General features: G+C 64.5%; 53 protein-coding genes (2 of these 53 only partly in view). 21 read left to right on the top strand and 32 right to left on the bottom strand.

Annotation, left to right across the window (positions count from 1 at the left end; all coding sequences use genetic code 11):
- The 3 genes from U5782_RS20040 to U5782_RS20030 form a co-directional block, all read right to left on the bottom strand.
- Positions 1–233, bottom strand: partial view of a glycosyltransferase family 2 protein gene (locus U5782_RS20040; protein WP_322045618.1) — the start only. It extends 520 nt beyond the left edge of the window; 233 of the gene's 753 nt are visible here — the first part of the coding sequence; it begins with the start codon at positions 231–233; the stop codon falls past the left edge of the window.
- A gap of 109 nt (positions 234–342) precedes the next feature.
- Entirely contained in the window at positions 343–552 is a 210-nt protein-coding gene (locus U5782_RS20035) for a hypothetical protein (protein ID WP_322045617.1), read from the bottom strand.
- Between the two features lie 278 nt (positions 553–830).
- Positions 831–1,565 carry a response regulator transcription factor gene (locus tag U5782_RS20030; protein ID WP_322045616.1) on the bottom strand — a complete coding sequence of 245 codons (735 nt, stop codon included), beginning with the start codon at positions 1,563–1,565 and terminating at the stop codon, positions 831–833.
- A 225-nt stretch (positions 1,566–1,790) separates the two neighbouring features.
- Between U5782_RS20030 and U5782_RS20025 the strand changes: the two genes are divergently transcribed.
- A complete protein-coding gene (locus U5782_RS20025; RefSeq protein WP_322045615.1) occupies positions 1,791–3,341 on the top strand; it encodes an ATP-binding protein in 1,551 nt (516 codons plus the stop codon).
- Positions 3,338–4,057 carry a response regulator gene (locus U5782_RS20020; RefSeq protein ID WP_322045614.1) on the top strand — a complete coding sequence of 240 codons (720 nt, stop codon included), beginning with the start codon at positions 3,338–3,340 and terminating at the stop codon, positions 4,055–4,057. Before U5782_RS20025 ends, U5782_RS20020 begins: the two co-directional genes overlap by 4 nt.
- Positions 4,058–4,084: 27 nt before the next feature.
- Here U5782_RS20020 and U5782_RS20015 read toward each other — a convergent pair whose 3' ends face one another.
- Both U5782_RS20015 and U5782_RS20010 read right to left on the bottom strand, forming a co-directional pair.
- On the bottom strand, positions 4,085–4,984 hold the full coding sequence (locus U5782_RS20015) for a glycosyltransferase family 9 protein (protein ID WP_322045613.1): 900 nt from the start codon (positions 4,982–4,984) through the stop codon (positions 4,085–4,087).
- Positions 4,984–5,880: a glycosyltransferase family 9 protein gene (locus U5782_RS20010; RefSeq protein ID WP_322045612.1), complete on the bottom strand. Its 897-nt coding sequence runs from the start codon at positions 5,878–5,880 to the stop codon at positions 4,984–4,986. The genes U5782_RS20015 and U5782_RS20010 overlap by 1 nt, the downstream gene beginning before the upstream one ends.
- A 360-nt stretch (positions 5,881–6,240) precedes the next feature.
- Between U5782_RS20010 and U5782_RS20005 the strand changes: the two genes are divergently transcribed.
- On the top strand, positions 6,241–6,633 hold the full coding sequence (locus tag U5782_RS20005; RefSeq protein WP_322045611.1) for a hypothetical protein: 393 nt from the start codon (positions 6,241–6,243) through the stop codon (positions 6,631–6,633).
- 146 nt (positions 6,634–6,779) lie between these two features.
- Entirely contained in the window at positions 6,780–9,068 is a 2,289-nt protein-coding gene (locus U5782_RS20000) for an LPS-assembly protein LptD (protein WP_322045706.1), read from the top strand.
- 18 nt (positions 9,069–9,086) lie between these two features.
- Here the strand turns inward: U5782_RS20000 and U5782_RS19995 are convergent, their stop codons facing one another.
- The 3 genes from U5782_RS19995 to U5782_RS19985 all read right to left on the bottom strand — a co-directional run bounded on the left by U5782_RS19995 (position 9,087) and on the right by U5782_RS19985 (position 13,638).
- Positions 9,087–10,529 (bottom strand): MFS transporter, encoded by a 1,443-nt coding sequence (locus U5782_RS19995; protein WP_322045610.1) that lies wholly within the window; start codon positions 10,527–10,529, stop codon positions 9,087–9,089.
- Between the two features lie 141 nt (positions 10,530–10,670).
- Positions 10,671–12,629 (bottom strand): aconitase family protein, encoded by a 1,959-nt coding sequence (locus U5782_RS19990; protein WP_322045609.1) that lies wholly within the window; start codon positions 12,627–12,629, stop codon positions 10,671–10,673.
- A gap of 103 nt (positions 12,630–12,732) precedes the next feature.
- Positions 12,733–13,638, bottom strand: a complete 906-nt coding sequence (locus U5782_RS19985) for a LysR family transcriptional regulator (RefSeq protein WP_322045608.1) — start codon at positions 13,636–13,638, stop codon at positions 12,733–12,735.
- A gap of 342 nt (positions 13,639–13,980) precedes the next feature.
- Between U5782_RS19985 and U5782_RS19980 the strand changes: the two genes are divergently transcribed.
- Positions 13,981–14,382 carry a hypothetical protein gene (locus tag U5782_RS19980; protein WP_322045607.1) on the top strand — a complete coding sequence of 134 codons (402 nt, stop codon included), beginning with the start codon at positions 13,981–13,983 and terminating at the stop codon, positions 14,380–14,382.
- Positions 14,383–14,557: 175 nt separating this feature from the next.
- Here U5782_RS19980 and U5782_RS19975 read toward each other — a convergent pair whose 3' ends face one another.
- Both U5782_RS19975 and U5782_RS19970 read right to left on the bottom strand, forming a co-directional pair.
- Complete coding sequence (locus U5782_RS19975) at positions 14,558–15,241, bottom strand: 2OG-Fe(II) oxygenase (protein ID WP_322045606.1); 684 nt, start codon at positions 15,239–15,241, stop codon at positions 14,558–14,560.
- Positions 15,238–15,990, bottom strand: a complete 753-nt coding sequence (locus U5782_RS19970; RefSeq protein WP_322045605.1) for a 2OG-Fe(II) oxygenase — start codon at positions 15,988–15,990, stop codon at positions 15,238–15,240. Before U5782_RS19970 ends, U5782_RS19975 begins: the two co-directional genes overlap by 4 nt.
- 316 nt (positions 15,991–16,306) lie before the next feature.
- Here U5782_RS19970 and U5782_RS19965 point away from each other — a divergent pair, with 316 nt between their 5' ends.
- From U5782_RS19965 to U5782_RS19910, 12 genes are all read left to right on the top strand, one after another.
- Entirely contained in the window at positions 16,307–17,293 is a 987-nt protein-coding gene (locus tag U5782_RS19965) for an ABC transporter substrate-binding protein (RefSeq protein ID WP_322045604.1), read from the top strand.
- Complete coding sequence (locus U5782_RS19960) at positions 17,290–18,315, top strand: amidohydrolase family protein (protein WP_322045603.1); 1,026 nt, start codon at positions 17,290–17,292, stop codon at positions 18,313–18,315. The genes U5782_RS19965 and U5782_RS19960 overlap by 4 nt, the downstream gene beginning before the upstream one ends.
- A 45-nt stretch (positions 18,316–18,360) precedes the next feature.
- Positions 18,361–19,212: an amidohydrolase family protein gene (locus U5782_RS19955; protein ID WP_322045602.1), complete on the top strand. Its 852-nt coding sequence runs from the start codon at positions 18,361–18,363 to the stop codon at positions 19,210–19,212.
- A 102-nt stretch (positions 19,213–19,314) separates the two neighbouring features.
- Complete coding sequence (locus U5782_RS19950; RefSeq protein ID WP_322045601.1) at positions 19,315–20,607, top strand: MFS transporter; 1,293 nt, start codon at positions 19,315–19,317, stop codon at positions 20,605–20,607.
- Positions 20,608–20,747: 140 nt separating this feature from the next.
- Complete coding sequence (locus U5782_RS19945; RefSeq protein ID WP_322045600.1) at positions 20,748–21,734, top strand: protocatechuate 3,4-dioxygenase; 987 nt, start codon at positions 20,748–20,750, stop codon at positions 21,732–21,734.
- Positions 21,735–21,783: 49 nt separating this feature from the next.
- Positions 21,784–22,641, top strand: a complete 858-nt coding sequence (locus U5782_RS19940) for an HpcH/HpaI aldolase family protein (protein ID WP_322045599.1) — start codon at positions 21,784–21,786, stop codon at positions 22,639–22,641.
- A gap of 57 nt (positions 22,642–22,698) precedes the next feature.
- A complete protein-coding gene (locus U5782_RS19935) occupies positions 22,699–23,592 on the top strand; it encodes a phosphate ABC transporter substrate-binding protein (protein WP_322045598.1) in 894 nt (297 codons plus the stop codon).
- Positions 23,593–23,771: 179 nt separating this feature from the next.
- Positions 23,772–24,797 (top strand): porin, encoded by a 1,026-nt coding sequence (locus tag U5782_RS19930; protein WP_322045597.1) that lies wholly within the window; start codon positions 23,772–23,774, stop codon positions 24,795–24,797.
- A 240-nt stretch (positions 24,798–25,037) separates the two neighbouring features.
- Positions 25,038–25,958 carry a helix-turn-helix domain-containing protein gene (locus tag U5782_RS19925; RefSeq protein ID WP_322045596.1) on the top strand — a complete coding sequence of 307 codons (921 nt, stop codon included), beginning with the start codon at positions 25,038–25,040 and terminating at the stop codon, positions 25,956–25,958.
- A 262-nt stretch (positions 25,959–26,220) separates the two neighbouring features.
- Positions 26,221–27,282, top strand: coding sequence for a lactonase family protein (locus U5782_RS19920; protein ID WP_322045595.1), 1,062 nt, complete (start codon positions 26,221–26,223; stop codon positions 27,280–27,282).
- Between the two features lie 33 nt (positions 27,283–27,315).
- Positions 27,316–28,623, top strand: coding sequence for an MFS transporter (locus U5782_RS19915; protein WP_322045594.1), 1,308 nt, complete (start codon positions 27,316–27,318; stop codon positions 28,621–28,623).
- A 79-nt stretch (positions 28,624–28,702) separates the two neighbouring features.
- Positions 28,703–29,647, top strand: coding sequence for a LysR family transcriptional regulator (locus U5782_RS19910; RefSeq protein WP_322045593.1), 945 nt, complete (start codon positions 28,703–28,705; stop codon positions 29,645–29,647).
- A gap of 8 nt (positions 29,648–29,655) precedes the next feature.
- Here U5782_RS19910 and U5782_RS19905 read toward each other — a convergent pair whose 3' ends face one another.
- The 3 genes from U5782_RS19905 to U5782_RS19895 form a co-directional block, all read right to left on the bottom strand.
- Entirely contained in the window at positions 29,656–31,254 is a 1,599-nt protein-coding gene (locus U5782_RS19905; protein ID WP_322045592.1) for an aldehyde dehydrogenase (NADP(+)), read from the bottom strand.
- 12 nt (positions 31,255–31,266) lie between these two features.
- A complete protein-coding gene (locus tag U5782_RS19900) occupies positions 31,267–32,943 on the bottom strand; it encodes a thiamine pyrophosphate-binding protein (protein WP_322045591.1) in 1,677 nt (558 codons plus the stop codon).
- Between the two features lie 223 nt (positions 32,944–33,166).
- Positions 33,167–35,080, bottom strand: coding sequence for a hypothetical protein (locus U5782_RS19895; RefSeq protein ID WP_322045590.1), 1,914 nt, complete (start codon positions 35,078–35,080; stop codon positions 33,167–33,169).
- A 421-nt stretch (positions 35,081–35,501) separates the two neighbouring features.
- Here U5782_RS19895 and U5782_RS19890 point away from each other — a divergent pair, with 421 nt between their 5' ends.
- Entirely contained in the window at positions 35,502–36,467 is a 966-nt protein-coding gene (locus U5782_RS19890; protein ID WP_322045589.1) for a hypothetical protein, read from the top strand.
- A 95-nt stretch (positions 36,468–36,562) separates the two neighbouring features.
- Here U5782_RS19890 and U5782_RS19885 read toward each other — a convergent pair whose 3' ends face one another.
- The 14 genes from U5782_RS19885 to U5782_RS19820 all read right to left on the bottom strand — a co-directional run bounded on the left by U5782_RS19885 (position 36,563) and on the right by U5782_RS19820 (position 50,138).
- Entirely contained in the window at positions 36,563–37,984 is a 1,422-nt protein-coding gene (locus U5782_RS19885; protein WP_322045588.1) for an MFS transporter, read from the bottom strand.
- 67 nt (positions 37,985–38,051) lie between these two features.
- Entirely contained in the window at positions 38,052–39,302 is a 1,251-nt protein-coding gene (locus tag U5782_RS19880; RefSeq protein ID WP_322045587.1) for an NAD(P)/FAD-dependent oxidoreductase, read from the bottom strand.
- The gene (locus U5782_RS19875; protein WP_322045586.1) at positions 39,299–40,261 is read right to left on the bottom strand and encodes a VOC family protein; all 963 of its coding nucleotides are present in this window, start codon (positions 40,259–40,261) and stop codon (positions 39,299–39,301) included. The genes U5782_RS19880 and U5782_RS19875 overlap by 4 nt, the downstream gene beginning before the upstream one ends.
- Before the next feature lie 24 nt (positions 40,262–40,285).
- Positions 40,286–41,779: an aldehyde dehydrogenase gene (locus U5782_RS19870; RefSeq protein ID WP_322045585.1), complete on the bottom strand. Its 1,494-nt coding sequence runs from the start codon at positions 41,777–41,779 to the stop codon at positions 40,286–40,288.
- A 124-nt stretch (positions 41,780–41,903) separates the two neighbouring features.
- Positions 41,904–42,734 carry an aspartate dehydrogenase gene (locus tag U5782_RS19865; RefSeq protein ID WP_322045584.1) on the bottom strand — a complete coding sequence of 277 codons (831 nt, stop codon included), beginning with the start codon at positions 42,732–42,734 and terminating at the stop codon, positions 41,904–41,906.
- The gene (locus tag U5782_RS19860) at positions 42,727–44,385 is read right to left on the bottom strand and encodes a thiamine pyrophosphate-binding protein (protein WP_322045583.1); all 1,659 of its coding nucleotides are present in this window, start codon (positions 44,383–44,385) and stop codon (positions 42,727–42,729) included. The genes U5782_RS19865 and U5782_RS19860 overlap by 8 nt, the downstream gene beginning before the upstream one ends.
- Positions 44,378–45,196: an SDR family oxidoreductase gene (locus tag U5782_RS19855; RefSeq protein WP_322045582.1), complete on the bottom strand. Its 819-nt coding sequence runs from the start codon at positions 45,194–45,196 to the stop codon at positions 44,378–44,380. The genes U5782_RS19860 and U5782_RS19855 overlap by 8 nt, the downstream gene beginning before the upstream one ends.
- Positions 45,193–46,080 carry an IclR family transcriptional regulator gene (locus U5782_RS19850; RefSeq protein WP_322045581.1) on the bottom strand — a complete coding sequence of 296 codons (888 nt, stop codon included), beginning with the start codon at positions 46,078–46,080 and terminating at the stop codon, positions 45,193–45,195. Before U5782_RS19850 ends, U5782_RS19855 begins: the two co-directional genes overlap by 4 nt.
- A complete protein-coding gene (locus U5782_RS19845) occupies positions 46,077–46,997 on the bottom strand; it encodes an alpha/beta fold hydrolase (protein WP_322045580.1) in 921 nt (306 codons plus the stop codon). Before U5782_RS19845 ends, U5782_RS19850 begins: the two co-directional genes overlap by 4 nt.
- Before the next feature lie 48 nt (positions 46,998–47,045).
- Positions 47,046–47,585, bottom strand: a complete 540-nt coding sequence (locus U5782_RS19840) for a cupin domain-containing protein (RefSeq protein ID WP_322045579.1) — start codon at positions 47,583–47,585, stop codon at positions 47,046–47,048.
- Between the two features lie 42 nt (positions 47,586–47,627).
- Positions 47,628–48,395, bottom strand: coding sequence for an SDR family oxidoreductase (locus tag U5782_RS19835; RefSeq protein WP_322045578.1), 768 nt, complete (start codon positions 48,393–48,395; stop codon positions 47,628–47,630).
- On the bottom strand, positions 48,388–49,473 hold the full coding sequence (locus U5782_RS19830; protein ID WP_322045577.1) for an aromatic ring-hydroxylating dioxygenase subunit alpha: 1,086 nt from the start codon (positions 49,471–49,473) through the stop codon (positions 48,388–48,390). Before U5782_RS19830 ends, U5782_RS19835 begins: the two co-directional genes overlap by 8 nt.
- Positions 49,474–49,510: 37 nt before the next feature.
- Positions 49,511–49,822, bottom strand: a complete 312-nt coding sequence (locus tag U5782_RS19825; RefSeq protein ID WP_322045576.1) for a recombinase-like helix-turn-helix domain-containing protein — start codon at positions 49,820–49,822, stop codon at positions 49,511–49,513.
- A gap of 1 nt (position 49,823) precedes the next feature.
- Positions 49,824–50,138: a non-heme iron oxygenase ferredoxin subunit gene (locus U5782_RS19820; RefSeq protein ID WP_103704358.1), complete on the bottom strand. Its 315-nt coding sequence runs from the start codon at positions 50,136–50,138 to the stop codon at positions 49,824–49,826.
- A 438-nt stretch (positions 50,139–50,576) separates the two neighbouring features.
- On the opposite strand from U5782_RS19820, the gene U5782_RS19815 reads away from it, so the two are divergent.
- Positions 50,577–51,650 (top strand): porin, encoded by a 1,074-nt coding sequence (locus tag U5782_RS19815; RefSeq protein WP_322045575.1) that lies wholly within the window; start codon positions 50,577–50,579, stop codon positions 51,648–51,650.
- A gap of 9 nt (positions 51,651–51,659) precedes the next feature.
- On the opposite strand, the gene U5782_RS19810 is transcribed toward U5782_RS19815, so the two are convergent.
- From U5782_RS19810 to U5782_RS19790, 5 genes are all read right to left on the bottom strand, one after another.
- On the bottom strand, positions 51,660–52,664 hold the full coding sequence (locus U5782_RS19810) for an IclR family transcriptional regulator (RefSeq protein WP_322045574.1): 1,005 nt from the start codon (positions 52,662–52,664) through the stop codon (positions 51,660–51,662).
- 137 nt (positions 52,665–52,801) lie between these two features.
- A complete protein-coding gene (locus U5782_RS19805; protein ID WP_322045573.1) occupies positions 52,802–53,521 on the bottom strand; it encodes a hypothetical protein in 720 nt (239 codons plus the stop codon).
- A 48-nt stretch (positions 53,522–53,569) separates the two neighbouring features.
- Positions 53,570–53,971 carry an ester cyclase gene (locus tag U5782_RS19800; RefSeq protein WP_322045572.1) on the bottom strand — a complete coding sequence of 134 codons (402 nt, stop codon included), beginning with the start codon at positions 53,969–53,971 and terminating at the stop codon, positions 53,570–53,572.
- 34 nt (positions 53,972–54,005) lie between these two features.
- Positions 54,006–54,767: an SDR family oxidoreductase gene (locus U5782_RS19795; RefSeq protein ID WP_322045571.1), complete on the bottom strand. Its 762-nt coding sequence runs from the start codon at positions 54,765–54,767 to the stop codon at positions 54,006–54,008.
- 57 nt (positions 54,768–54,824) lie between these two features.
- Positions 54,825–55,622: an SDR family oxidoreductase gene (locus U5782_RS19790; protein ID WP_322045570.1), complete on the bottom strand. Its 798-nt coding sequence runs from the start codon at positions 55,620–55,622 to the stop codon at positions 54,825–54,827.
- A gap of 134 nt (positions 55,623–55,756) precedes the next feature.
- On the opposite strand from U5782_RS19790, the gene U5782_RS19785 reads away from it, so the two are divergent.
- Positions 55,757–56,716 (top strand): GlxA family transcriptional regulator, encoded by a 960-nt coding sequence (locus U5782_RS19785; RefSeq protein WP_322045569.1) that lies wholly within the window; start codon positions 55,757–55,759, stop codon positions 56,714–56,716.
- 86 nt (positions 56,717–56,802) lie between these two features.
- Positions 56,803–57,021 carry the start of an exonuclease subunit SbcD gene (gene sbcD, locus U5782_RS19780; RefSeq protein ID WP_322045568.1) on the top strand. 1,032 nt of this gene lie beyond the right edge of the window, so only the first 219 of its 1,251 coding nucleotides appear in the window; it begins with the start codon at positions 56,803–56,805; the stop codon falls past the right edge of the window.

The raw sequence follows: 57,021 nt of genomic DNA, 5'->3' as shown, positions 1-57,021 counted from the left end.
CACGGCGTGGAAAGCTCGGCGATCGCGCGATTCTTCTGCGCGCCGAAGCCCGGCCAGTCTTTGCCTTCGATCACGCGGGCGCCGTGCTGGCGTGCGATCTCGACGGTGTCGTCGGTGCTGCCACTGTCGAGCACGACGATTTCGCCCGCGAAGCGCACCGATTGCAGGCACTCCGCCAGATGCTTTGCGGCGTTCATCGTGATGATCGCGACGCCTAGCTGTGATGCTTTCAAATCATCCTCGCTTTTTCAAACCGGTACGTGCCAACGGCAGTACGCCATTGGCACGCGTGGAGGATTGGTCGCTGCGTAGGACCGTGCGGCTCGCAGCGTTTCATGCGGGTCAGGCCAGCGTGGCAGCGTGCGGCACGATCACCGCGCCTTGCGGCCCGCCACCGCCGGGGCCGCCGCCAGGACCGCCACGGCCACCGGGACCACCCGGACCACCACCGCCAGGGCCGCCCCAGCCCGGGCCGCAATACGGCCACAAGCAGCAACCGCCGAGCGCCGTAGCCAGCGCAAGCGCGCCAGCCAGTGCGATCCATTTCTTCATGCTCTTACTCTTCATCAAACAGGGGATAGCGTTCAAACGCGGGGCAGCGGGCTCATGTAGAGTCGAGCCGCGTCATGATGGGCCGTATGCTTGCAGAATCCAGACGGCTCGTGGTTACGCAGGTTTACGCACCCTTTCCTTACCTTCCCCGCTTTTCATGGCTTTCGCGCAGCATCGGCGCGATTCGAGCCCGTCACAGAAGGCGTGAGCACACGCAGGGCGCGTCACCCCGATCAGCTGCTTAGCAATGCCGATTGTTCAAATTCGTTACTCATTGCCTACGCGTTCTGGGCCGCCGCGCCGGAAAGATTCAGAAAGGCGTCGTCAGGGCAGAAGACATAGCCGTCGCGGTAACGCGTCTGGATGTATTGACGCCCGCAGGGCGACAGGCCCAGCAGCTTACGCAGTCGAAAGACAACGACGTCCAGGCTGCGCGCATGCAGTTTCGAGTTGCGGTCGAGCTGGCTCAGAATGCGCTCGCGCGAAAGCGGGCGCATCCGGTTCGCAGCGAACACGGTGAGCACGGCGAGCGCGAGCGGCGGCGCGGCAATGCGCGCGCCGTCCTTGAACAACTGATTGCCGAGCGCATCGATTTCGAAGCCATCGAACGCGTAGCGCGCTTCCTTGCGCGGCAGATTCGGCAAGTCGACCTTGCAGCGCAGCGCGTGGCGCATGCGTGCGAGCAGTTCGCGCGGGTCGTACGGATCGACCAGATAGTCGTTGGCGCCCAGCTCGAAGGCCAGCACCTTGTCGGCCACGTCGGTGGAACGGCTCACGATGATCACGGGCACCGCATAGCCCGCTTCGCGCAGGCTGCGCAGCGCGCCGATGCCGTCGATCTCGCACGCCTCATGGCGAAGAATGATGAGCGACGGCATTTCGCAGGCGAGGCGCTGTTCCAGCCCTTGTGCGCCGTACAGCACCGACATGTCGATCTGTTGGCGCTGAAGATAGCCGCGCAGGTTGTCCCGAGACACCTGATCAGGCTCGACAACGAGCACGTGAGTATCCATCGATCTGTCCCTCGCTTGGGTGTTACAGGCCATCGTTCGTGCCCCGCGCGACAGGGCCGGCGAGCACGTTTCGATGTGCGACGGATGATACGGAACAACCGTGGAGGAAAAAGAGGCGAAAACTGGAGAAAATGTGAATTCGGGCCGCGCATGCGACCCTTCGCCGCCGCTTCGGGTGAAAATGGCGCTGAATTGATCTCATTATCGTTTTCCGCTGACCGGCTCATGAAAGCCAGCATTACTTCCAAACTCTTTCTGGCGATTTTTTGCGCCTGCGTGCTCGTGGCCGTCGCGATGGGCGTGGCCATCCGGGCGAGTTTCGAATTCGGCTTCGTGGATTTCCTGCAAGAGCAGGAAGCGTCCGATATCACGTCGCTCCAGCGGGAACTGGAAGCCGCATACGCCCAGCATGGCAACTGGGACTTCATGCGCAACCTGATGCAGGGTCCGCCGCCTGACGAGGGCGTGCCGCTGCCCGGCGAGCCGCCAGGCCCTGGCGACGCGGGGCCGCCCGGCGGCCCGGGTGGACCCGGTGGACAAACCGGACCAAACGGGCAAATTGCACCGGGCGGACCAGGCGGCCCGAATGGCGCGAATGGCGCCAACAGTGCGGGCGGCCCGGACGGCATGCGCCCTGACGCCCGCACGGACTCGCCGTTCGGGCCAGACGCCGAGCGCGCGCGCCCGCATCGTCCGCCGTTCAGGCTCTATGACGCGGACATGAAACTCGTCACCAGGGCCGGCCCGCCCCCGCCGCCCGATGCGGTGCGCCACCCGCTCAAGTTCAACGGCAAGGTCGTGGGCTGGATCGCGGTGACGGGACCCGCCGCGCTCATCAATCAGGCCGAGCAGCGCTTCAAGGACCGCCAGATCCAGGCGACCTGGATCATCGTGGGCTTTACCGCCCTGCTCTCCGCCATCATGGCGATCGTCCTCGCGCGCACCCTGCTCACGCCGATCAAGCGCATCGTCACGGCGACCCATCGCCTGGCGGGCGGGGACTACGCCACGCGCGTGCCCGCCAAGGGCCGCGACGAACTGCAGATGCTCGCGAGCGATTTCAACCGGCTCGCCGCGTCGCTCGAAAAGGCCGAAAGCGACCGGCGCGACTTCATCGCCGATGTCTCGCACGAACTGCGCACGCCGCTTTCGGTGCTGCGCGGCGAGCTCGAAGCAATCGAGGACGGCGTGCGCCGCCCCGATGCGGCGACGATCGCCTCCTTGCAGGCCGAGGTCGCCATGCTCAGCCAGCTGATCGACGATCTGTATGAACTCTCGCTCGCCGACATCGGGCAACTCTCGTTCGAAAAGGTGCCGCTCGATCTGGCGCCCATTGTGGAAGCTTCGTGCGACGCGTTTCGCGAGCGCCTGGCGGCCAAGCAGATCGCACTCCAGTTCGAGTCGCGCGACGCCCACGCCACGCTGTCGGGCGACCCCTATCGCCTCACCCAGCTCTGGAAAAACCTGCTGGAAAATGCGCTGCGCTATACCAATGCGGGCGGGCGCGTGCACGTTGCCATCACGGCCAACGACCATGCCGTACAGGTGGATGTTCAGGATTCCTTCCCGCCCGTGCCCACTCCGCTTTTGCCGCATCTGTTCGACCGGTTCTTTCGCGTCGACCCTTCACGCAGCCGCCAGAGCGGCGGCGCGGGGCTCGGTCTCGCGTTGTGCAAGCATATCGTCGAGCAGCACGGCGGCACCATCGAGGCATCGCGCTCGCCGCTGGGTGGCCTGCGCATCCTCGTCCAACTTCCACGTCTATATACGCAATGATTGACCCCACCACCCGGCCTTCCATCCTGATCGTCGAAGACGAGCCGAAGCTCGCGGCGCTGCTCGCCGACTATCTGGCCAAGGAAGATTTCGCCACCACGATTCTGGCCGACGGTCGCGAGGTCGTGTCCTGGGTGCGCGAGCACGCGCCCTCGATGGTGCTGCTCGATCTGATGTTGCCGGGACGCAACGGGCTTGAGATCTGCCGTGAATTGCGCTCGTTTTCGGCGGTGCCGGTCATGATCATCACGGCGCGCGTGGACGAGATCGATCGTCTGCTCGGGCTCGAACTCGGCGCCGACGACTACGTCTGCAAGCCGTTCAGCCCGCGCGAGGTGGTAGCGCGCGTCAAGGCGATCCTGCGCCGCGCCGAGCTGCTCGCGCGCGCGCATCAGCAAGCCGAGGGCGCGGTGCCTTCGCCGTTTTCGATCGACGTCCCGCATCACGCCGCGCGGCTCGATGGCAAGGATCTCAATCTCACGCCGATCGAATTCCGACTGCTCGCGCTGCTGCATGCGGGCGCGGGCCGGATCTACGCGCGCGACTATCTGCTGCGCGCGGTCTACGAGGATCATCGCGTGGTGGCCGATCGCACGATCGACTCGCACGTCAAGAATCTGCGTCGCAAGATCCAGGCAATCCGGCCGGATCAGGACATGATCCGCTCGATCTATGGGGTGGGTTATCGTCTGGAGATGGAGCCGGTCAGCGACTGATGACCGGGCCGCGGGGGGCCGCGGTAGTTACTCCGCCGTCAAGCGCGCAAACGCGGACAACACACGCGAACAGGTCAGCGTCTCGCGCCAGAAACGCTCCTTGAGCGCGGCGCCCGGCAGCCATTGCCACGGCAACACCACTTGCGCATTGCCCCAGGCCGGACGCCAGCGCTGCGCGACCGTGCGACGCCGGAACAGGCTCAAGGTGGGAATCCCCAGATTCGCGGCGAGGTGCCCCACGCCCGAATCGTTGCCGATGAACCAGCCGGATTCGTAGAGCCAGGTCGCCAGTCCATCGAGATTCGAAAACGTATGGACTGCAAAGCGACCCGTGAGCAGATCGTTCCAGCGATCCAGCTCGCCGGGCGCCATGACGAATGCGACTTCGTAGCCCTGCCGTTCGAGGCGGCGCGCGAGCCGCGCGAAACGCCCCGGCAGCCAGCGCTTGTCCGGCGTGCTGGCTTCGGGGTGAATCACCACGCGCCGTGCGTGGCGGCGATGCTGAAGACCGACACGCGGCACGAGGCCGTTTTGCGTGCCGGTTTCGGCCATCCCCAGTTCGACGCGGCAGAACTCCGTGAAGCGCGCGAGCATCGGGCGCGGCTGCGCCTCGGTGGCAAACGAGCTGAGCATGATCACACGCGGATGCATCGTCGGCAGGTTCTGCACCGGCTGATGATCGTGCATCTGCACGACGATATCCCAGGCCGCCAGCGCCTCGCGCAATTGCGCTTCGACGGGAATCGGCCGGATATCGACCTCGGGAAACCAGCCGCGCAACGCGTAGGCCACGCGGCCGAACACCGCGACTTCGTCGCCGTTATCGAGCAGATTGCGCACGATCACCATCAACAGCAGCGTGTCGCCGAGCGCATTCGACGTGATGATCGCCACGCGGCGGCGGCCAGGATGAGGAGTCGGAGCCATCACGCGAGCGCCTCCCGCAATTGATCGAAGGCCCGCACCACGCGCGCCACGCTCAGTGTGTATTTCCAGTAACGCTCGCGCAGACGCGCGGTCGGCAGATAGGCGCCCACCACGACGCGCCCGACGGCCCAGCCCGGTTGCCAGGTCCGCGCGAGGCCGCGCCGCATGAAGAGTGAAAGCGTCGGCACCTGCAAGCTCGACGCAAGGTGGCCGATACCGGAATCGTTGCCGATAAACCAGCCCGATTCGTAGAGCCACGCCGCAACCTTGTCGAGCGAGCCCAGTTCCGGCAAGTCGATGCCATAGGCCTCGACAAAGGCCCAGGCCTCGCGCTCCTGCGGCGCGACCACGAATTGCGGATGGAATCCGAGCTTGCGCAACCGTAAGGCGAGTCGCACGAAGCGCGACGGCAACCAGCATTTGTCGTGGGTGCTCGCGGTCGGATGAATGGCGATGCGGTTGCGAAAGCGGCGGTGCTGCAAGCCGTCGGGCGCGGTCATGCCGTTGTGCTTGGCGGCCTGCTCCAGACCGAGTTCATCGCGGCAGAACTGCATGAGGCGATCGGCCATCGACTTCGGCGAGCGCGCGCGGCACGTGGATTCGAGCAGCACCACGTCGGCGTGGTAGAAGTCGGGGCTCGCGAGCGGGCCGTTGCGACGCATCGCGATCACGCGATCGAAGCCCGCCAGCACGACAGGCGCCGTGTCGGGCGTCGGTTCGGGCTGGATGTCGACGTCAGGGAACCATGCGGCCAGCGCCACGGCGTTTCTGCCGAACACGTTCACGGCGACGCCGTTCGCGTGCAGATTGCGCACGACGATCATCATCAACAGGGAGTCGCCCAGCGCGGAGGACAAAACCACGGCCACGCGGGAGGCCGGCTGCAAAGCTCGCATCGTGATTCCATTCGGAGCGGCTTTCGGCGACAGTTGACGATCACCCGCCGTACGACGCCCGCAAAATTAGACAAGTACGGGCGGCAGCTTAGCGCGCGGAAAATTTCAGGCGGTTACTTGCAGGTTACGGCGAATAACGCTGAAAACAGGCTGAATTCACGCGCACAGCCTCACGAAGCGCGCCGATAGACACGCGCTCATGCGTGCCTGAAATATCCGTTAATAAGACGCGCAGCCCCGGTAACCCAATGGAAGGCGCGATCGACTATTGTGACGGCATTGCAACCTGCCACAGACTTGCCATGTCCACGCATCGTCCTTTTTATTGCGAACGTGTCACGTACGCGGGAGCCCATACGCATGGCTGAGGGCGTCACGGCCGTCGTGCGGCAGATCAGCTCGGCCGACCTGAGCGCGGATGGCGAATTCCTGCTGATCCACGACGGCGACGCCACGGCGGCGTTGCACCGCTCGGTCTTCAACGATCTGCTGGTCGCGTTGCCCAATGCGATGGAGAAGATCCAGCGCATCGACAAGAGCCCCGCGCCGTCGTTTACGCTCATGCAGGCGCGCGGCTGCGAGATCGGCCGGCTCGACGGCACGCATCAACTCGTGATCCGCTTTCGTCTCTCGCGCACCGCCAGCCTCTCGTTTACCGTGCCGTGCGAACAGGTTCCCGGCATCGTCGAAGCGCTGGAAAACGCCGCTCACCACGAAGCCACGCTGCCGCCTCGCGCCACGTGGCTGCAATGAAGCCACAATGACGCCGCGCATGGGCGCGCGCGAGCGCGCCCGCCACGCGCTTTCCCCGGACTTTCCGCAATCCCCTGCTGACATCGCCCATTTTGATTCTGCGTGACGTAGTGCGCGGCTTTCGTCTGAAGCCGCTGATTTCCCTGTTGCTCGTCGTGCCCGGATTCGCGCCGCCGATGGCGCTCGCGCAGTTGGCGGGCGACGCTTCGCAGCCCGCTTCACTCGGTGACGCCTGGGCCTTGCGCGTCGATCCGCAATTGCAGGAACATCCGCTGCAATCGGGTCAGAAAAGCGCGACCGCCGCGCTCGCCGATTCGATGACGGGCACGACCGATACCGACTTCGCGCTCGCCGGCCGTGCGGAATTGCGCCGCTACGACTCGGTCATCAAGGGCGACAAGCTCCATTACTTCGACGACAGCGACACCGCCGACGCCTATGGCCACGTGAGTCTCACCCAGGGCGGCGTGACCTTCTTCGGGCCATACGCGCACATGCGCGTGGAGGCGGAGCAAGGCTATATCAGCACACCGCGCTATCACTTCGTCACCAATGGCGGCTGGGGTTCGGGCACGCGCGCGGACCTGATCGACAACGAAAACGCCGTGATCCACGACGGCACCTACTCGACCTGTCAATGCAGCGGCGAGCCCGCGTGGTATCTGCGCGCCTCGCAGTTCGACATGGACAGCGGCTCGAGCACGGGCGTCGCGCGCAACGCCGTGCTGTTTTTTCAGGGCTTTCCGCTCTTTGCGAGCCCCTGGCTGTCGTTTCCGCTCGACGACAATCGCCGCACCGGCCTGCTGCCGCCCACGTTCTCGTTCAGTTCGACGGGCGGCTTCGATCTGGCGATGCCGATCTATTTCAACATCGCGCCGAACTACGACCTTACAGTGACGCCGCGCATCATCAGCCGTCGCGGCGAACTGATGAGCGTCGACTATCGCTATCTGGGCAGCAACTACAGCGGCGAATTCTCGGCCCTGGTGCTGCCGCACGACGCACTGACGAATAGCGAACGCTACTCGCTCTCGATCAAGCACGACTGGCAGATCGGCTCGGGCTTTTCGGCCTATGTGAATTACAACCGCGTCTCGGACGCGAACGTCAACACCGATCTGATTTCTTCCGGTCAAACGCTGGTGGGATCGACCACGCTTTACGATCAGGAAGCGGGGCTGCGTTATGCGAATGGTCCGTGGTCGGTGCTGCTGCGCGAACAGCGCTGGCAGTCGTATTCGGGCGACACGATCTATAACCGCGAGCCGCAGATCAACGTGAACTACGCGCGCTACAACGTGGGCGGGCTGGACTTCGGCGCACAGGCCGACGCGTCGCGCTTCACGATGTCGAGCGGCGATGTCGCGCAGGGCAACCGCTTCGTCTTCGATCCGTATGTGTCGATGCCGATCGTGCGACCGTCGTGGTACATCACGCCCAAGGTGCAATGGCACTTCGCGGCCTACGATCTTTCCACGCTCGGCAGCAACCCGCTGGCGGGCCAGCCGCGCAATTTCACGGTCAACGTGCCGACCGTCAGCCTGGATTCCGGCATGACGTTCGAGCGCAGCATCACGCTGTTCGGCCACTCGTATATCCAGACGCTCGAACCGCGGCTCTATTACGTCTACACGCCGTACCGCAACCAGAACTACGCGCCGCTATTCGATACGGCGCAAAGCGACTTCGGTCTTGCGGAGATTTTCACGACCAATAGTTTCGTTGGCGACGACCGGATCGCCGACTCCAATCGCATCACCGCCGCCGTCACCACGCGTTTCGTCGATGCCGCCACGGGTTCCGAAGCGGCGCGCTTCGTGCTCGCGCAGCAATACAGCTTCACCACGCCGCGCGTGACGCTGGTGGCCGACGGCAGCACGAACGATCTGACCCGCACGGGCGTGATCGCGGGCGGTTCGCTGAACATCGGCAATAACTTCAAGGCCGAGCAGGCCGTCGAGTACGACGAGGTGAATTCGTACCTCTCGCATTCGAGCACCGGCTTTTCCTGGGCGCCCGAGGCCGGCAAGGTCGTGAACATGGCGTATCGCTATACGCGCATGAACGCTTCCGACGACGCCACCGAGCCGGTCAGCCAGTTCATCGTCTCGGGCCAATGGCCGTTGAGCCGCCATCTGTCCAGCGTCGCGCGCGTGAACTTCGACATGCATGATCACCGGCTCATCGCCGGTCTCGTGGGCTTCCAGTACGACGCCGACTGCTGGGCGATCGGCATCGCCTTCGAGAAGTACACCAACGATACGGGCTCGACGACGGTGCCAAGCACCGGCAGCCGCGTGCTGATGCAGTTGCAGCTCAAGGGCCTGTCGAAGGTCGACAATGGCCTCCTGAACCAGTTCAAGGACAACGTGCCGGGCTATTCGCCGCTGCCCGACAACAGCGCGCCGGTTTCGAAGTTCACCGACTATCAGTAATGCCTGCGGCCGCGCCCGCTAGTGCGAGATGCTTTCGAGCGACTTGCCCAGCGTGCGCGGCCCCATCAGCCCGATCGCCACGATCACGAGCGACATCGCGCCCGCGATGAACACGAACACGCCCGCCACGCCGAACTCGCGCAGCGTGAAGGCGATCACGAACGAGCTGAACACCGCCGACAGGCGACTCCACGAATAGACGAAACCCACGGCGCGCGCACGGATCGCGGTCGGATACAGCTCCTGCTGGTAGGTGTGGTAGCTGAACGAGATGATGTTGCCCGCCAGCGTGAGCAGCACGCCGAGCGTGACGATCGCGCCCGCCGCGCGCACCTGGCTGAACAGCAGCCCGGCGACGATGTTGACGGCGGCCATGAAGACGATCACATGCTTGCGCTCGAAACGATCCGCTATGGCGTAGCCGAGCAAGGGACCCAGCGGCGCAGCGAGCCCGATCACGGTGGTGTAGAGCAGGCTCGACGTGACCGTGACGCCCTGCTTGACGAGCAGCGTCGGCACCCAGTTGGCGAAGCCGAAAAAGCCGATGGTCTGGAAGATGTGGAACAGCACGAGCATGATCGTGCGCTTGCGATACGGCGGCTTCCACATATCGGCGAAACCGGCCTTGGGCGTCACGGGATCGGCCGGGCCGGGCGCGGGAAGCGCGCGGCCATACTGGCGCTCGACCACGGCTTCGAGGCGCCCCAGCACGGCATCCGCTTCGTCCAGGCGCCCCTGGCCCGCGAGCCAGCGCGGGCTTTCCGGCAGATTGCGCCGGAAATACCAGACGAACAGCGCGCTCACGCCGCCCAGCAGCACGACCCAGCGCCACCCTTCGAGGCCGTAGAACGTGTGCGGCACCAGCAGATACGAGAGATACGCGGCCACCGGCACGGCGGTGAAGCCCACCGTCTGGCACACGGCGAAGGCGCGGCCACGCAGATGCTTGGGCGCGAGTTCGGACAGATATGTGCCGATCGTGACCAACTCCACGCCGATCCCCATGCCCGAGACGAAGCGCCAGAAGTTCAGCCCCGCGGCGCTGTCCTGGAAGGCCATCACGGTGTTGGCCACCACGTACCAGAGCATCGACCACGTGAAGATCGCGCGGCGGCCGAAGCGGTCCGCGAGAAAGCCGCAAGCGATCGTGCCCACGAACAGCCCGCTGAACAGCGCGGCGATGAAGCCCGCGATGCCCGAAGTGCCAAAGAGACCCGGCGTGGTGGGCGTGAGGATGCCGCTCTTGACGAGGCCCGGTGCGACGTAGCCGGTGTAGAGCAGATCGTAGAGTTCGAAGAAGAAGCCGAGGCTCAGGAGCAGCACGAGCTTCCAGATCGCGCCCGTGGCGGGCAGGCGGTCGAGGCGCGCGGATATCGCGCCTTTGTCGGTACCCGGTGCGCCCGCTTGAGCTGATGCACGGTCGGTGGCGCGCGGTTGGGGCGCGCTCTCCAGAGAGGCCATGCCTGTCTCCTGAATCGTAGTTGGATTGAATCGGCGACCGCTGGCCCTCAGGTCGGCGGATCGTCGATTGTATCCAGGCTCGCCGGGTTGGCGAGCCGCCTCCTGATTCTTGTGCGCTTCGTTTTCGTTTTTATCCGCGTTTTATTCGTGCTGCGCGCGTAGTTCGGCGAACGACGCGATCTGCCCCGCCAGCGCGCTCGCCACCACGGTCGGCGGGCTCGCGAGCCAGACCTGCCCCGGCCCCGAGCGGCCCGGGAAATTGCGGTTGATCGCGCTGATCGTCACTTCGTCGGCCTGCGTCGAGGCCCCGGGCCCGCAATTGGCGCACGCGCCGCACGAGGGCTGCAAGAGGATCGCGCCGACCTGTTCGAACGCCTTCAGATAGCCGCGCCGCTCGCAATAGTCACGCACATCGGAGGTGCCGAACTGGAGATAGAGCCGCACGTGCTCCGGCACGCGCAGGCCGCGCTCAGCAGCCCAGGCGAGCACCGCGTGGTAGTGGTCGAAGTCCTCGCGCTTGCCGGCCGTGCAGGAGCCGCCATAGGCGATGTCGATGCGCGGGCGCGCCGCCAGGTCGCGCAGCGCCACGCCGTTGCCGGGGTCGCCGGGAGCGGCCAGCATCGGCGTGATCTGCGTGCAATCGACTTCGATGATCTCCGCGTAGGCCGCGCCTTCGTCGCTGCGCATCCACGGCTCGAGCGCGAAATCGACGCCGCGCCGTTCCTTGAGAAAGCGCACCATCACGTCGTCGGGCGCGACGATGCCGGTGAAGCCGCCCAGTTCGGCCGTCATGTTGGTGAGCGTCGCGCGTTCGTCGATCGTGAGTTGGGCGATCGCCGTGCCTGCGAACTCGAATACCTTGCCCACGCCCAGTCCCGCGCGAATGCGCGCATCGGCGAGCAGATGCAGCGCCAGGTCCTTCGCCGTCACGCCCGGCGCCACCACCCCGTCGAAGCGGATCAGCAGCGATTGCGGCACCGTCATGCGCACCGCGCCCGTGACGAAGGCATTGGCCATGTCGGTCGTGCCCACGCCGAAGGCTACGCAGCCAAGCGCCCCGCTGTGCGGCGTATGCGAGTCCGTACCCACCACCACCTGGCCGGGCAGCGCGTAGCGCTCCGCCATCATCGCGTGCGAAATGCCTTCGGAGCCTTCCGCGGTCGTATCGCCCGACGCGCCCAGATAGCCGTGGTCCCGAATGCCGTACTCGCTCGCGAACTGCCGGTGCGCCGCGGACAACTCGCGCACGTCGGGCAGCAGGCCGTTGCGCACATGCAGCGCGCTCTTGTGCGCGTAGGAGAGGTGATCCTCGAACGCGAGGATCGTCTGCGGTTCGTAAAGGGCGAGCGGTCGCCCGAAGGTGGCGTGCAGCATGTGCGTCGCCATGCCCGTGTAGTACTCGTGGATGAAGCGCCAGTCCGCGCGCACGAACACGCCCGCGCCGGGTGTGATCGCCTCGCTCGTGCCTTCGGTGCGCAATGCGTGGCGCTCGAGGATCTTTTGCACGAGGGTGCGTGGCGCATCGACATCGGCAGGCGGCACGGGCCGGATCTCGCGCATATAGCGCGCGCCGTAGCGCAGCAGACCACCGCTGCGCAGGACCGCGGCGGCAAGCGCATCGCGCGAGGCCACGAGTTCGTCGATGGCAATCGCCTCGCCGCGCCGGATGCGCTCGATCAGCCCGAAATCGGTCGAGGTGAACAGGCCCAGATTGTCGGCGTTCTGCCGATAGATGCGCTCGAAGCTCTTCGCAATCACCAGACGGATGCCCGCGCGGTATTCGGCAAGCGGGCTGTGCTCGCGCGACGAACCCTTGCCGTAGCGGTTGCCCGCAACCGTCACGCAAAAGCCGCCATTGCGCACGCCGTCCATGCCGATGGGATTGCGCTCGCCCACGCGCAGGCCCACATAGGGCACGCGGGCGAGGCGCTCGTCGAAGCGCGTGAGCACGCTCATCGGCGTGATTTCGTCGGTGGAGACGTCGTCGCGCAGCGTGTCGGGCGCGACCTCGTGCAGATCCACGCCCGCAAGTTGCTGCTCGATCTGCGCCGGGTCCGTGGCGAGGAACAGAATCCGGCCGCTCAAATCCAGGGTTGCCATCCAATTTCTCCTTCAACAGCAATCTAGACGGCGGATTGCGGCCTGCGAAGTGCTGGATCGGCACGCGGGACATCGCGGATTGCGATGTCCGTGGAAACCCTGGTCAGGGGTTGGCGTGGGGCGTTGCCTCGGTCAACAGGTCGATCAGCGCCTGAACCGCCTTCAGGCGCGACGACTTGCGCAGCGCGTGGACCTGGAGCGTGCGCTCGACGGCCCACGGATCGCCGAGCGGGCGACGCACGAACCCATGCGTGCCCGCGAACGCCGAGGCCGCGCTGATCGGCACGATGCCGATCCCGAGTCCCGCTTCCACCATGCGGCATTGCGCGTCGAAACTGTTGACCGTCACGGCGACGTTCAGCGGCGCGCGCCCGGCGTCGGCGCGCTCGCGAATGAGCCGGTCGAGCGAGCCGCCCGCCTGCAACGCGACGAGCGGAAAGCGCATGACCTCGCCAAAATCGAGCGTTTCCCGCGCGGCGAGTTCGTGCTCGGGCGGCAGCACCACCATCAGCGGATCACGGGCGAAGTGCCACGATTCGAGCGCACCGGACCCGGGCATGCTAGCCGACACGCCCACATCCGCGCGGTCCTCCACGCACGCGCGCACGACTTCATCGCTCACGGCCTCCGTCAATGCGATCTGCACCAGCGGGTACGCGGCCTGAAACACCTTGAGCCGCTCAGGAAGAAAGCCGACGATCGCCGATGCATTCGCATACAGACGCACCACTCCCGCAATCTGGCCGTCGAGCGACTGCACTTCGCGCGCGAAACTCTGTAGTTGTGCGTGCAACGACTTCGCGCGCGCGAACGCCTCGCGCCCGGCTTCCGTCAACGCTACGCCACCGTGCGAGCGGATCAGCAGCGGCAGGCCGATGGCCGCTTCCAGATCGGCCAGCCGACGACTGAGCGCCGAGGCGGCAATGTGATGGCGGCTTGCCGCGCGGGCGATGGAGCCTTCCTCCACGACGCCGATGAAGAGTTCGAGGCTGTAGGGATCGATACGCATATTGCCAGGCTCTCCCTGGTATTTTGGTGACACGAGATAACAGAATTGTCAGCGAATCAACATCGAAACGCCAGGTGCCGTGTTTTATGCTGTCACGCGAAGTTCAATCTGCCCGGCCAGCATCGGGTGTCGCCGCACCGGGCGTCGCTACGCCGGGCGTCGCTACGCCGGGCGTCGCTACGCCGGGCTTGCAGGCTCGCCGACACGTTCACCCATTTTTACGGATAATCGGCTCGCGTCCTGTCGAACGCCCGATTCATCTCCATCCTCCGTTGTACCCCTTCCGTCTCAATGTCACGAAGCAAAACCGCACATCCAGTCACGCCTTCCTCATCCCTTTTCATGCAGCACCCGCTGGACGAAAAGACCGCCACCGAAATGGCCCTAGCCCATCACCTCACGTTCGCCGCCTGCCGAAGCTGGGCGGGCACGACCCGTCTCGTGAGCGAACTGGTGCGCATGGTCTATCTCACGTTCTACGTGCAATGCGCCGGCTACGGCGACACCGACGTCGCGCGTTTCGCCGATGCCGAGGCCGCGCTGGAGAACTGCATCCTGCGGGCCGGTGAAGATGACGCGTGCCGGATTACTCCGGTCGAGTGCGCGCTAGTCGAGCCGATCCTGCGCCAGGCGGACCGGCAACTGTTCCTCGCGCCCCGCCGTGCGCTGATCGACGCGTACAAGCGGCTGGACCGCTTCCTGCGTACGTCGTGCGACTCGCCGCTGCCGCGTGCGGCGGTGTAGTGCGTCATGCAGTCAGCGCCAATATATCTGTAGCGCCTTCGGGCCGGAGTCATTGTCGACGCCCTGCTGGCCCAGGCCTTCCACGCCCCATATCACACAGAGGATGAAAACGGCGATCGCCGCCGCGATCAGTAGCCTCGTTGCCGGTCCCATGTAGATACCCCCGCACTCGCTCTCAAGGCGCGTCATGAAACATCAACTCCAGCCCCACGCGCTCCCCGCTGCGCACGCGGCTGATCGCATGCTTGAGTTTCGCACGGTAATGGCCATGCACGCCTTGAACGGGCCGCTGCGCGCTCGCGATCACCGCGATATCGCCAAGCGCCAGCGGCACGACCATCGGCCGCGACTGCATGCGTGGGCGCTGCTCGGTCATGACGAATTCGCCGCCCGTGAAATCGCATTGCGGCTCGCTTAGCAACACGACCGCCTGAAGCGGAAACACCCACTCGCCTTCATCGTGACGATGCAGCGCCAGCCGGTCGCCTTCGCGCAACCGGTACGCATGCGATTGCGCACGGCTCTGGCCAGCGCGACGGTTCACGTCGCTAAACGCGTCAAGCTCGGCGGGAAAGGTTTTGTCGAGGCCGCCAAGCGCGCTCCAGCGATTCGCCACCGGCACGAGCCAGAGATAAAGCGCTTCACGCCATTCATCCAGCAGCGGCGGCAGGCCAGCGTCGAAATGGAAGAACTCGCCGCCGTCCGGGCCAATCGTCATGCGGGCGCTATCGAGCAACTCAATGAGCGCACGCGAATCGTGCGTATCGAAGGCGTTAGGCAGCACGGCGTAGCCTTGCGCATCCAGTTGCGCTGCGAACGCCTGCGCGTCGACCCGCGAGAGCCAGTCGCGCGCGTTCATGCCGATGCCGACGGCTCGCGCGCGTCGTGAAAGATGATCCCCAGCGTGTGCCGCGTGCCGCTACGCACGACGCTCACGCCATGACGCATCGCCACCTTGCGCGCGCGCCCCGCCACCATTGGCCGCTCATTGACGGCGAACACCACCGCATCGCCCTGCGTTAAAGGCACGACCTCCGCGTGCTGGCCGCTGCTGCCCGTTTCGGTCATCACGAATTCGCCGCCCGTGAAATCCTCGCCCGGCGCCGAAAGCAGGATCGCCACCTGGAGCGGAAACACATGCTCGCCGTAGAGATCCTGATGCAGGCAGTTATAGTCGCCCGCGCCGTAGCGCAGCATCAGCGGCGTCGGCCGCGTCTGCCCGGCCGCATGGCAGCGCGCGAGAAACGCGGCCAGATCGGCGGGATATTGCACGTCGACACCCGCTTGCTGATTCCAGCGGTTCGCGATGGGCGCAAGACGGCGATAGAGCGCGTGCCGCAGCTTGTCGAGAAAGGGCGGCAGCGGATAGGCGAAATACTTGTACTCCCCGCGTCCGAAGTTGTGACGGGCCATCACGACGCGCGAGCGGAAGCAGTCATCGCGCGGATAGAGCGTGGCAAGCGAGGCACACTGATCGGGCCGCAGCAAGGATGGCAGCAGCGCATTGCCGTAGCGATCGAGCGAGGCGGCGGCATCGTCCCAGATCGTCTCCCAGTGCGCGAGCGGGCTCGCTTCAGTCGTGTCGGTAATCTCATTGGTGGCGGCCATCGCCGGTTTCCGTGTGCGGTTTCGAACGGGGGCCAGTCTACCGCGACGACGCTGGCGCGAAACTCCGCCGTTTGCGCAGCAATTCCCCCGGGGCGCCGATTCTTACCGCCACTGCAAAAAATACAAGCGCCGACGGCCCCACCCACGTAAACCCGCCACGGCGGCGCAAGCGGCACTGCAAAAAGTGCCATTGAATCTCTCTTTTGTGTAGGGACGCCCGTTCGGGGCTCCCCTATTCTCTCCCCATCGCATCGCCAGTCCGGCCGCGGCCATCCGGCCCGCCCCCGCGACGGCCCATTCAAGCAAGGAGAGGAAGTTGACTCAGAAAGTGCGGCTCAAAATTGCCATCGCCGAGCATCCGCATACGTCGGCTATCCGCAATGGCTCCATTCCCATCGAGGGCGTGGACGCGGAATTCGTCACGGTTCAACCGCAGATCGGCGCGTTCCGCCGCATGGTTCGCGACGTCGAATTCGACGTGTGCGAACTGGCCCCGACCACGTACATCATCGCCCGCGCCTATGGCGCCCCGTTTGTCGGCCTGCCGATTTTCGTCGTGCGCCGCTTCCACCACGGCGGCCTGCTGGTGCGTCCGAACGCCGGCATCAAGACGCCGAAGGATCTCGAAGGCAAGAAAGTGGGCGTGCGCGCCTACTCGGTCACGACCGGCGTGTGGACGCGCCAGGTGCTGATCGACGAATTCGGTCTCGACTCGTCGAAGGTCACGTGGGTGGTCGATGACGAAGAACACGTCACGCAACTCAAGCTGCCGGGCAACGTTGTGCACGCACCGGAAGGCACCTCGCTCGCCGACATGATGGCGAGCGGCGAACTCGTCGCGGGCTTCGCGGCAGCGGCAGGCATCGGCCGCACCGGCGCGCCCACGGGCGGCTGGAAGGAAGTCGAAGCCGATTACCCCGATCTGCTGCCGAACGCAGAAGAACTCGAAACCGAATACTACGCACGTACGGGCATCTATCCGATGCACGGCACCATCGTCGTGAAGGATTCGGTTCTGGCCGAGCATCCGTGGGTTGCACGTTCGATCTACAACGCGTTCGCACAAGCCAAGCAGGAATGGCTCGCACGCCTCGACGCAGGCGAAGCGACCGCAGCAAGCGACAAGAAGTACCTGGCGCTGCGAAAGATCGTCGGTCACGACCCGCTGCCGTACGGCCTCGCGGAAAACCTGAAGACCATCGAAGCGCTCGAAGCCACCGCGTTCAAGCAAGGCCTCACGCCGCGCCGCATGGCGATCGAAGAACTGTTCGTCGACCCGCTCGCACAAGAGGTGAAGGCATGATTATCGATTGCCACGGCCACTTTACGACCGTTCCCGCCTCGTTCCGCGACTGGCGTGCCAAGCAGGTCCTGTTCGCCAACGATCCGGACAAGGCGCCCTCGCGCGACGGCGCGTTCGTAAGCGACGACCAGATTCGCGACGCAATCGGCAACGGCCAGCTCAAGCTGCAACGCGAGCGCGGCAGCGATCTCACGCTGTTCTCGCCGATCGCCGGCCTCATGAGCCACCACCTCGGCAACGAGCGCACGAGCCTCGAATGGGCCGAAGTGTCCAACGATCTCGTCTATCGCGTGACCGAGCTGTATCGCGACAACTTCGCGCCGGTTTGCCAGTTGCCGCAATCGCCGGGCGTCGCGCCCGCCAACAGCGTCGCCGAACTGCGCCGCTGCGTGGAGCAGATGGGCTTCGTCGGCTGTAACCTGAATCCCGATCCGAGCGGCGGCTTCTGGACCGGCAAGCCGGTGACGGACCGCGAGTGGTATCCGCTCTACGAAGCGCTGGTCGAGCTGGACGTGCCCGCGATGATTCACGTGGCCGCATCGTGCAACCCCTGCTTCCACGGCACCGGCGCGCACTATCTGAACGCGGACACCTCGGTGTTCATGCAGATCCTGCAATCGGACCTGTTCAAGGACTTCCCGACGCTGCGTCTGGTGATTCCGCACGGCGGCGGCGCGGTGCCCTATCACTGGGGCCGTTATCGCGGCATGTCGCTCGAAATGCGCGAACGTCCGCTGGAAGGACTGCTGAACAATATCTTCTTCGATTCGTGCGTCTACCATCAGCCGGGCGTCGAGCTGCTCACGAAGGTGATTCCGTCCGACAACGTGCTGTTCGGCTCCGAGATGATCGGCGCGGTGCGCGGCAAGGATCCGGCAACGGGCCAGTACTTCGACGACACCAAGCGCTATATCGATGCCTGCCCGTCGCTCTCGGATGAAGACCGTCACAAGATCTTCGAAGGCAACGCGCGCCGCGTGTATCCGCGTCTGGATGCGCGCCTGAAGGCCCAGGGCAAATGATTGTCGGACAGGTAGCCAACTCACAAACGAAAGACAGAGCGAGACATGCCTTCATCCATCGTTGATATTCATCCGCACATCATCTCCGACGACGAGACCCGCTATCCGCCGGCGCCGCTCTTCGGCAAGCGCTCGGAATGGTCGAAGGAGCGCCCCACCACGGTCGAAACGCTGATCGCCGCGATGGATGCGGCAGGTGTCGGCAAGGCCGCGGTCGTGCACTCGTCGACGACCTACGGTTTCGACAACAGCTATGTGGTCGATGGCTGCGCGAAGTACGCGGATCGCCTCGTCGCAGTCGGCTCGGTCGATGTGCTCGCCGAAGACGCGCCGCAACGCATTCGCGAGTGGACGGATCGAGGTCTTGCCGGCCTGCGTCTGTTCACGGGCGGCAGCACGAAGGAGTTCGATCCGAGCGAGCTGGACGATCCGCGCTCGTTCCCCGCGTGGGAACTGTGCGCTGAACTGGGCCTGCCGATGTGCATCCAGACCGGCCCGATCGGTCTGCCGCAAGTGACGGCGCTCGCGAAGCGCTTTCCCACGGTGCCCATCGTGCTCGATCACCTGGGCCGTCCCGAAGTCGCCGACGGCGCGCCTTATGCCGCGGCACAGAGCCTCTTCGATCTCGCGCAGTACGAAAACATTTTCCTCAAGCTCACGCCGCGCATTTTCGGCGACGTGAAGAAGGAAAAGGCCAGCGCGCAGACGTTCTTCCCGCGCGTGGTCGAAGCGTTCGGCGCGAACCGCATGGCGTGGGGCTCGAACTTCCCCACCTCGCCTGGCACGCTGGACGAGATTCTCGCGACGGCACAGGCGGGTCTCTCCTGCCTGAACGCCGCCGACCGCGCATGGATCTTCGGCAAGACGGCACAAAAGTTGTACCCGGCGCTGGCCTGACGCGGCGCCTGTAACACGGCGGCCGGCCGCTGCCCTGCACGCGGATGTAAGCAGGCATCGGCTGGCCTGTATCAGAACCGATTGAGGTCATAGAAAAAGCAGATGGAGACGAGCAAAACTGAGCGCAATGCGCAGGGACAGGGCAGCGTTGGCCGGTGGGGGATTCTCGCCCTGCTCGCCATCGGCGTGCTGACGTCCTTTATCGATCGCACCAGTATTTCGAGCGTGCTGGCAGACAGCGCCTTCATTCGCCACTTCGCGCTGACCAACGTCGACCGTGGCTGGATCAACTCCGCCTTCTTCTGGTCGTATGGCCTCTTCCAGGTGCCGATGGGCTGGGTGGCCGACCGCTACGGCGTGAAATGGCCGTACGCCGTCTGCTTCGCGCTCTGGTGCCTGGCCACCGCACTGATGGGCGCCGTGACGACGCTCGCCGCGCTGGTCGTGATGCGCCTGTTGATCGGCATCGCCGAAGCGATCGTGATCCCGGCCAGCTACCGCTGGATTCGCAACAACTTCGACGAAAGCCAGAACGGTCTTGCCGTCGGCATCCTCGCGATGGGCAACAAGTTCGGCCCGGCGCTGGGCGCACCGGTGGGCGCATGGTTCATCGTCAACTACTCGTGGAAGGCGATGTTCGTCGCGACCGGCCTCGTCGGCCTGCTGTGGCTCGTGCCCTGGCTGCTGCTGGTGCGCAACGACCTGCCCACCCGCGCTCAACTGGCCAAGGCCGACCGTAGCGCACGCAGCGTGAGCTTCGGCAGCATTCTCGCAAGTCCCGTGGTGTGGGGCGGCATGGTCACCAACTTCTGCTACGGCTACTTCACGTTCTACTGCATGACGTGGATGCCCGCCTACCTAGTCGAGCAGCGCGGTCTTTCGATCGGCGAATCCGGTGTGTTCACCTTCTTCAGCTTCGCGGGCATCGCCATCGTCGCCGCCGTCGCGGGCTGGGCCGCCGACCGCATCATTGCTCGCGGCCACGATCCGGTGCTGGTGCGCAAGAGCTTCATCATCGCGGGCTTCGTGGGCGGCTGTACGGTGCTGCTGGGCGCATACGCCCCCTCATTGAACGCCGCGCTGTTCTGGAACGTGCTGTCGCTTTCGCTGCTCGGCATGACCACGGCGAACAACCTCGTGCTGTCGCGTCTCACGCTGATCCCGAAGCAGACCATCGGCCTCGTGACCGGCGTGCAGCAGGTGGCGACGAGTTTCGCGGGCGGCGTGGCGGCAAGTCTGTCTGGCTGGCTGCTGCATATCAGCCATAGCTACGATCTGCCGATGCTGGTGATCCTCGTGTTCCTGCTGGTCGGCGCAGCCGCGACCGCCATCATGTACCGCGCCGAGTGGGCGCCCAAAGTCAGCGAGCCGCAGGGGGAATTACGCGAAGCCTGAATTCCTGATCTCTTGATCCCCTGATCCGATTGCATCGGAATCCGAACCACCCAGACACGGGCGCACCGTTACGCGCCCAACACCTTCGGGCCGGCGGCACGCACCGCGGCCCCTGACTAGAAAAACGGGAAACAACCTAAATGGCGAAGATCGTATTCGGAATGGCAGTGCCGCACAGTGGCATGCTGGGCCAGGCGCCTGAAGACTGGCTCAAGAACGGCGAGCGCGACCGCAACAATCCGGCACTCTGGTTCCGTAATCGCACGTGGACCTACCCGGAACTGGAAGCCCACCGCGAAGCCGCATTCGAGCCGTTCCTCACGCTCGAGGAGCGCACCGCACGCGCCGCGCGCTGCCGCACCGCGCTCGACGAAATGGCCGCCGCCTACCGTGATGCGAAGATCGACGTGGCGATCATTCTCGGCAAGGACCAGAAGGAAATCTTCACGGACTTCTCGCCGTCCATCGCGATCTACACCGGCAAGGACGTGCACAACGGCCCGCCGCAGCGTTCGGTCTATGCGCCCGATCATCACGTCACACACGAATGCCATCCGCAACTGGCGACGTACCTGATCGAGCACTTCCAGAAGGAAGGTTTCGATCTCACGGACCTGTTCGCATGGCCCGAGAACGTCTGGATGAACCCCCGCCCGGAATACCCGGTCGTGCCGCACGCGTACAGCTTCGTCTATCACCAGATCATGGGCGACAACCCGCCGCCGCACGTGCCCATCATCATGAACTGCTTCTACCCGCCGACGCAGCCTTCGATGTCGCGTTGCATCGAGTTTGGCCGCGTGCTGCGCGATGCGATCACGGCCTGGCCCGACGACGTGCGCGTGGGCATCTTCGCCTCGGGCGGTCTGTCGCACTTCGTCAATGACGAAGAGTTCGACCACCGCATCATGGACATGCTCGCCAACTACGACTACGACGGTCTCGCTGCCGTGGACGACCGTTCGTACCAGTCGGGCACGTCGGAAATCAAGCTCTATGTGAGCGTGATGAAAGCGGTTCAGGAAACCGGCGCAGAAATGACGCTGGTCGATTACGTGCCCTGCTGGCGCACGCCCGCCGGCACCGGCGAAGGCATGGGCTTCATGTACTGGAAAGCGGAAGAATAATCGGGCCAACCTTGCGCCCTACCCTATTCATCGAAGAGAGACAGATCAAATGAGCACTACCCGCCTCAACAGCATCATCCGCGCCCTCGAATCGGGCAAGCCCGCATTCGCCGCGTTCTCCAAGCTCGACAAGCAGAATGCGATCGAGATGAGCGATGCGCCTTATGACGGCCTCGTATTCGAAATGGAACACAACCCGTATGACGTCGCGGCGCTCGGCGATGCAATGCAGTACATGCTCAGCCGCAAGGAGATCGCCGAGTCGGGTTCGGTCTCGCCGCGCGTGACGCCCATCGCCCGCATTCCCGCCAACGGCGCGGAAATGAATCAGGCCTTCGCCAAGCAGGTGCTCGACCGCGGCGCGTATGGCGTGGTGTGGCCGCACATCGCGACCGTCGAACAGGCGTACAACGCCGTTGCGTCGTGCCGTTATGCGCGTCCGAAGAGCGCGCCGCTCTATGAGCCGAAGGGCGTGCGCGGTGACGGTCCCGCCACGGCGGCGCGTTACTGGGGCTTGAGCATGGCCGACTACTACAAGAAGGCCGACGTATGGCCGCTCGTGCCGGAAGGCGAAATCCTGGTCGGCCTCATGTGCGAAAGCACGCAAGCCATCGAGAACCTGGACGACATTCTCTCGAACGTGCCCGGCATCGGCTTCATCCTGATCGGCGAAGGCGACCTGAGCCAGGAACTCGGCTACGCGCGCCAGTACGAGCATCCGGAAGTGCTCGACGCGATGCGCCGCATCGTCTCGATCTGCCACAAGCACAACGTGGTGGTGGGCAACCCGCACGTGACCGCGAAGAACCACAAGCGTCTGATCGAAGAAGGCTATCGCTTCCTGATGTCGGCGCCGATGCGCAGCTACGGCGTCGTGGGCATGGCGCGCGAAATGGCCGGCTACTGAGCCGCCATCGCCTGATTGTCCTGCGATCCATCCAGTCACGAATAAGGATTCCTCATCATGACGACACTACAAACCGAAGTCCCGACACTGCGCGTCAATCTCGCCGACTACGCCGTCACCAAGGCGATGAAAGACGGCCGCGTCACCTCGGACATCGTCAATCTCGACTACTGCGGCCCGACGCCCGCGCATAACGGCTTCAAGGCGATGGTGCGCGAGAACGCGTTCGACGCGGGCGAGCTGGCCATCGTCACCTTCCTGCAAGCCAAGGCCTACGGCAAGCCCTATGTGCTGCTGCCGGCGCCCATCTCGGGCCGCTTCCAGCATCATTGCGCGGGCTTCAATATCGACTTCGGCGATCTCGCGCCGCGCGACATCGAAGGCAAGAAGGTCGGCGTGCGTACCTACACGCAAACCACGGCGCTGTGGATTCGCGGCATTCTGCGCCACGAATACGGCGTGGACCTCGACAAGGTCACGTGGATGACGCTCGGTGACGGCCACCTCGCCGAATACAGCGATCCGGCCAATTGCGTGCGCCTGCCCAAGGGCTCGTCGATTCCGCAAATGATGCTCGACGGCGAACTCGCCGCTGCCCTGCTCGGCGAGGACATGCCGAAGGACCCGCGCGTGCGCACGCTCGTGCCGGACGCGCAAAACGCGGCGAAAGACTGGTTCGCGCGTGAAGGCGTGGTGCCGATCAATCACATGTTCGTCGTGCACAGCGATCTGTCGAAGCAGCGTCCCGATGTGGTGCGCGAACTCTATCGCATGGTCGTGGAAAGCCGCGCGCAGGCCGAAGGCGTGCCCGCCGTGTTCCCGCCGATCGGCATGGAAGCGAACCGCAAGGGCATCCAGCTCGCCATCGACTGGGCGCTCGACCAGAAGATCATTCCGCGCCGTCTGTCCGTTGACGAGTGCTTCGACGATCTGACCGCCACCCTCGGCTAATCACGTCGTTTTGTTCTATCCGCAGCGGCGCTCGCCGCTGCGCGTCTGTTTTTCGTTTCAACCCGCGCCGTGCCTCCCGCCTTATCGAACGCCTCAACTGGAGGACTACGAATCAAATAATACAAAAAAATACGCGCCATTCCATTGGCCGCGATAACTAGAAAGAATCAGGAGACAGAATGAAAAAATCGCTCGTATTGGCCTGCGGCATCGCCTCGGCCTGCATGTTCAGCACCGCGCACGCGCAGTCGTCCGTCACGCTCTATGGCGTGATCGACAATGGCGTCGAATTCCAGAATGGCGGTGACGGCAAGGTCGTGCGCGCCACCTCGGGTGGCCTGTTTGCCAGCCGCTACGGCTTCAAGGGCACGGAGGATATCGGCGGGGGCATCCACGTCAACTTCCAGCTCGAACAGGGCTTTTCCGGCATGACGGGCGCAGCGGCGAATTCGGCTGAAGCCTTCAATCGCCAGGCGTGGGTCGGTCTGTCCGGCAACTTCGGTGAAGTGCGTTTCGGTCTGCAAAATACGCCCCAATACATCTTCCTGAACCGCGAGCTCGACCCCGTCGCCGTGATGAGCATGGGTTCGCCCATGTTGAACTTCAATTCGCTGACGATTCGCGTCAACAATGCGATTTCGTATTTCACGCCGACCGTCTACGGTCTGACCGCACAATTCATGGTGGCGATGCGCGATTCCACCACCAAGCCCAGCAACGGCCTGCAGTTCTATAACGCGGCAGTGCGCTATGAAAATGGCCCATTCCGCGTAGCTGCCGGCTATGAGCAGGCCGATAACGCCACCGGCACGTCGGCGCTCAGGGTCTTCAACGCGGGGGCATCGGTCGGTGTGGGCGACGCGCGTTTCTATCTGGCGTATCACACGGAGCGTCAGACCGACGACAGCGTCAAGCGCGACGTATTCGAAGGCTCGGGCTCGTATCTGTTCTCCCCCGCCGATCAGATCGTGCTGATGTATGGCTACGAACACGATCGCACGGGTCAGGGCAATAACGCGCAGCAGATCGGCATGACCTACGAGCATTACCTCTCGAAACGCACGACGCTGTACGCGTCGGCGGGCTTTATCCAGAACCGCAATCGTGCGGCGTTCACGCTCAACGGCACCTCGTATGCCGGTGTCACCGTGGCGCCCGGCTCGAACACGCGTGGCGTGATTCTGGGCATGGTGCACACGTTCTAAATGCTTTTCCCGCGCCGCCGCGCAGTAATACCACGTAATCAATTTCGCGGCGGCGTTGGGGTTAGCAGCAGGTCGCGCCATGGCGGTCGATATGAAAGAATACATGGCGTTTTATGCCCCTTCTTAAAAAAGGGCGCAACCGGAGCATGTCGCACGTGGGCCCGGCCAGCAGGTGCAGTGCTCCGGCAGAACTTCAATCGCAAAGGCGGCCGGCGCATGACCGGACGTCGAGGAGACTTCATGGCCCAGAGTGCGATGAGCAGCAAACCCGTGCGCAGAACAGCCAGTGACATCCGGCTCGCCGCTGTGCCGAAAGTCCGTCTGTATGTCGAGCGACCCGAAGAGGAAAACTGGTTCGTTCATGTCGGTCATGTGACCGAACGCGGCCGCTGGCGCACCGCGCCGCACGCGCACCCCACCTACGGACAAGTCATTTTCGTGCGCAGCGGACGCGGCGTCATGAATCTGGAAGGCAGCAGCGTCGCCTTCGAAGGCCCTTGCGCGTTGCTCCTGCCCACCGAATGTATCCACGGTCTCGATTACGAGCTCGACGTGGATCGCTGGGTCGTGACTGTCGACGTGTCCTATCTCACGCAGGTCAATGCGAAGCTGCACGAATTCATCGTGCTGTGGTCCGCGCCGCGCATGATTCCGCTTGCCCACGCGAGCGAAGCGGGGGACGAACTCTATACGCTCGTTCAGCGCCTGAAACACGAAGTGGAATCCAGCGCGGTTGGCCATGTGCCCGGCGCCGAGGCCCTGCTGACGATGCTGTTGCTCACGCTCGTGCGTGAAGCGCATCTCGATCAGGCCGCCAACGACGGCACGGTGCGCCACGACGTACGCCTCGTCGAACGCTTTCGCAAGCTGATCGAAGAGCATTATCGCAACAACCTGCCGCTGCAGGAATATGCGTCGCTCCTCGCCGTCTCGCCGGTGCAGTTGCGCGCCGCTTGTGCGTCGGCGGCGGACATGAGCCCGACCAAGATGATCCACGCGCGCATCATCACCGAAGCCAAGCGCGAACTGATCTTCGGCGATATGTCCGTCGAACAGGTCGCGTTCTGGCTCGGTTTTGCCGATGCCGCGTATTTCACGCGCTTTTTCCGCCGCGAAGTGGGCCAGGCGCCCAGCCAGTTCCGCATCGAAGCGCGGCGTTAAGCTCCGCAACGCGCGCGCGCCGTGCTCCTCACGTGGCACGGCGCACCCCGGTACATTCCCTAACCCGGTCAAAAAGTGCCAGCGAATCCGGCATTTGTACAGGGATCGCCCCGCGCGCGCCGCTTATGCTTTTCCTTCAGCTTATTCACGTGAATCGAACATGGCGCATTCGTTCAAGCATCACGCTCCCCGCCTCGCAATCACCGCCGCAATCGTTGCGTGCGCATCGATAGCCGGGGTTTCCTGCACGGCGGCTTCCTCGGTGAATTCCGCCACCGAGTTCGCCTACATCGGCACCCAGCAAAAACAGATCAGCGCGCTCAGGCTCGATACGGCCTCCGGCAAGCTCGTCGCGCTCGGCACGGCCGCACAGGGCCCGAGTTCAACGTGGGTGGCCTCGCACCCCGCCCTGCCGGTCCTCTACGCGGTCGACGACCAGCGCGACAAGGAGGGCAGCATCACCGCCTACGCCGTGAATCAGGGCACGGGCGCTCTGGAGCGCATCAACGACGTGCTCACGGGCGGCCGTGGCACCACCTTCCTGCAATTCGACGCGGCCTCCTCCACGCTGCTCGGCGCCAACTACAACAGCGGCTCGGTTTCCAGCGTCGCGGTGGGCGGCGACGGCAGCGTCGGCAAGCTCGAATCGACCATCGAAGAAAAGGGCTCGGGTCCGAGCCCGCGCCAGAAGAGCGCGCACGCGCACGGCGTGACGATCGATCCCTCGGGCCATTACGCGCTCGTGCCGGATCTGGGCGCGGATCGCGTCTTCATCTATCGCTTCGATCGCGACACGCACTCCCTCGCGGTAGCGGCAGGCGATGCGCCTCATGCGTTCGACACGCCGCCGGGCAGCGGCCCGCGCCGCATTCTCTTCAGCGCAAACGGCCAGTACGCGTATGTGCTCACGGAAATGAGCGCCGAACTGATGGCCCTGCGTTGGGACGCCGCAACGGGCGCGCTGACGCTGCTGCAATCCACGCCCATCACCAGTGCGTCGTTCAGTGGCGTGAAAAGCGGCGCGGAAATGGCATTCGGTCACGACGGCCGTTTCCTCTACGTCGAGAATCGCGCCGAAAACGCCTTGATGGTCTATCGCGTGGACGCCGCCACGGGCGAGTTGTCGCTGGTTCAACGCACGTCCTCGGGCGGCGAAAAACCTTGGGGCTTCGGCATCGACGCTTCGGGACAATGGATGCTCGTCGCCAACCAGCATAGCGGCGACGTTCACCTGTTCCGTATCGACGCCGATACCGGCACGCTCGCCGATACCGGCGAGTCGGTCGCCGTGCAGGACCCTACCAGCGTGGCCTTCGTCAAGTAACGCCATGCGCACGTCATTGCAGTACACGATTCGATGAAACGTCTCTCCCTACCCCGTGCACGCGCCGACCACCCGTGGCGCGTGCTCGTGCTGCTCTCGCTCGGGCTGCTGATTTCCTTCGTCGATCGCACCAGCCTGTCTTCCGCGCTCGCCGACAAAAGCTTTGTTCATCATTTCGGACTCACGAGTATCCAGCGCGGCTGGCTCAACTCAGCGGTGTTCTGGTCTTACGGCGTATTCCAGATGCCAATGGGCTGGCTCGTCGACCGTTATGGCGTGAAGCGTCCTTATACGATCTGCTTTCTGCTGTGGTGTCTCGCGGCGGCGGCCACCGGCCTCGTCACGACGCTCTCCGCGCTGATCGTCATGCGTCTGTTGATCGGCGCGGCCGAAGCCGTGGTCATTCCCGCCACCTATCGTTACCTGGCGAATCATTTCGAGGAAACGCAAAAAGGCACGGCGCTTGGCATCTTTTCGATCGGCGGCAAAATGGGGCCCGCGCTGGGCGCACCCATCGCCGCGTGGATGATCGTTACGGCTTCATGGAAGGCGATGTTCATCGCCACGGGGCTGGTCGGGCTGATCTGGCTGTTGCCCTGGCTCTTGATGGTGGAGAACGATTACCCGTCGCGCCGTGAACTGGCGGCAGCGAAGGAACGCGCAGCGTCGGTGCCGCTCGGCAATCTGCTGGCGAGCCCGGTCGTATGGGGCGGTCTCATCAACAACTTCTGCTACAGCTATTTCGCGTTCTACTGCATGACGTGGATGCCCGCCTATCTCGTCGAGCAGCGCGGTTTGTCGCTCGAATCGTCGGGGCTCTACACGTTCTTCAGTTTCGCGGGGATCGCGATTGTTGCGGCTTTCGCGGGTTGGGCCGCCGACCGCATCATCGCGCGTGGCAATGACGCGGTCGCGGTACGCAAGGCCTTTATCGTGGCGGGTTTTATCGGCGGCACGACGGTGCTGCTCGGCGCCAATGCACCTTCGCCCAATATGGCGCTGTTCTGGAACGTGGTGTCGCTTTCGCTGCTCGGCCTCGTTACCGCGAACAATCTCGCGCTCTGCAAGCTCACGCTGATTCCCAAGCCCGCCGTCGGGCTTAACACCGGGCTTCAGCAAGTGGCGACGAGTCTCGCGGGCGGCGTATCGGCGAGTCTTTCAGGCTGGCTGCTGCATATCGGCGGCAGCTATACCCTGCCGATGACGGCCATCTTCGTCTTCCTGCTTGTAGGCGCAACGAGCACGCTCACGCTGATGCGGCGCGAATGGGCGCCGCGCATCAACACGCCTGTCGATCACGCCGCAACGGCGCACGAATCCGGCTGCGCCGATTGCGGCTGAAGCCGTGCTATAAAGATCCGTCCAAACGCCGCGCCGCGCCCGCCTGAAGGGCGCGCGTGGATTTTCACGCGATCGATCGATGAACTCAGATGACCTTGCCGTGTTCGCGCACGTCGCGAAGACCGGCAGCATTTCGCGCACCGCCCTGGAGCTGGGCGCGAACCAGTCCACCGTCAGCCGCCGCATTGCGCTGCTCGAAGCCGAACTGGGCGTGCGCCTGTTTCGCCGCAGCGGACGCGGCGTGGGCCTGACCGAGCGCGGCGAACAACTGCTGGGCTACGCGCAGACGCTCGAACGCACGCTGGATGAAGCGCGCGGCGCAATGCGCAGCGGCACCGAAAGCGGCCCTGCGGAACTCGCCATCGCGGCGCAGCCCACCATCGCGCGCATCATGTTCGGCCAGCTCGGCCATCGGCTGCGGGCGCGTTATCCGCATACGCGCGTGCGTTTCGTGGAAGGTCTCGCGAGCCAGCTTCTCGGCCGCCTGAACGACGGCGAGATCGACCTCGCGATCATGTATGTGCCCGAGCATCGCGGCGCGACGCAATTCGATCCGCTGCTCGCGGAGGAGTTGTGCCTCGTCGCGCCGCCGGATTTTGCCTTGCCTGATGGGTCAGTCGATGTGCGCACGCTCGGCGAGATCCCGTTGATCCTGCCGAGCACGCATCATGGCCTGCATGTATTGGCCGAATCGCTCGCGGCGCGGCATGGTTTTACGCTGCAAATCGCGCTCGAATGCGATGGCTCGATCTCGCTGACCAAGCGCCTCGTGATGGCGCGCTGCGGCTGCACCTTGCTGCCCGCGGCCTCCGTAATCGAAGAGGCCGCGTCGGGCCGGCTGCAATGCCGGCCGCTCGCGAATCCCGCCGTGGTGCGGGACGTGGCGATTGCATGGCCGCTCAATCGCGTCATGCCCGATGGGGTATGGCGAGTCGCGCAAATGATTCGCGAACTCGCGGCCGAGCTGGTGGCCTCGGGCGAGTGGCCGGGCGCGACATTGCCCGACCCGACTCCCGAGGAATAACCGACCGCTCAGGCGCGGCTCAATTCGCCGTCGTTGAGGCGCCAGATCGCGAGCGGATTGCCGTGCTTGAGCGCATCGGGCAGCAACGCATCGGGCACCGCCTGATAGCACACCGGCCGCAGGAAGCGGTCGATCGCCGCCGAGCCCACCGAGGTCGTGCGCGTATCCGAGGTCGCCGGGAACGGTCCGCCATGTACCATCGCGTGACTGACTTCCACGCCGGTCGGGAAACCATTGAAGAGCACGCGGCCCGCCTTGCGTTCGAGCGTCGGCAAGAGCTGCTGGGCGTACCCGTAGTCGGCTTCGTCGAGTTGCACGGTCGCCGTCAACTGGCCGCTCATGCGGCGCAAGACGGTTTGCAGTTCGTCGATGTCGCGGCATGCCACGATCAGCGAACTCGGCCCGAACACTTCCTCGTGCAACGCTTCATCAGCGAGGAACGCGCTGGCATCGGTGCGCAGCAGCACCGGCACCGCGTCATGCGGCGCCGATGCATCGGCGCCGCGCGCAAGCGTCGTCACGCCGTCTCGCCCGGCGAGATGCGCGATGCCCCGGCAGTACGCCGCGTGAATATTCGGCGTGAGCATCGTCGCCGCGGCCTTCTTTTCGAGCGCCTGCGCCGCCGTGGCGCAGAAGGCGTCGAGTGCTTCGCCTGCCAGCGCCAACACGATGCCCGGGTTCGTGCAGAACTGACCCACGCCCATCACGACTGAATCGGCGTAGTCGCGTGCGATCTGCTCGCCGCGCGACGCCAGTGCGTGTGGCAGGAGCACGACTGGATTGATACTGCTCATCTCCGCATAAACGGGAATCGGCTCCGTACGCGCCTGGGCGATGCGCTGCAACGCCAGACCGCCTTGACGCGAGCCCGTGAAGCCCACGGCCTGAATCTCGGGATGCGCGACCAGTGCTTCGCCAATCCACGTACCCTCGCCAGCCACGAGCGAGAACACGCCTGCGGGCATTCCCGTTTCCTGCGCGGCGCGAGCGATTGCGCGCGCAACGAGTTCAGACGTACCCAGATGCGCGGGATGCGCCTTGACCACGACCGGACAGCCCGCCGCGAGCGCGGACGCCGTATCGCCACCCGCCACCGAGAACGCCAGCGGGAAGTTGCTCGCGCCGAATACGGCGACCGGCCCGAGACCGATACGCCGCAAGCGCAGATCGGGACGCGGCAACGGCGCGCGTTGCGGTTGCGCGGTGTCGACCACCGCGCCATGCCAGCGCCCGGCGCGCACGACGCCGGCAAACAGCCTCAACTGGTTCACGGTGCGCATGCGCTCGCCTTCGAGGCGCGCGATGGGCAGCGCCGTTTCGAGGTGCGCCCGCTCGATCAGCGCGGGGCCGATATCGAGAATGGCTTGCGCGATCGCTTCCAGAAACGCCGCGCGGCGCTCGTCAGGCAATTGCCGATAGGTATCGAACGCTGCGCCAGCGAGCGTACATGCACGTTCGACATCGGCGGACGTGGCCGCGCCGAAGGCCGGTTCGAGCGTTTCGCCCGTTGCGGCGGCCAGCGCGCGCAGCGCGCCGCCCGTGCCCTTCACGGCTTCGCCGCCGATGATCATCTCGCCTTGCAGGTCGAATGAAACTTGGGATTGCATCGTGTGTGGTCCTTATTGGGCGAGCCGGGCGACCGGCGTGATCTGAAGCGGGTCGGTGCGCAATTCGATCAGCGCCGCCACGCCTGCGCGTTGTGCGCGCTCGAAGGCCGCCGCGAAATCTTCGGTGCGCTCGACGCGTTCTGCGTGCGCGCCGAATGCGCGCGCCATCGCCACGAAATCGGGATTGATGAACTGGGTAGCCGAGACGCGTCCCGGATACTCACGCTCCTGGTGCATCCGGATCGTGCCCAGCATGTTGTTGTTCACGAGAATGACGATGAGCGGCGCGCCGAACTGCACCGCCGTCGCCAGCTCCTGCGGATACATCATGAAACAGCCGTCACCCGCGAAGCACACCACAGATTGCTCCGGATTCCTCAGTTTTGCCGCGATTGCCGCGGGGAATCCGTAGCCCATCGCGCCATTGGTCGGCGCAAGTTCGGTGGCCATCTGACGATAGCGATAGTAGCGATGCACCCAGACCGTGTAATTGCCTGCGCCGTTCGCGATCACCGCATTCTCGGGCAGCACTTCGCTCAGGTGCGAGACGACCTGGGCCAGATCGACGCCACGGATTTCCGCCGAAGGCGCGGGCGGCGTGGAATGCGCCACATAGTCGGCACGCGCCGATTCGGTCCATGCGTGCCAGCGCGCGCGCGTTTCGCTCGCAACCGGCGCCACGCCATCGAGCGCACGCGCGAACGCGGCCAGCGAGGCGTTGATCGGCAGGCGGGCCTGATAGACGCGGCCCAGTTCCTCGGCATCGGGATGCACGTGGATCATGGTCTGCTTCGGCGTCGGGCTTTCGAACAGCGTGTAACCCGACGAGGTCGTTTCCGCCAGACGCGAGCCGATCACGATCAGCAGATCGGCCTCACGCGCGCGCTGCGCGAGTTTCGGCGAAACGCCCAGGCCAAGCTGGCCGACGTAATGCGCGTCGCGGTTGTCGAACAGATCCTGGCGGCGGAACGAAGCCGCCACCGGCAGATTGTTCGCCTGCACGAAACGTTTGAGCGAGGCGCATGCGGCCTCGTCCCAACCCGTGCCACCAACGATCACGAGCGGACGCTCGGCAGCCTCCAGCAGCTCACGCACCGCGTCGAGCGATTGCGCTTCAGGGGCGGCCTGCGCGACACGCACCGCAGCGGCGTCGGCAACCGTTGCAGCGCCGAACAGCACGTCTTCCGGCAGCGCAATCACGACCGGGCCAGGGCGGCCCGACAACGCGACGCTAAACGCCTTGGCGATGATCTCGGGAATGCGCTCGGCGCTCTCGATCTGCGTAACCCATTTGGCGATACCGCCGAACATCTGGCGATAATCGACTTCCTGAAACGCGCCACGGCCGAGAAAGCCCTGCTCGACCTGCCCGATGAAGAGAATCATCGGCGTGGCGTCTTCGAACGCGGTATGCACGCCGTTGCTCGCGTGCGTCGCGCCCGGACCGCGCGTGACGAAGCAGATGCCGGGGCGGCCCGTGAGCTTGCCGTAGGCGTCGGCCATATTCGACGCCGCGCCTTCGTGACGCGTCGTGATGGTGCGCACGTTGTGCGTGTCGTGCAGCGCGTCGAGCACCGGCAGATAGCTTTCGCCCGGCACGCAATAGACGGTATCGACGCCATTGCCGACGAGGGCATCGACGAGAATACGCCCGCCATTTCGCGAGAGAGTGGATGCGGATTCAGACATATGAGTGGCTCCTTGTGACGGATCGCCGCGCAACGACGCGCGTAGCGGAATGCTGAAATTATGGTTGGCCCGCGCGAGCGCGGCCGTGCGCGCGGCGCATAGCAGCTATGCGTGATATGCGCGGTATGCGTGGCAGGCGCACCTGAGTGCGCAAATAAAAAAACGCCGTGCATGAGCACGGCGTTCAAATCGAAACCTGCGTACTACGGGTGCTACGTGTTGCTCAAGGATTCGGCACGTACATCGGCATCGCTTCTTCCCAGAGCGTGTCCGTGATCGCATGCGCGTGGCTGCCGTCGGCGTTCATCACCCAGTTCTGCCCGTCGGGCTGGAAGCTGTTGTCGTAGAGCGCGAGTTCGTCGCGGAAGCCATATTCACCCGAGCAGTACGCGATGCGGCCATCGTAAGTCCACACGGCGTGACCCTGATTCGAGCCCGGCTTCGTGAGACGGCGCACGTCGCTGCCGTCCGGCTTGATCGTGTACACGTCATAGTGGAACTTGTTCGGATCGGTCGGGTTGACTTCCTTGCGCGTGAAGACGATCTTCGTGCCGTCCGGCGACCAGCCCGGCAGATTGTCTTCGCCCGTCGTCAGGTCCGTGGTCTTGCGCGTCTCCAGATCGAGAATACGCAGGCCCTTCTGCTTTTCGCTCCACACGCGATAGACGATCTTCGTGCCGTCCGGCGAATAGCTCGGGAAGCCCGCGTTGACCGAGCCATCCGTCAGCTCTTCTGGATGGCTGTCCATGCTGCCATCGGTCTTGATGCGCACGATCTTGCCGGGACCGCCTGCACGCGTGAAGAACCAGCTGCCGACGCCGAACGCCACCCACTTGCGATCGGGCGACCAGGTGGGCTGGAACGCGCCTGCGAGACCCTTCTGGACCAGACTCGGATCGAGCCCGCTCTTCGACGCATCGTAAATGCGCTCATAACCGGAGAGATCGGCATTCACCACTGCGATCGACGAATTGATCGCTTTCTCCGTATAGACCAGTTGCTTGCGGTCGGCGGAGAGTTGCGGGAACACGTCGATATAGGTGTATTTCCAGTGCGGATCGAAGCTGAAGAGCGGCGTGCCGTTCGCGCGTGCGGGACGGAACGAGACCTTTTCATAGACGATCTTCTTGCCGTCTTCCGAATAGTGCGGCGAGCGAATGCCCGTGTCACGCGTCGCGCGCAGCAGGCCTGCCGTGGTGTTGTAAAGCCCTTCGGTTTCGCCGCCCTTCACGTGATACGCGACCGTGGTGTCGTTCAGGTATTGCGGAAACACCTTGAAACCAGGGGTCGACGTGAGTTCGCTGCGCTCGTGCGTAGCCAGATCCACCGAGACGATCTGCGAGACCACGTTGTTGATGCCTTCGGGACGATGCGCGCCCCAGGTCGATTCGACCGGCGTTTCATAGAACGCCACGCGCTTGCCGTCGGGCGACCAGGTGGGCGAGCCTTCGTCGTAACCGGCGCGCGTGGCGACCTGCTGCCAGCCCGTGCCGTTCGGATGAATGATGTAGATGCTGCTTTCCTGCGTGCGCTCCCAGCCCACCGGCAGGTTGTGGCCGCGCCAGTCGCTGCCGATATCCGAGGACAGCGCGATCCACTTGCCATCCGGCGACCACGACGGCCGGAAGAAGCTATGCGGCTTCGACGGATCGAACTTGATATTGCCCGTCACGTTCTTGAGCGCGCCGGTGGCGATATTCAGCGTCCAGATGTTGGTCGTACCGAAATCGTGCGCGCCGCGACGCGACGAAACGAAGGCGATGACGTTGGGGTCGACCGGCGAGATCACGGCCGCGTCGTCGACTGCGATGTGATTGGTGAGCTTCTGAAGCTGCGTGCCGTCGACCTTCACACGATACAGATCCGACTCGCCGAGTCCCGCGCGCTCGGAGGTAAAGACGATCCATTGACCGTCTTTGGAGAATGAAGCGTGATAGTCGAAGCCCTGACTGCCGAGCAGCTTGTGCTCGTCGGAGCCATCGGCGTTCGCAATATACAGATCCGATGTGACAGGGCCGAGTCGGTTCAGCAACAGCGTGCCTTCGGTGGCTGCGAACGCGTGCGTCGACAGCAGGACGCAATTCCCCGCAAGGGCCGCAACCGCGGCGATATGCCTGAATTTAAGCTTGAATTGCACTGCAAGTGCCTCCTGTATTTATCCGTGGCCGCGCGCCATCTTGTCGTGGTGTCTCGCTGTCGCGGTATCGCCCCAACGGGGCCGTAAGCGTTTGTTTTAAATGTCTGATCACCGGACAAGGGTAGCGGCGTCGATCGTAAGGTTAGCGATTCCGACGCCGCGCGTCCCTGAACAAAACACACTTTCGCTGGGACTTTTTGGCGAGACGGCCGCGCCGGAGCCGCGCCAGGCCGTACGTCTCCCTCCCGCGACTTTCAATTTATGTCGAAAAGTGCCAGCGAATCGGCCTTTTGTATAAGGGCACGCGAGCGGCCTTGACCTACTATCGTCGCCAGCCGGAGACATCGGCTTGCCATCGCCAGATGGATCGATAGATGGACCCATAAGCGTGATCAATAGAAAACGTAAAAGGCCGGAGACAATGAAGACGACACGAAGCGCGCTACGCAAGTCATTGATTGGCATTGCGATGTTTTGCTGTTTTGCCGAATTCGCTCACGCGGAGGTCTACACCGCACCGAACGGTTCTGCTCCCCCACAAACCGAAGACGACCGCCCCAACGGCGCCGCACCGAAACCCAACGCGATTCAGGCCGACGACGGCGCACCGCCCCTCGTCTGGAACGACACCTATATCGGCTATCGCTATGGCAGCGATTTCCACTATCCCGGCGTGAAAGACAAGGTCGCGCAGAATATTGGCTACCTCACGACGATCGGCGGCTTCCGTTACGGCAGCTATGCGTTCAACGTCGATTATCTGGTCTCGAACTCGGCCAACCCCGAAGCGGGCGGTCCTTCATCGGGCGGCGCGCAGGAAGTCTATAGCGTGGGCCGCGTGGAGTTCAGCGCGGGCAAGATCCTCGGGCATTCGGTGGGCTATGGGATCGTGCGCGATCTGGGCGCGACCATCGGCTACGAGTTCGGCGTGAAGAACGATGCGTACGCGGAGCGCGCACGGATGCTCGTGTTCGGCCCGACCGTCGAATTCGCCATTCCGCACGGCTTCGCCAACCTGACGGTGGGCGGCCGTACGGAAAGCAATCACAACGGCATTTCCGGCGTGGATGTGCACTTCCATACGGCGTGGCATATCGAGAGCTCGTGGCTCGTGCCGTTCCGCATCGCGATGGTGCCGCTTGAATTCCGCGGCTTCGCGAGCATAACGGGGCCGAAGGGTAAGGACGGCTTCTATACGGAGACCACCACGGAAATCCTGACGCGCATTTCGCTGCTGGCCGATGTGGGTTCGTTCATCGGGCATCCGCGCACGGCGTATGTGGGCGTGGGCTACGAGTACTGGCACAACATGTACGGCACGCCGTCGAGCGAGACGGTGAGCACGAAGACCTCGGCGCCGATGGTGTTGGCGGAATTGCACTTCTGATCGGCACTGATCAAAGCGGATCGAAGCTCATCGCCATAAACGAAAAAAGGGCGGCGCGCAAATTGCGAGCCGCCCTTTTCTATGTGCAATGAAAGTCAGGCTTCCAGTTGCTCCAGCACTTTGCCCTTGGTCTCGATGCCAAGGAAATGCACGACGATGGCCGCGAGGAACGGCACTGCCGCGAGGATGTAGAACGCCACATCCAGATTGCCGCCAATCATCGTCTTCGACACGATGGTGGGCGCGAAGATCGCCGCCACCTTCAGCCATGCGCCGCCCACGCCGCAGCCCATTGCGCGGATGCTGGTGGGGTACAGTTCCGGCGTGTACACGTAAGCGGTGATAAAACCGCTAGCCAGCAAGCCGAGCGCCAGCGCGCAGAACGTTGCGACCACATACACCGACATCGCGTGGCACACGCCCGCCAGTGCCAGCGACACCGCACAAAGCACGAACGACACGTTGATGATGGGCTTGCGGCCCACTTTGTCCACCAGCAGCGCGCAGGTGAGCGAGCCCACCACGCCCAGCACCGAAGCCGCCACCGCCAGGTTCAGCGCGAGTTGCAGCGGCGCGTGATAAACGGTGCGATAGATCGTGGGCAGCCACGTCGACAGCCCGTACTGGATGAAGCCGCAGGTCATCCAGAGCATCGCCACAGCGGCCGTGCGCTTCAGATAGGCCTTGCCGAACAGGTCCTTAACGCTGCGCTTCGGATGGCGCTTGGCGAGCGCATCGAATTCAGCAGCGTTCGTGACCGGCGGCAGCGGACCCTTCGCCGTGCGTTCGAACGCATGCACGGCGGCATCGGCGTCCGCAAGCCGTTCGCGTTCGGCCAGCCAGCGCGGCGATTCGGGCACGAGCTTGCGCAGCAGGAAGAACAGCACCAGCGGCATGCCGCCGATGAAGTACATCACCTGCCAGCCAAAGCGCGGCACGATCCATGCGCCCAGTGCATTCGACGCGAGCAGACCGATCGGGAACACGACTTCGTAAAGGAGAACGAAGCGTCCACGACCATGCGCGCGGCTGACCTCGTTGATATAAGTCGCCGCCACGGGTAGCTCGCCACCCAGGCCAAAGCCCTGGATCACGCGCAGCGCCGCGAACACGGCAAAGCTCGGCGCAAAGCCGCAGGCAATGCTGGTCACGCCGATAATGCCGGAGCTCCACGCGATGGCGCGCACGCGGCCATGGCGTTCCGCGAGCCACGGAAACAGGAAGGCGCCGAACAACTGGCCGACCGAGCCCGAGGCGATCAGAAAGCCGATCTCCCAGGGCGTGAGATGCCACTTCTGGATCAGGATCGGCAGGGTCGCCGCGATGGCGATCACGTCGAAGCCGTCGAAGAAGGTGGCGAGGCCGATCAGGATGCGCGCGCGCACCTGCATGGCGTTGGTCGGCAACCGTTCGAGGCGTGCAATGATCGAGCCGCGCGTCAGCGGCTCGCGCACGGGCGACTCGTCGGGCGCAGCGGCAGCGCCGCTGTGGCCGAAGGGGGTATCGAGAATTCTCATGCCTGTGGTCCCGTCCCGTAGGTTCGGTGTGTGACTGGGTTCGCCTTGGTTTCGCCTGGCGTTCGCCTTAGGCGAGCGCCTTGCTGGTGTCGACCAGCGCCGCGAGATCCACCGCGCGGCCCTGATTCATCCATTTGCGCGCGAGCTTGAGATCGCGCGCCGAGTTCACGGCGATCACGCCGCGCAGATGCCCTTGTTCGACGAAGAAGAGCGTCGCGCGCTTGTCTTCGAGGCTGCCGCGCAATGCAGGCGTCGCGCCCGCCGGAATCTCGCCGAGAATCTGCAGGTTCACGTCGTACTGATCGGACCAGAACCACGGAATCTCCGCATACGGCGTCTTCACGCCGAGCACGGCCTTGGCCGCCGCAATCGCCTGGTTCTGCGCATTGGCCCACGATTCCAGCCGCACGCGGCGCTTGAGCCACGCGTTCGGATGGTTCGCCACGTCGCCGCACGCGAAGATGTCGGCGTCCGAGGTCTGGCCGAACTCGTCGACCACGATGCCGTCCTGCACGTCGAGTCCCGCCGCTTCGGCAATCGCCGTGTGCGGCGCGAGGCCGATGCCGGCCACCGCGAAATCGCCGTCGAGCGTGCTGCCGTCCGCGAAGGTTGCGCGCACACCTTCCTCGTGATCTTCCAGCGAAACGAGCTGCGCGTTCAGGCGAATATCCACGCCGTTCGCGCGATGCAGGTCGAGCAGGAACTGCGAGACTTCATTGGGCAGCGAGCGCGCGCACAGACGCGGCGCGCCTTCGATCACCGTCGCCGCGACGCCGAGCTTGCGCGCCGTGGCCGCCACTTCCAGACCGATCCAGCCGCCGCCCACCACCAGCACGCGCTGGCTACGGCGCAGGCGTTCGCCCAGCGCCATCGCTTCGTCGAGCGTGCGCAGATAGGTCACGTGCGCGCTCTTCGCAACGCTCGCGGGCAGCTTGCGTGCCGCGCCGCCCGTGGCGATCACGAGGCGGTCGTACTTCACCTCGCGGCCCGAGCGCGTCGTCACAGTGCGATTCACGCGGTCGATTGCCGTCGCGCTGTCGGGTTGCCACGCTTCGATATTCAGGGCTGCGAATTCATCGGGCTTGGCAATGCGCACCGTTTCGATATCGGCCTCGCCCGCGAGCACGGCCTTCGAGAGCGGCGGACGCTCGTAAGGCAGATGCGTTTCGTCGGCGATCATCACGAGGCGGCCCGCAAAGCCTTCCTGACGCAGCGTCTTGACGACCCAGCCCGCGGCCTGGCCGCCGCCGATCACGACGACGGTGCGCGGCGCGTCCACCGCATCGGCATCCGCATGGCTATCAATCACGTCGCTCATTGCTTGCGCTCCGTCATGAACTTGCCCTTCGGCGCTTCGGCGTTCTTCTGGCGACGCGTATTGCCGTCGAGGCCGCCGTCGATGGCCCATTCCGCGAACACGGTCGGGCCCGGTTCGAATTCACGCGGTTGCCATTCGGGCGTGAGAATATCCTCGTCGGCGTAATACTCGATCAGGCCGCCGGCCGGATTCTTGAAGTACCAGAAATACGCCGACGACACCGGATGGCGACCCGGGCCAAGCTGCGTGGTCCAGCCGCAACGGCTGATGTGCAGGCCGCCGCCGAACACTTCGTGAATATCGCGCACCGTGAAGGCCACGTGATTCAGGCCCTTCTTGCCGTCGGGCAGCGCGAGCAGGAACAGGTCGTGGTGACCGCCGTGCGGCGCGCAGCGCATGAACGCGCCGCGATTCGGGTAACGGTCCGAGGTCTCGAAGCCCAGCAGGTCGTGATAGAAGGCTTCCTGTTCCGCGAGGCAGTTCGTGAAGAACACCACGTGGCCCACTTCCACCGGCTCCGCGCGTTCGTAGATCGGCGATGGCGTATCCACACGCAGCGTCTGGCCCCACACGTTCGAGGGCGAACCCTGCACGTCGACGTCGCGCTTGCGCGTGACTTCCACGCGAATCGCCATGCCAGCCGGGTCGAAACAACCCACGCCTGCTGCATCGGTGTAGTAGCCGGGCTGGCCTTTGAGGCGCTCGCGCAGCGCGTTCAGTTCGTCGCTGGTCGCCACGCCCCACGTCACTTCACGCAGCGTCGGGCCTTCTTCGAAGGCGGCGGGCAGCGTGGGATCGTTCGCATCGACGGCAAGCACGGTGCAGCCGTTGAGCGTTTCGAAGCGCGCGCGCGTTTCGTCATGCGCGGTCTCCTTCAAACCCCAGTCCGCGAAAAAGCGGCGGCAGGTTTCAAGGTCGGTCACGCCGTAGGTAATCTGTTCGATGCCGAGAATCGTCATGTTTCTTGCTCCGTGCGCGTGCGCTCAGGCGTTGGCCCAAGGCAGCGGTGCGTCGTTCAAGCCCCAGTAGAGGCTCTTTTGCTGCATGTATTCGCGAATGCCGAGGCGACCTTTCTCGCGGCCCATACCGCTCTCTTTCCAGCCCGAGAACGGCGTGGAGATCGAGAACAGCTTGTACGTGTTGATCCAGACCGTGCCCGCGTCGAGCTTGCGCGCAACGCGCCAGGCGCGCTTGTAGTCGCGCGTCCAGATGCCGGCGGCAAGGCCGAACACGCTGTCGTTCGCTTCTTCGAGGAGCGCGGCTTCGTCGTCGAACGGCATCGCCACCAGCACCGGCCCGAAAATCTCTTCCTGGCAGATGCGCGCGCTGTTCTTCAGGCCTTCGAGAATCGTCGGCTGATAGAAGAAGCCGTTTTCGCGGTTGTCGCCAACAGGACGCTCGCCGCCGCACAGCAGGCGACCGCCCTCTTCCAGACCGATCGCCACGTAACGCTCCACCGACTCGCGGTGCTTCGCCGTGATGAGCGGACCCATCTGCGTCTGTTCGCTCGTGGGATCGCCCACGCGCAGCTTGCGCGCGCCTTCCACGAGACGCTTCATGAACGAGTCGTAGATCGAGCGCTGCACGAACAGGCGCGAGCCCGCGATGCACGCTTCGCCCGACGAACTGAAAATGCCGTACAGCACGCCGTTGACCGCGTGGTCGATATCCGCATCGTCGAACACGATGGTCGGCGACTTGCCGCCCAGTTCGAGCGAGACCGGCATGAGCTTGTCCGCCGCGATGCGCGCGATGCCGCGGCCCACTTCGGTGCCGCCCGTGAACGACACTTTCTTCACGAGCGGATGGCGCACCAGCACGTCGCCTATCACCGAGCCCTTGCCCGGCAGCACGCTCACGATGCCCTTGGGCACGCCCGCTTCTTCGCAGATGCGTGCGAGCGCAAGCGAAATCAGCGGCGTGACTTCGGCTGGCTTGAGCACCACGGCGTTGCCGCCTGCCAGCGCGGGTGCGAGCTTTTGCGCGTCGGAGGCGATGGGCGAATTCCACGGCGTGATGGCTGCGATCACACCGATCGGCTCATACACGCTCATGGTCAGATAGTCGCCGCGCGAAGGGGTCAATTCTTCGTCGAGGGTTTCGAGGCAGGCCGCAAAATAGCGGAACGTGTTGGCGGCGCTTGCCACCAGCACGCGCGTTTCGTTGATCGGCTTGCCGTTGTCGCGGCGCTGCAATTGTGCGAGCGCTTCGTGGCGCTGCATGATGAGGTCGGCGATGCGATAGAGCACGAGCGCGCGCAGATGCGGCTTCATGCTGGCCCACGGGCCTTGCTTCCATGCGGCGTGCGCTTTTTCCACCGCCTCGGCGGCGTCTTCGGCACTCGCCGTCGAGACCTCCATGTTGAGCGACTGGTCAGCCGGATAAAGGCTCGCGAAAGGCGCGGCGCGGCCCTGGCGCCATTCGCCGCCAATCAGGATATCGCCGTTCGGGACGAGGCTCGTATCGAAGGGGGTCATGTCAGAGGTCTCTCTGTTTCTAGTGCTCGCGATGCGGTGCCGCAGTCGAAGCCGCCACACACGCATCGCATTCCATCACGACAAAAAACGCTTGTTTACCGCAGTAATCCAGCGTCAGATCACATCAGATCACGCAGCGTGCCGCCCGGTTGCGCAGCGCACGAATCGCGCTATACGCGGTGAGCGCCGAGGTCTTCGGGTTATCGGGCAGCGGCTTGCCGCTCATTTCCAGCGACATCTCGCCGAATGCGCCGCGCGCCACGATCCGATGCACGTTGCGCTCGACCGCCGGATCGGCAATCAGGCGCACGATGGTCTGGTCGAGGCCGAGACCCGCGAGCGCGATGGTGGCCGCCACGTTCGCGTTCTTCGGATAGAGCCGCGCCGCTTCGCGTGCGCTGCCTTCGAAGATCACCTGCTCGTGCTTGAGCGTGCGCAGATCGCAGACCTGCTCCGCCGGCGTATCGAGCCAGCCGAGCGGCGGCTTGCGGCCCGTGTACAGCACCTCGTCCAGACCGCCGAGCTTCGCAGCCGAGAGCGCGTCGATCCCGCCAATCGCGCCGGACAGCAGCGTGAGCGTGGCGTGGCCTTCGTCCGCCGCGAGCGACAGGCGCTCCAGCAACTCGACGTCCGAAAGCGCACCGATCGAAGCGACCGCGCAGTCCGTGCCGCTTTGCAGCAGCGGCACCACGTGATCGACGAGCGCCGCGTGACCCGCGCATTCGAGCGCGAATTGCGGCTTCGACGAAAGGCGGCTCACCGACGACACCACTTCCACCGAACCGTCGACCTGCTTGCGCACATCGTCGGCGTGATGCTCGGGCACGATCACGTGAGAGACGTGCACGAGCGGGTCGGCGGCCACCGCGCGATAAACGGTCTGACCAATCGCGCCGAAGCCGATCATCGCGATATCGATAGGCGCGTGCTGTGCCATCGCTGCACCGTTATGCATGTTCCGGTTCCTCCTTGCGCACCGGCGGGCCCGCGAACACGGCTTCGAAGCTGCCCACGGCCTTCATGTCGACTTCTAGCAGCACCGGGCCGTCGAACGCGATGCCTTCGCCGATCACCGCGTCGGCGTTGTCGAGCGACGAGAGGCGATAGTGCTTCAGACCCAGGCTCGCGCAGAACTGCGAGAACTCCGGCTGGTGCAGATCGACAAACATGCGACGGCCGCCATACTGCGCGTCCTGAATGTTGCGGATCACGCCGTAGCACTGGTCGTTCATCAGCACGATCATCACGTTGGCCTTTTCCTGCACGGCCGTGGCGAGTTCGCCCACGTTGACCATCAGGCCGCCGTCGCCCACGAGACACACGGTCTTCGCGGCCGAGTTCGCCAGCGCCGCGCCAATCGCCATCTGCATGCCCTGGCCGATGCCGCCGCCCAGCGCGTGCACGCCCGCGCGCGGCGTGAAGATCTTCAGCAGGCGGTTGCCCCACGTGCTGTTCGAGATCGTGACGTCGCGCACCCAGTTGTAGTCACGGCCCACGTTGCGCTGGAGCGCTTCCACGAGGCGGCGATACGGGCCGAGACCCTTGGCCGACTCTTCGACCGCCGTGTCGCGCGCAGCCGCCAGATCGGCGTGGAATTGCGGATCGACCTTGAGCTTGTTTTCAAGGCGCGTAGCGAGTGCGTCGAGCACGCGCGCAGCGTCGCCATGCACGAACAGCGCGTTGCGATAGCCACGGTTGTCGGCCAGCGCATCGGCGTCGACGCGATAGAGCGGCTGCGGCAGTCCGAGCTTGTACTTGAGCGTTTCGTTGCCGCGCAGGCGCGAGCCCACCACCAGCATCGCGTCACAGGTCTTGTAGAAGCGCTCGACCGACTGGCTCACGTTGAATGCGCCCAGCGTCGCCGGATGATCTTCAGGCAGCACGCCACGGCCTTGCACGCTCGTCACCACGCCAAAGCCCAGCGCAACGAGACGCTCGACCGCCGCACGCGCGTGACGCGTGCCGCCGCCCAGCCACAGCAGCGGGCGCTTCGCCTTCGCGAGTTCGTTCGCGAGTTGCTCGACGCGCGCTTCGTCGTGCGTGAGCGTCGTGAGGTGCGGCGCGCCCAGATCGGCGGGCCAATCGGTCAGTGCGGCCTGGATGTCGATGGGGATTTCCACGCTCACCGGGCCGCTCGGGGCAGTCTGCGCAACGCGCACGGCTTCGCGGATGGTCGACAGCGCCGTTTCCACCGAGCGCACGCGGTAGGCCGCCTTCGAGATCGACGAGAGCATCGACAGCTGATCGGGCGCTTCGTGGATGTACGCGAGGTCCTGATCGAGGTATTCGGTTTCGATCTGGCCGGTGATGTGCAAGAGCGCCGTGCCTGCCGTGAGGGCTTCGACCATCGCGCCCGCAGCGTTGCCCGCCGCCGTGCCCGTGCTCGTGAACGCCACGCCGAGGCCGCCCGAAACACGCGCGAGGCCATCGGCCATGTTGAGCGCACCGGCTTCGCCGCGCGCGCCCACATAGCGGATCTTGCCGCGCACGCCGATAGCGTCGAGGATCGGCATGTTGTGGATCGAAATCACGCCAAAGGCGGTTTGGACTCCACATTGTTCGAGAAAGGCGGCGATCAGTTCGCCGACGGTGGTTTGCTTAGACATGACGTGCAACGCCTCCAGAGACATCGATGTGACTGCCCGTCGTATAGGACGACAGGGACGTGGCCAGATAAAACAGCGCCTGGGCCGCTTCTTCGGGACGGCCGAAGCGGCCGAGGGGAATGTGCTTCTTGCGTGCGAGCTCGCCGGTCCATTCCTGCCAGCTTTGGCCGGCGGCCTGGGCGGCGGCATCGTTCTCGTAGCGGCGGCGCCATTGGCCCGACTCCACGATGCCGATCAGGATCGAGTTCACGCGGATATGCTCCGGCGCGAGTTCGACGGCAAGCGACTTGATGAGGCTCAGCACGCCCGCGCGCGCCGACGAGGTCGCCACCATATGCGGCTCCGGCTGGAGCGCGAGCAGCGAGTTCACGCAGACGATCGACGCGTTGCGCGCTTGTTTTGCAGTGCTACGCAGCATCGGCAGAAAAGCGCGCGTCGGGCGGATGATGCTGAAATACTTGAGGTCGAGCTCTTCGCGCCAGGCTTCGTCGGTCGTATCGGCGAAGGTGGAGACGCGGCCCTGGCCTGCGTTGTTCACGAGCATGTCGGCGTGGCCGAAGCGCTGCTCCACCGCGCTTGCGAAAGCGGCGACATCGTTCGCGTCGAGCACGTCGCAGCGCGCGGCCAGCAGTTGCGCCTGCGGATGACGCTCGCGCAGTTCGCGCTCGGCACGTGCGAGGCGGTCGCTGTCGCGGCCGCAGATCGCAACCGATGCGCCTGCCTGCAGAAAGAGTTCGGCGGTCGCGAGGCCGATGCCGGACGAACCGCCCGTCACCACCGCTACCTGGCCGGTCAAATCGAGTTGAATCATTTGATCCCCAATGCCTTCATGTACGACGTGTTCTTAACGGGTGCACGGTTCGGTGCGCTGCCCGGCCGGTAGTTCAGGCGCTTCGACAGTTCGTCCGCCGCGTGGCGCACCTTGTCGATCAGGCCGTTGTCGAGCAGCGCAGGCTCGATGCCCGCGCGCGGAATCGTCGTGGTCACCACCGCGGCGATGCGGCCCGTGTCGTTGCGCACCGGCGCCGACACCACTGAAATCCCGCGCTCGAAGGTCGACTCGCTCACGGCGTAGCCGCGCTCGGCATCCTCGCGAATGCGCATATACAGCTCTTCGATCGTTTCCGGCGTAGACGGCGTGAAGCGTTCGAGTTGCGGCTCCGGATAGAGCGCGCGCAAGTCGTCCAGCGTGAGATCGCCCATCAAGACCTGACCGTGCGTGGTGGCGTGCGCGGGCAGTCGCGTGCCCACGTTCACCTTCACGGAACTGAAGATGGGCGCGTGGCTCTGCGCCTTGGCGACGAACACGATGTCGCGGCCATCGCGGATCACGATGTGCGAAGTCAGGCCCGTGGCGTCGCGCAGCGACTCGATCAGCGGCAGGCCCAGATCGGTCAGTTCGAGCGAGCTAAGGTATTCGAAGCCGAGGCGCAGCACGGCCACGCCCAGGCGGTAATTGCGGTCGCGGTCGGCGCGTTCGAGAAAGCCCAGCGATTCGAGCGTCTGCAGCAGACGGAACACCGTCGTGCGCGGGATGCCCAGGCGTCGCGACAGTTCGGGCGCATCGAGCACCGGCTCGCGCGGCGAGAATTCGGTCAGGATGCGCAGCCCCCGTTCCAGACCCGGCACGCGGTAGCTCGTGTCGCTGCGGTCTTCGTCGGCGCCGGGGGGCGCGCTGGCGAGGTCGGCTGTCATTGCGGAAGTTGTCCCTGATGTGTACGGCAAAAAGTGTCGATCAGCGCGTTATAGGCGTCGGGTTGCTCGATGTAGCCTGCGTGGCCCGCGCGCGGCACCAGCGTGAGGGGCACCCGCGCCACTTGCGCGAGGCTTTCGCACGCGGGCGGCGGCGTGATGGTGTCTTCCGCGCCCACGGCTACGGCCATCGGCGTTTGACCCACGCAGCGGGCTAGATCGGCGGCAAGGTCGGCGTTGGCGAGCAGATGTGTCGCCTGTGCGTAGCCGTGCGGAATCACGCGCGCCATGTTCCAGCGCACCCAGGCGCGCGCCGTATCGCTCGCACGCGGCGACAGCATGTTGGCGCTGCGTTTTTCCGCGAGTCCTTGCGGACCGAGGTCGGCGAGCATCGCCAGACGCGCATCGCGTTTGTCTGCGCGCACTTGCGGGTCTGCCGCGCCGTAGCCGCCCGCGGGCGAAATCAGCAGCAGGCCGCTCACACGTTCAGGATGGGCAGCCGCGAAAGCGCCCGCGATAATCGCGCCCAGCGAATGCCCCACCAGCACGCAGCGTGCGATGCCGAGCGCGTCGAGCCAGTCGCCCAGCACGCGTGCGTAATCGGCCGCGACGGGCGATGCATCCGCCACCGGCGTGGACGCGCCATAACCCGGCGCATCCCACGCCAGCACACGGCGCGTGCCGCCCAATACTTCGAATTGGTGCACCCACGATGCCGCGCCGGAGCCAATGCCATGCAGCAGCACGAGCGGCAGTGCCTCATTGCCGTCGCCATGCGCCGCGCTGGTGACCAGGTTGGCCGCTGCTTCGCGATAGCTCACGCACGCCTCGCCCGCTCGCACCTCGCGCGACGCAAAGTGCGCGAGCCGTGTGTCGAGCGTGGCGGCTGATGAGGCATGCATGTCGATCGCTTCGTTCATTGAAATCGGCTTCCGGCTGGCTTCGTGAGTGACTTTGCTAAGTGATGCTTACTTCTGCAGATCGCGCTTGATCTTCGCGAGCGGCGAATCCGGCGGATAAGTCGGCGTGATCGGCTTGGACGAACCCAGCATCACGCACATCAGCGCGTCTTCCTCACCGATGTTGATTTCCGTGCGATAGACGCCAGGCGGCACCGAGATCAGATCGCGCTCGCCGAGCACGGCTTCCCACGTCTCGCCGTCCTTCTCGCAGACCACCTTCATCTTGCCGCGCAGCACGAAGAAGATTTCTTCCACGTCGATATGGATATGGCTCGGGCCGATGTTGCCGGCCGGGATCACCATCGTCGAGAACGTAAAGCCGCCCGACGGCACCGTGTTGCTGTCCTTCGCCACGCCCGTGCCGCCCGTGCCCACGTAGCGCATTTGCGCGCGGCGGTACTTCGGGTCGTAGTCGGCCTGGAACTTCAGGGCGTCCCAGTCGTAGCGGCGCGTTTCATAGCGCGCCACGCGGCTGTTCATCCAGTCATCAAAGCTCGCGTCGGCGGGACGGTCCCACGACTTGCTTTCGATATCGGCATCGGCCATCGCTTTCTCCTTTCTAGCTCTCGAACCTACGATTCGAATCGGTCAATTCATCACAAAGCCGCCGTTGACCGGCAGCAACTGCCCGGTCACGAAACGCGCGGCGTCGGTCAACAGGAACAACACGGGGCCCGTCACGTCGTCGGGCACCTGGGCGCGCTGCAGCGCGCGGCCTTCGAGGTAATACGCGTGACGCGCGGCGGGCACGTAAGCCGTGGCTTCCACTTCGGTCAGGCCCGGCGCGATGGCGTTGACGGTAATGCCGTCCGCGCCGAATTCACGCGCGAGCGAATGCGTCATGGCGATCACAGCGCCCTTGCTCGCCACGTAGGCCAGCAGCTTGGGCGCACCCCATAGTGCGGTATCCGAAGCGATATTTACAATGGCGCCGCGGCCCGACTCGCGCAGCCAGCGCTGTGCGGCGGTACACATGAGCCAGGTGCCGCGCACGTTCACGTCCATCACGGCGTCCCAGGTGTCGACGCCGATCTCGCTCGCGAACTTGCCACCCGAGTTGGTGATGGCCGCGTTGTTGACGAGCGCATCCACACCGCCCATGCGCTGCGCGGCTGCTTCGACGAAAGCGGCGATGCTCTCGGGCTGCGCGAGGTCGAGCGGCAGGAACGCCGCGTCGTGACCTTCGGCCGCAAGCGAGCGCGCCAGCGCTTCGCCCGCTTCCTGCAACACGTCGCCGAACACGACACGTGCGCCGCCCTTCGCGAGCGCGCTCACGAACGCCGCGCCCAGTCCACGCGCGCCGCCCGTGACGATCACGCGACGGCCCGCAAGCGCGCCTTGCATGACGTTATGCATGGCTGTGGCTCTCGGCTTGCGCGGGGGCTTGCTGCGCACGGAACGCTTCGAGGTCCGCAACGTGTTGCTGCGCGCGTTGGCGCAGCATGCGGCGCACGCGCGTCATGCCCACGTCGTGCTGATAGAGGAATTCATGTTCGCGCGCGTTCGGCGCCATGCTTTCGAGGACGTAACGGTCCTGCTCCAGCACCGCCCAATGCAGACCTTCGAGGCGGTTGCGGTAGAGGAAGCGCCATGCGTCGCGCTGCCAGCCCTGCACCTTGCGCGTGCGCCAGAAATAGACCTGGCAGTTGTCTTCATCGACGGGCACGGCGAAGCCGATGATGCCGAAGTTGCCGCCCGGACCGAACTTCTTCTTGTACGGAATCTCCAGACGCATCCACAGGCAGCCGGTTTCGCCCAGTTCGACCCAGTCGAAGTTGACATCGCGCTGGCCGACCTTTTCGAACACCAGACCGCTTTCGGTCTTGCGCACGCGCATGTCGGCCTGCTTGTCGCCTTCGGCCATCGAGTGCGAAGTCGCATGCAGGTAGGCGCCGTGCATCGGGTCCATCACGTTGTCGATCGCGTACTGGTAATTGCACTTCCAGTGCGACATGCACAGGAAGCTCGCGTATTCCTCGCCCACCAGTTCTTCAGGCAGTTGCAGCGGCGCGGGTTCCTTGTGCGCTTCGTCGCCGAACCACAGGAAGATCGCGCCGGCATGTTCCTGCGCCGGATACGACTTCACGCACTTCTGGCCTTCGAGCGGGCAGGCGGAAACAGCCGGCACGCGCTGCACGGTGCCGCCACCGTCGACTTCGACGCCGTGATACCAGCAGGCCACGCGATTGCCGAGATTCCAGCCGAGCGACAGACGCGCGCCACGGTGCGGGCAGCGGTCTTCGAGCGCGTGGACCTGGCCGTCCTGATCGCGCCACAGCACGATCTGTTCGCCCAGACGCGTGATGCCGATGGGCGCGTTGGCCACTTGCCAGCTCGGTGCAACGGGATACCAGTAGTTCTTGATGCCGCGATCGAGATACGCGCGGATCGGATCGACGCCGTTTGCTACGGCTTCGGATGTGGGGGAGGTCATGTGGGGGGCTCCGTGTTCTGTGTGTCCGGGCGCGGGCTTAGTCGGCCAGCAGGCGGAATTCGGCGGCGAGGCGCTCGGCGTTCCAGAGCGCGCCTTCCGGCGTGCGGAAGCCCACGCGGTTCAGGCCCGCCACCACGTCGTCGAGTTCGACGGCGCCCGCTTCGAACACCTGTTCCAGCGCATCGCCGAAATCGTTCTCGTATTGCGTGGGTTCGGCCTTGCGGTTCTGCCACACCATGTTTTCCGTCTGGCCCGGCTGCTCGATCACACCCTTGCCAGCGACGTTGTTCGGCTGCGGCGCGAGCCACGGCTTGAGCGACGGATTGAAGTTCACGGGGATTTCTCGCATGTCATTCCACCTTGATCTGGATTTCTTCGCCGGCGAGGCGCACGGCGTATTGCTTGAGCGCACGGCCGCCGGGGCCCTTGATGCACTGGCCGGTCTTGATATCGAACACCGCCTCGTGCAGCGGGCACTCGACCGTGCCTTCGTCGACGAACCCTTGGGTCAGCAGCGCATACGCGTGCGGGCACACGTTTTCGAGCGCGTAGACCTCGTCGCCCACCTTGTAGATGCCGATCTCCGTGCCATCGAGCTTGAACTCGATCGGTGCGTCATCGGACAGATCGCCGGCATGCCCGGCGCAGCGCCATTCTTCAGCCATTTCTCACCTTTCCCGATCAACCGTGTTCCACATACGGAACATTAGTTTATGTATGGTCATTATAGGAGTCGTTTCATGCGGACAAAATAAAAATTCCGCGCTCCTGGGGAAAACACCGAGCCATCCTGGAAAGGTGCCTGAACGGGGTGGCCAGGGGTCCGGCAAGAGATGCCGAAACGCTTGCCCCGCAAGTACTTACGCGCGTGAGTAGCGCCTTCGAGAAAACCCGCACCTGGGGCAACTACCGTCCCAGAAAAGTATTTTGGCGTCCCACAGGAATCACTATACTTTCCACAGGTAGCACAGCTATCCATAGGTGAAACAACGAGTTACATGGCGAGCGCGCCATCAGAAGCGCGCCGCGCCGAGAGTAGTGCCGAGGGGTTAGTTGAGCCGGATTCGCATCCGCTCATTCGTCATACGATCAGGAGTCCAAAGTTGAAACACTTCATTGCCGCGGGATTGACGGGGATCTGCGCCGTCTCGTCTGCATGGGCGCAAAGCAGCGTCACGCTATACGGCAGCCTGGATGCAGGCGTGGCCTACGTCAGCAACGTAGGCGGCCACTCGAAGTGGATGGAAGAACAGGGCAACATGCAGCCCGATCGCTGGGGCCTGCGCGGCCGCGAAGATCTGGGCGGTGGCCTCGCGGCGATCTTCCAGCTCGAAAACGGCTTCTACACCAACACCGGTGCGATGGCGAAGGCCAATACGCTGTTCAATCGCCAGGCGTTCGTGGGTCTGAGTTCGGACCACCTGGGCACGCTCACGCTGGGCCATCAAACGCCCTTCTCGTTCGATGTGCTCGATCCGTTCAGCACGGCCTATCTGGCGGCGAGCTGGTATGCGTTCCATCCGGGCAATATCGACGAACTCGCGGATACGGGCGTGGTGCCCTACGACAACTCGGTGAAGTATCGTTCTACTGAGTTTTATGGCTTCACCGCAGGCGCGATGTTCGGCTTCGGCAACACCACGAACTTCTCGAACGGCCGCACGATGAGCTTTGCGCTCACCTATGCGAACGGCCCGTTCAAGGCCGGTGCGACGTGGTCGAACGAGCACAATCGCACGGTGTCGATGTCGACCACGGGTCTCACGACCTTCCAGGGTCAGTCGGCCGCGAGCTATGTCGCCGACAAGGTGGAGAACATGGGGATCGGCGCGTCCTATGCCTTCGGCAAGGTGCTGGTGCACGGGCTGTACACACGCACGAAGCTCCAGTCGAACGGCTATTCGGATACCTACCAAAGCTACGACGCGGGCGCGAACTACCAGGTCACGACGGCCAACAGCATCGTGGGCGGCGCGGCCACCACGACGTTATCGGGCCGCCGCTGGACCCAGGTGATGATCGGCGATGTGTATGCGCTCTCGAAGAGCACCCAGGTCTATGTGAACGCGCTCTACGAGCACGCCAATTCAGACGCCCAGGCAGCGTTCTTCACGGCGGGCGTGTCGAGCGGGCGCAATCAGACCATCGTGCTCACCGGCATCCACCACTCGTTCTGACGCGTAATATCAGGCGCCGTGCAGCATGCGCTTGTGCGTGGACTGCACGGCCCGCGCCGCCTGGGCTGCGGTCGGGTCGCCCGGCAAGGGCCGATAGTTCAGGCATGCCGAGAGTTCCATCGCCGACGCGCAGACGGCGCTCACGAGCGGCACGCGGTCGGTGTCGCCGATATCCGAGCGCGGCACCGTCACGGTGAGCGCCGCGACGATACGGTTCGACTGATCGCGCACCGGCGCGCTCACCACCGAAATGCCGGTTTCGAACGAGGCTTCGCTCAGCGCGTAGCCTTGTTCCGCAAACTCGCGCACGCGCGCGTAGAGATCGGCGACGGTCGCGGGCGTGCGCTCGGTGTAGCGTTCCAGTTGCTTCTCGGGATAGAGCGCGCGCAGTTCGACGAGCGTGAGGTCGCCCATCAGCACCTGGCCGTGCACCGTGGCGTGCGCAGGCAGGCGCGTGCCCACATGAACCTTCACGGAACTGAACATCGGCTCGCGCGTTTGCGCCTTGGCGACGAACACCACGTCGCGTTGATCGCGGATCAGCAGATGGGTGCTCAGTCCGGTCGCATCGCGCAGGCGCTCCAGCACCGGCGTGCCGAAGTCGGTCAACTCCAGCGAGCTGAGGTATTCGAAGCCCAGACGCAGCACCGCCACGCTCAGGCGATACTGGCGATCGCCATTGGCGCGTTCGATGAAGCCGAGCGCTTCGAGCGTCTGCAACAGGCGGAAGGTCGTGGTGCGCGGAATGCCGATGCGCCGCGACAGTTCGGGCGCGCCCAGCACGGGTTCGCGCGCCGAGAATTCCGCGAGGATGCGCAGGCCGCGCTCGAGGCCCGGCACGAGATAGGTGGAAGCGCCGCTTTCGTCGTCGGCCTGGAGGCCGGTTTCTGAAGTTTCGGCGGCTTCGACGTCGAGGTCGGCGCTCGCCGCGTGTGTCTCCTCGGCAGGCAGCGCGGCGCGCTTGCCCGACGCCGCATTGCGGCGGGCGGCGCCAGTCGGTGTTTTGGTGGCCATGGTCGGCTCGAATCTGCTTGAATCTGGTGGACCGTTCGGTAATGGGGGCAATGATAGCGCGAAGCGCTGCCCCCTCCTATGGCGCCAAATTCCGGCGATGCCGCGCGGGTTGTCGATGCGCTGTTTGCCTGCGGCGGCTAGGCGCGCTGGAAGTCCACGCTTTGCAAGTCGATCGTCACGAGCAACGGCTCCTCGATCCTGCGACGTTCGGCATCGAAGGCATACACGCGGCGCGACATCGGCACCATGATGCCGCTCATGTTGCGATAATCCGATGCATAGTTCGCACCCGGCGCCCCGCCCATCACCTCGACGTTGTAATCGTGGCGGCGCAGCAGGCCGTCCGCGCCGAAATAGAAGATCTGCTCGCGCCCGTGGGTCGCAATCGCGGCCGGGAACGTGACCTTCAGACGTCGCCAGGTCTCGCCGTTTTCGCTCCATTGCGGCAGTTCTTCCGCGTGGAAGCCCGGATACGTCAACAGAAACGGCGTCGTCAGATAAGTCCAGAGTGCATAGCTGGAGAAGTACAGCGTATGCAGACGATCCCAGCGCGTTTCGTGGACATGACCTTCGAACGACGCGCGCGGCGCGCGACGCTCTTCGGCCTCACCATCGGTCGCTACGATGCGCACGAGATCCGGCTCGAACGTGCCGCGCCAGCCGTCCTTGAGCGAGACGGTATCCACTCGCTGCCGCCGCAGATCCGCCGTCACCTCGATGCCTTCGAGCAGACCCTCCTGCCCCTTGTGCGGCCAGATTGCCCCGCCCACATCCAGACCCACCGTGACGCTGCGAAAGCGCGACCAGCTATCCATCCCGCCGTGCGCTTTCACGGCTTGTTCGAGCAACGTGCTCATTGCGTACTCCCTTCCTCAACCGGTAATGCAAATACCTGAGTCATTGCCTCATTCGCCCGCGAAGCGATCGCCGAACATCGGATAGCCGCCCGCCGATTCGGCGCGCGTCGCCTCTTCCTGCAACACGTCCCAGTGTTCGACGAGCTTGCCGTTCTCGATGCGCAGAATGTCGATGGCGATCAGCGCAGCGGGGCTTGCCGAACTCGTATAACGGCTGTGCAACCAGACAAAATCGTCCTTGGCGATGATCCGGCTGTATTCGAAACGCACGTCGCCCATTGCGCGCACGAGTCCGAACAAGCCTTCGCGGCCCGCGGGCACATGGCGGCTGTGCTGCACATAATCATCGGACCAGAACTGCGCGGCTTTGTCGTAGTCCTTCCGGTTGAACAGCGTGTCGAGCGCTTCCAGCACGAGCGCCGTGTTCTGCGCTTCGATCGATTGGGTCATATCTTTCACTCCTTCATTGCGCGATGCGCGGTCGTTATTCGACCGGAATCGGGTTATCGACGATGTACTGATTGAACTGCTCCACGAACGCATGCTCGTTCGGCCCGGCGTTGTCGCGCATGGGCTTCGCGGCTTCGACCACGACTTCGGTGGTGGCCGTTTCCAGGCGCTCCAGCGTCTCCGCGATAAAGGCGTCGAGTTGCATCGCGCGCGGGTCGCCGCTCTTGCGCACGAGGTCGGTGTCCACCCACGGCGGTGCGATTTCGAGCACGCGTACGCTGGTGTTACGCAGCACGAAGCGTTGCGAGAGCGTGTACGAGTGGATCGCCGCCTTGGTGGCCGAGTAAAGCGCCGTGGCCGCGAGCGGCACGTAGGCGAGCACGGAACTGTTGTTGATGATCCACGATTCGGGCTGGCGCTTCAGATGCTCGACGAAGGCCGCGCTCACGCGCACCGGGCCGAGCAGATTCGTGTCGACGAGACGCACCGCGGCCGCGTCGTCCAGTGCGCCGCCTGCATCGTCGAACGGCATGATGCCCGCGTTGTTGATCACCACGTTCAGCGACGGATAGCACGCGATCAGTTGCTGCGCCACTTCGCGAATCTGCGCCGCGTTGCCGATATCGAGTTCGACGGTGTCGATCGCCGGGTTCTGTTTTGAAATTTCGTCGAGCAGCGCCTGACGTCGCCCCGCGACGATGACCTTGTTGCCGCGTGCGCTAAGCGCTTCTGCCAATGCGCGGCCGATGCCCGACGTGCCGCCCGTAATGAAGATCGTGTTTCCAGTGAGTTTCATGATTCGATATCCTGATTAAATTGAATGATTTTCCGACCTTTAAATACCGTGTCTTTCTCACGCGTCCGTATAACGGCTTGCGGGCATCTTGTTCGAGAGATGCGGGGCCATCGTGCGGCGTGCCGCTTCGTACACGTCCCATTCCTCGCCCGCATGCAGCGACGGAATCGTCACGAGTTCGCCGCGCTCGAAGCCCTTGAGCGCCGCGTCCACCATTGCGCCCGCCGACATCACGATGCTTTCCGGCAGATGTTCGATCGGCAGGCCGCCGGTTTCCCAGAAGTCCGTGGCCGTCGCGCCCGGCAACACGGCCTGCACCTGCACGCCCTTGCCCGCAAGTTCATGGTGCAACGACTGGCTGAAAGCCAGCACGAACGCCTTGCTGCCGCCATACACGCCATTGAGCGTTTCCGGCGAAATCGCCACGACCGACGAAATATTGATGACCGCGCCCTTGCCGCGCGCGACGAAGCCCGGCACCGCCGCGTAGGTGAGGCGCGTGAGCGCCGTCACGTTCAGGTCGATCATGCGGGTCATCGCGTCGACATCGCTCTCCAGCAGCGGCTTGTGGGTGCCCACGCCCGCGTTGTTGACCAGCAGCGTGATGCTCGCGTCTTCCCTGAGCTTCGCTTCCACGCTCGCGAGTCCTGCGCGGTCGTTCAGATCGGCGTCGACGATCTCGACGCTTCGTTGCGTCTCGGTGGTGATGCGATCGGCCAGCGCGAGCAGACGTTCGCGATTGCGGGCGACCAGAATCAGGTCGTAGCCACGGCGCGCGAGGCGCTCTGCGTAAATCGCGCCGATGCCCGACGATGCGCCCGTAATGAGGGCCGTACCTGCGTGTGCCTGCGTCATGATGTGACTCCTTTTTCGCTGATTGCTTCGTGGTGTTGAGGGTGATGCCGTGAGTGCATTCTGGCCATTTCCGGCCGCGACGGAAATGACGTATTTGGGTATGATTTAGGACATTGGATGACAGGAGAACGGACATGCACCGGATCGGCTTTCTGCTGAGCGAGGGCTTTCAGATCATGGCGCTCGCGCCGCAATCGGTGTTCGAGTACGCGAACATGACGGCGGGCGAGGCGTTCTACTCGCTCGAGAATTTTTCCGTGGAAGGCGGCGACGTGCGCTCGTCGCTGAATGTGTCGGTGGGCACGCGCGCGCTGCGCGGCCGGCTGGAGATCGATACGTGGATCGTCGCGGGCGTGAACGATCCGCTCAGCGATCCCGCTTCCCCCGAGATCCTGGCGTTTCTGCGCAAGACCGCGCCGCGTGCGCGGCGCATCGCGGGCATCTGCACGGGCGGCTTCGTGCTGGCCGAAGCGGGCCTGCTCGCGCAGCGGCGCGCCACCACGCACTGGGCCTATGGGCGCGAGATGCAGAAGCGCTATCCGGACATTCGCGTGGAGGAGGACCGCATCTATATCGTCGATGGGCCGGTCTGGACCTCGGCGGGCATGACAGCCGGGCTCGATCTGGCGCTCGCGATGGTGGAAAAGGATCTGGGCGCGGAGATCGCGCGCTCGGTGGCGCACAAGCTCGTGATGCATCAGCGCCGTGCGGGCGGGCAGTCGCAGCATTCGGAAATGCTCGATCTCGCCCCCAAGTCGGACCGTATCCAGGACGCGCTCAACTATGCGCGCCAGAACCTGTCCGGTGCGCTCACGGTGGAACAGCTTGCCGAGCGCGTGCATTTGAGCCCGCGCCAGTTCAGCCGCGTGTTTACGCTCGAAACCGGGCAATCGCCGGCGAAAGCCATCGAAGGGCTGCGCCTGGAAGCCGCGCGTCTGATGATCGAACAGAGTCGCCATCCGCTCGACGTGATCGCGAAGGAAACCGGCTTTCGCGACCGCCGCCATCTGCGCGAGGCTTTCGTGCGCGGCTTCGGTGTGCCGCCTCAGTCGGTGCGGCGCGACGCGCGCATGGATCTGCGCGCAAGCGACTAGCGCCTCGCGCGCAGGCGCCCTGCACTACAATCGCTGCTCTCGCGCATGCCCCGCATGCCACTACAACGAACCCTGCGTCACCCCTCATGCGTCTTCTCCACACCTCGGACTGGCATCTGGGCCAGCACTTCATGGGCAAAAGTCGTCAGGCCGAGCATCGGCAACTGATCGACTGGCTCGTGGCCCAGGTCGATACGCACGCCGTCGATGCCGTGCTGATCGCGGGCGATATCTTCGATACCGGCACGCCGCCCAGCTACGCGCGCGAGCTGTATAGCGACCTCGTGGTACGGCTGCACGCGGCG

The sequence above is a fragment of the Paraburkholderia sp. J67 genome, from assembly GCF_905220265.1.
Lineage (GTDB): Bacteria > Pseudomonadota > Gammaproteobacteria > Burkholderiales > Burkholderiaceae > Paraburkholderia.
This window is presented reverse-complemented; position numbering and strand designations above follow the sequence as displayed.

What these genes read in the sequence shown, in the direction of transcription:
- U5782_RS20035 (WP_322045617.1), bottom strand. Translation starts at nt 552, where the DNA reads ATGAAGAAATGGATCGCACTGGCTGGCGCGCTTGCGCTGGCTACGGCG.
- U5782_RS20030 (WP_322045616.1), bottom strand. Translation starts at nt 1,565, where the DNA reads ATGGATACTCACGTGCTCGTTGTCGAGCCTGATCAGGTGTCTCGGGAC.
- U5782_RS20025 (WP_322045615.1), top strand. Translation starts at nt 1,791, where the DNA reads ATGAAAGCCAGCATTACTTCCAAACTCTTTCTGGCGATTTTTTGCGCC.
- U5782_RS20020 (WP_322045614.1), top strand. Translation starts at nt 3,338, where the DNA reads ATGATTGACCCCACCACCCGGCCTTCCATCCTGATCGTCGAAGACGAG.
- U5782_RS20015 (WP_322045613.1), bottom strand. Translation starts at nt 4,984, where the DNA reads ATGGCTCCGACTCCTCATCCTGGCCGCCGCCGCGTGGCGATCATCACG.
- U5782_RS20010 (WP_322045612.1), bottom strand. Translation starts at nt 5,880, where the DNA reads ATGCGAGCTTTGCAGCCGGCCTCCCGCGTGGCCGTGGTTTTGTCCTCC.
- U5782_RS20005 (WP_322045611.1), top strand. Translation starts at nt 6,241, where the DNA reads ATGGCTGAGGGCGTCACGGCCGTCGTGCGGCAGATCAGCTCGGCCGAC.
- U5782_RS19995 (WP_322045610.1), bottom strand. Translation starts at nt 10,529, where the DNA reads ATGGCCTCTCTGGAGAGCGCGCCCCAACCGCGCGCCACCGACCGTGCA.
- U5782_RS19990 (WP_322045609.1), bottom strand. Translation starts at nt 12,629, where the DNA reads ATGGCAACCCTGGATTTGAGCGGCCGGATTCTGTTCCTCGCCACGGAC.
- U5782_RS19985 (WP_322045608.1), bottom strand. Translation starts at nt 13,638, where the DNA reads ATGCGTATCGATCCCTACAGCCTCGAACTCTTCATCGGCGTCGTGGAG.
- U5782_RS19980 (WP_322045607.1), top strand. Translation starts at nt 13,981, where the DNA reads ATGCAGCACCCGCTGGACGAAAAGACCGCCACCGAAATGGCCCTAGCC.
- U5782_RS19975 (WP_322045606.1), bottom strand. Translation starts at nt 15,241, where the DNA reads ATGAACGCGCGCGACTGGCTCTCGCGGGTCGACGCGCAGGCGTTCGCA.
- U5782_RS19970 (WP_322045605.1), bottom strand. Translation starts at nt 15,990, where the DNA reads ATGGCCGCCACCAATGAGATTACCGACACGACTGAAGCGAGCCCGCTC.
- U5782_RS19960 (WP_322045603.1), top strand. Translation starts at nt 17,290, where the DNA reads ATGATTATCGATTGCCACGGCCACTTTACGACCGTTCCCGCCTCGTTC.
- U5782_RS19955 (WP_322045602.1), top strand. Translation starts at nt 18,361, where the DNA reads ATGCCTTCATCCATCGTTGATATTCATCCGCACATCATCTCCGACGAC.
- U5782_RS19950 (WP_322045601.1), top strand. Translation starts at nt 19,315, where the DNA reads ATGGAGACGAGCAAAACTGAGCGCAATGCGCAGGGACAGGGCAGCGTT.
- U5782_RS19945 (WP_322045600.1), top strand. Translation starts at nt 20,748, where the DNA reads ATGGCGAAGATCGTATTCGGAATGGCAGTGCCGCACAGTGGCATGCTG.
- U5782_RS19940 (WP_322045599.1), top strand. Translation starts at nt 21,784, where the DNA reads ATGAGCACTACCCGCCTCAACAGCATCATCCGCGCCCTCGAATCGGGC.
- U5782_RS19935 (WP_322045598.1), top strand. Translation starts at nt 22,699, where the DNA reads ATGACGACACTACAAACCGAAGTCCCGACACTGCGCGTCAATCTCGCC.
- U5782_RS19930 (WP_322045597.1), top strand. Translation starts at nt 23,772, where the DNA reads ATGAAAAAATCGCTCGTATTGGCCTGCGGCATCGCCTCGGCCTGCATG.
- U5782_RS19925 (WP_322045596.1), top strand. Translation starts at nt 25,038, where the DNA reads ATGGCCCAGAGTGCGATGAGCAGCAAACCCGTGCGCAGAACAGCCAGT.
- U5782_RS19915 (WP_322045594.1), top strand. Translation starts at nt 27,316, where the DNA reads ATGAAACGTCTCTCCCTACCCCGTGCACGCGCCGACCACCCGTGGCGC.
- U5782_RS19910 (WP_322045593.1), top strand. Translation starts at nt 28,703, where the DNA reads ATGAACTCAGATGACCTTGCCGTGTTCGCGCACGTCGCGAAGACCGGC.
- U5782_RS19905 (WP_322045592.1), bottom strand. Translation starts at nt 31,254, where the DNA reads ATGCAATCCCAAGTTTCATTCGACCTGCAAGGCGAGATGATCATCGGC.
- U5782_RS19900 (WP_322045591.1), bottom strand. Translation starts at nt 32,943, where the DNA reads ATGTCTGAATCCGCATCCACTCTCTCGCGAAATGGCGGGCGTATTCTC.
- U5782_RS19890 (WP_322045589.1), top strand. Translation starts at nt 35,502, where the DNA reads ATGAAGACGACACGAAGCGCGCTACGCAAGTCATTGATTGGCATTGCG.
- U5782_RS19885 (WP_322045588.1), bottom strand. Translation starts at nt 37,984, where the DNA reads ATGAGAATTCTCGATACCCCCTTCGGCCACAGCGGCGCTGCCGCTGCG.
- U5782_RS19880 (WP_322045587.1), bottom strand. Translation starts at nt 39,302, where the DNA reads ATGAGCGACGTGATTGATAGCCATGCGGATGCCGATGCGGTGGACGCG.
- U5782_RS19875 (WP_322045586.1), bottom strand. Translation starts at nt 40,261, where the DNA reads ATGACGATTCTCGGCATCGAACAGATTACCTACGGCGTGACCGACCTT.
- U5782_RS19870 (WP_322045585.1), bottom strand. Translation starts at nt 41,779, where the DNA reads ATGACCCCCTTCGATACGAGCCTCGTCCCGAACGGCGATATCCTGATT.
- U5782_RS19865 (WP_322045584.1), bottom strand. Translation starts at nt 42,734, where the DNA reads ATGCATAACGGTGCAGCGATGGCACAGCACGCGCCTATCGATATCGCG.
- U5782_RS19860 (WP_322045583.1), bottom strand. Translation starts at nt 44,385, where the DNA reads ATGTCTAAGCAAACCACCGTCGGCGAACTGATCGCCGCCTTTCTCGAA.
- U5782_RS19855 (WP_322045582.1), bottom strand. Translation starts at nt 45,196, where the DNA reads ATGATTCAACTCGATTTGACCGGCCAGGTAGCGGTGGTGACGGGCGGT.
- U5782_RS19850 (WP_322045581.1), bottom strand. Translation starts at nt 46,080, where the DNA reads ATGACAGCCGACCTCGCCAGCGCGCCCCCCGGCGCCGACGAAGACCGC.
- U5782_RS19845 (WP_322045580.1), bottom strand. Translation starts at nt 46,997, where the DNA reads ATGAACGAAGCGATCGACATGCATGCCTCATCAGCCGCCACGCTCGAC.
- U5782_RS19840 (WP_322045579.1), bottom strand. Translation starts at nt 47,585, where the DNA reads ATGGCCGATGCCGATATCGAAAGCAAGTCGTGGGACCGTCCCGCCGAC.
- U5782_RS19835 (WP_322045578.1), bottom strand. Translation starts at nt 48,395, where the DNA reads ATGCATAACGTCATGCAAGGCGCGCTTGCGGGCCGTCGCGTGATCGTC.
- U5782_RS19830 (WP_322045577.1), bottom strand. Translation starts at nt 49,473, where the DNA reads ATGACCTCCCCCACATCCGAAGCCGTAGCAAACGGCGTCGATCCGATC.
- U5782_RS19825 (WP_322045576.1), bottom strand. Translation starts at nt 49,822, where the DNA reads ATGCGAGAAATCCCCGTGAACTTCAATCCGTCGCTCAAGCCGTGGCTC.
- U5782_RS19820 (WP_103704358.1), bottom strand. Translation starts at nt 50,138, where the DNA reads ATGGCTGAAGAATGGCGCTGCGCCGGGCATGCCGGCGATCTGTCCGAT.
- U5782_RS19810 (WP_322045574.1), bottom strand. Translation starts at nt 52,664, where the DNA reads ATGGCCACCAAAACACCGACTGGCGCCGCCCGCCGCAATGCGGCGTCG.
- U5782_RS19805 (WP_322045573.1), bottom strand. Translation starts at nt 53,521, where the DNA reads ATGAGCACGTTGCTCGAACAAGCCGTGAAAGCGCACGGCGGGATGGAT.
- U5782_RS19800 (WP_322045572.1), bottom strand. Translation starts at nt 53,971, where the DNA reads ATGACCCAATCGATCGAAGCGCAGAACACGGCGCTCGTGCTGGAAGCG.
- U5782_RS19795 (WP_322045571.1), bottom strand. Translation starts at nt 54,767, where the DNA reads ATGAAACTCACTGGAAACACGATCTTCATTACGGGCGGCACGTCGGGC.
- U5782_RS19790 (WP_322045570.1), bottom strand. Translation starts at nt 55,622, where the DNA reads ATGACGCAGGCACACGCAGGTACGGCCCTCATTACGGGCGCATCGTCG.
- U5782_RS19785 (WP_322045569.1), top strand. Translation starts at nt 55,757, where the DNA reads ATGCACCGGATCGGCTTTCTGCTGAGCGAGGGCTTTCAGATCATGGCG.